General features: G+C 46.4%; 62 protein-coding genes (1 of these 62 only partly in view). 16 read left to right on the top strand and 46 right to left on the bottom strand.

The window, feature by feature from the left end; genetic code table 11:
* Nucleotides 1-107: 107 nt before the first annotated feature.
* Nucleotides 108-813, top strand: a protein-coding gene (locus tag JGK22_RS13605; RefSeq protein WP_293189586.1) for an IS1 family transposase whose coding sequence is annotated in 2 segments (ribosomal slippage) — nt 108-686 and nt 688-813 — 705 coding nt in all. Because the reading frame shifts where the segments join, the coding sequence is not laid out codon by codon here.
* Here JGK22_RS13605 and JGK22_RS13600 read toward each other — a convergent pair.
* The 4 genes from JGK22_RS13600 to JGK22_RS13585 all read right to left on the bottom strand — a co-directional run bounded on the left by JGK22_RS13600 (nt 765) and on the right by JGK22_RS13585 (nt 2,055).
* Entirely contained in the window at nt 765-1,001 is a 237-nt protein-coding gene (locus JGK22_RS13600; protein ID WP_293189584.1) for a type II toxin-antitoxin system RelE/ParE family toxin, read from the bottom strand. The two genes, JGK22_RS13605 and JGK22_RS13600, sit on opposite strands and share 49 nt — an antisense overlap.
* Nucleotides 998-1,249: a hypothetical protein gene (locus tag JGK22_RS13595; protein ID WP_293175959.1), complete on the bottom strand. Its 252-nt coding sequence runs from the start codon at nt 1,247-1,249 to the stop codon at nt 998-1,000. The genes JGK22_RS13600 and JGK22_RS13595 overlap by 4 nt, the downstream gene beginning before the upstream one ends.
* A 41-nt stretch (nt 1,250-1,290) precedes the next feature.
* Nucleotides 1,291-1,581: a helix-turn-helix transcriptional regulator gene (locus JGK22_RS13590; RefSeq protein WP_293175961.1), complete on the bottom strand. Its 291-nt coding sequence runs from the start codon at nt 1,579-1,581 to the stop codon at nt 1,291-1,293.
* A 108-nt stretch (nt 1,582-1,689) separates the two neighbouring features.
* Complete coding sequence (locus JGK22_RS13585; RefSeq protein ID WP_293175963.1) at nt 1,690-2,055, bottom strand: transcriptional regulator; 366 nt, start codon at nt 2,053-2,055, stop codon at nt 1,690-1,692.
* A 138-nt stretch (nt 2,056-2,193) separates the two neighbouring features.
* On the opposite strand from JGK22_RS13585, the gene JGK22_RS13580 reads away from it, so the two are divergent.
* A complete protein-coding gene (locus tag JGK22_RS13580) occupies nt 2,194-2,631 on the top strand; it encodes a hypothetical protein (RefSeq protein ID WP_293205744.1) in 438 nt (145 codons plus the stop codon).
* 16 nt (nt 2,632-2,647) lie between these two features.
* Here JGK22_RS13580 and prfA read toward each other — a convergent pair whose 3' ends face one another.
* The 31 genes from prfA to rplC form a co-directional block, all read right to left on the bottom strand.
* Nucleotides 2,648-3,745 carry a peptide chain release factor 1 gene (gene prfA / locus JGK22_RS13575; protein ID WP_293205746.1) on the bottom strand — a complete coding sequence of 366 codons (1,098 nt, stop codon included), beginning with the start codon at nt 3,743-3,745 and terminating at the stop codon, nt 2,648-2,650.
* A gap of 314 nt (nt 3,746-4,059) precedes the next feature.
* Complete coding sequence (gene rpmE / locus JGK22_RS13570; protein WP_293175969.1) at nt 4,060-4,368, bottom strand: 50S ribosomal protein L31; 309 nt, start codon at nt 4,366-4,368, stop codon at nt 4,060-4,062.
* Nucleotides 4,369-4,700: 332 nt separating this feature from the next.
* Entirely contained in the window at nt 4,701-5,111 is a 411-nt protein-coding gene (gene rpsI, locus JGK22_RS13565; protein ID WP_236504525.1) for a 30S ribosomal protein S9, read from the bottom strand.
* Nucleotides 5,111-5,566, bottom strand: coding sequence for a 50S ribosomal protein L13 (gene rplM / locus JGK22_RS13560; protein ID WP_293175972.1), 456 nt, complete (start codon nt 5,564-5,566; stop codon nt 5,111-5,113). Before rplM ends, rpsI begins: the two co-directional genes overlap by 1 nt.
* Nucleotides 5,567-5,683: 117 nt before the next feature.
* On the bottom strand, nt 5,684-6,526 hold the full coding sequence (gene truA / locus JGK22_RS13555; RefSeq protein ID WP_293175974.1) for a tRNA pseudouridine(38-40) synthase TruA: 843 nt from the start codon (nt 6,524-6,526) through the stop codon (nt 5,684-5,686).
* A 29-nt stretch (nt 6,527-6,555) separates the two neighbouring features.
* Nucleotides 6,556-6,906: a 50S ribosomal protein L17 gene (rplQ, locus tag JGK22_RS13550; protein ID WP_293133831.1), complete on the bottom strand. Its 351-nt coding sequence runs from the start codon at nt 6,904-6,906 to the stop codon at nt 6,556-6,558.
* A 131-nt stretch (nt 6,907-7,037) separates the two neighbouring features.
* Complete coding sequence (locus JGK22_RS13545; protein ID WP_293133983.1) at nt 7,038-7,982, bottom strand: DNA-directed RNA polymerase subunit alpha; 945 nt, start codon at nt 7,980-7,982, stop codon at nt 7,038-7,040.
* A gap of 174 nt (nt 7,983-8,156) precedes the next feature.
* On the bottom strand, nt 8,157-8,558 hold the full coding sequence (rpsK, locus tag JGK22_RS13540) for a 30S ribosomal protein S11 (protein ID WP_265233150.1): 402 nt from the start codon (nt 8,556-8,558) through the stop codon (nt 8,157-8,159).
* An 87-nt stretch (nt 8,559-8,645) separates the two neighbouring features.
* On the bottom strand, nt 8,646-9,029 hold the full coding sequence (gene rpsM / locus JGK22_RS13535; protein ID WP_293175976.1) for a 30S ribosomal protein S13: 384 nt from the start codon (nt 9,027-9,029) through the stop codon (nt 8,646-8,648).
* An 88-nt stretch (nt 9,030-9,117) separates the two neighbouring features.
* Nucleotides 9,118-9,231 carry a 50S ribosomal protein L36 gene (gene rpmJ, locus JGK22_RS13530; RefSeq protein WP_015178722.1) on the bottom strand — a complete coding sequence of 38 codons (114 nt, stop codon included), beginning with the start codon at nt 9,229-9,231 and terminating at the stop codon, nt 9,118-9,120.
* Nucleotides 9,232-9,593: 362 nt separating this feature from the next.
* Nucleotides 9,594-9,818, bottom strand: coding sequence for a translation initiation factor IF-1 (infA, locus tag JGK22_RS13525; RefSeq protein WP_006276978.1), 225 nt, complete (start codon nt 9,816-9,818; stop codon nt 9,594-9,596).
* A gap of 413 nt (nt 9,819-10,231) precedes the next feature.
* Nucleotides 10,232-10,813: an adenylate kinase gene (locus JGK22_RS13520; RefSeq protein WP_293175978.1), complete on the bottom strand. Its 582-nt coding sequence runs from the start codon at nt 10,811-10,813 to the stop codon at nt 10,232-10,234.
* Between the two features lie 5 nt (nt 10,814-10,818).
* Nucleotides 10,819-12,123, bottom strand: a complete 1,305-nt coding sequence (gene secY, locus JGK22_RS13515) for a preprotein translocase subunit SecY (RefSeq protein ID WP_293175980.1) — start codon at nt 12,121-12,123, stop codon at nt 10,819-10,821.
* 103 nt (nt 12,124-12,226) lie between these two features.
* The gene (gene rplO / locus JGK22_RS13510; RefSeq protein ID WP_293133857.1) at nt 12,227-12,673 is read right to left on the bottom strand and encodes a 50S ribosomal protein L15; all 447 of its coding nucleotides are present in this window, start codon (nt 12,671-12,673) and stop codon (nt 12,227-12,229) included.
* 136 nt (nt 12,674-12,809) lie between these two features.
* Nucleotides 12,810-13,355, bottom strand: coding sequence for a 30S ribosomal protein S5 (gene rpsE, locus JGK22_RS13505; protein ID WP_293175982.1), 546 nt, complete (start codon nt 13,353-13,355; stop codon nt 12,810-12,812).
* Nucleotides 13,356-13,499: 144 nt separating this feature from the next.
* Nucleotides 13,500-13,862 (bottom strand): 50S ribosomal protein L18, encoded by a 363-nt coding sequence (gene rplR, locus JGK22_RS13500; protein WP_293175984.1) that lies wholly within the window; start codon nt 13,860-13,862, stop codon nt 13,500-13,502.
* A 2-nt stretch (nt 13,863-13,864) separates the two neighbouring features.
* A complete protein-coding gene (gene rplF, locus JGK22_RS13495; RefSeq protein ID WP_293133866.1) occupies nt 13,865-14,413 on the bottom strand; it encodes a 50S ribosomal protein L6 in 549 nt (182 codons plus the stop codon).
* Between the two features lie 249 nt (nt 14,414-14,662).
* Nucleotides 14,663-15,067 (bottom strand): 30S ribosomal protein S8, encoded by a 405-nt coding sequence (gene rpsH, locus JGK22_RS13490; RefSeq protein ID WP_194010353.1) that lies wholly within the window; start codon nt 15,065-15,067, stop codon nt 14,663-14,665.
* Nucleotides 15,068-15,090: 23 nt separating this feature from the next.
* The gene (gene rplE / locus JGK22_RS13485) at nt 15,091-15,636 is read right to left on the bottom strand and encodes a 50S ribosomal protein L5 (RefSeq protein WP_293150725.1); all 546 of its coding nucleotides are present in this window, start codon (nt 15,634-15,636) and stop codon (nt 15,091-15,093) included.
* A gap of 154 nt (nt 15,637-15,790) precedes the next feature.
* Complete coding sequence (gene rplX, locus JGK22_RS13480) at nt 15,791-16,153, bottom strand: 50S ribosomal protein L24 (RefSeq protein WP_293175986.1); 363 nt, start codon at nt 16,151-16,153, stop codon at nt 15,791-15,793.
* 1 nt (nt 16,154) lies between these two features.
* Nucleotides 16,155-16,523 (bottom strand): 50S ribosomal protein L14, encoded by a 369-nt coding sequence (gene rplN / locus JGK22_RS13475; RefSeq protein WP_193973611.1) that lies wholly within the window; start codon nt 16,521-16,523, stop codon nt 16,155-16,157.
* A 130-nt stretch (nt 16,524-16,653) separates the two neighbouring features.
* A complete protein-coding gene (gene rpsQ / locus JGK22_RS13470) occupies nt 16,654-16,902 on the bottom strand; it encodes a 30S ribosomal protein S17 (protein ID WP_293175988.1) in 249 nt (82 codons plus the stop codon).
* Nucleotides 16,903-16,973: 71 nt separating this feature from the next.
* Nucleotides 16,974-17,216, bottom strand: coding sequence for a 50S ribosomal protein L29 (gene rpmC / locus JGK22_RS13465; protein WP_293133890.1), 243 nt, complete (start codon nt 17,214-17,216; stop codon nt 16,974-16,976).
* Nucleotides 17,217-17,352: 136 nt separating this feature from the next.
* The gene (gene rplP, locus JGK22_RS13460; RefSeq protein WP_293175990.1) at nt 17,353-17,772 is read right to left on the bottom strand and encodes a 50S ribosomal protein L16; all 420 of its coding nucleotides are present in this window, start codon (nt 17,770-17,772) and stop codon (nt 17,353-17,355) included.
* 105 nt (nt 17,773-17,877) lie between these two features.
* On the bottom strand, nt 17,878-18,606 hold the full coding sequence (gene rpsC, locus JGK22_RS13455) for a 30S ribosomal protein S3 (RefSeq protein ID WP_293133893.1): 729 nt from the start codon (nt 18,604-18,606) through the stop codon (nt 17,878-17,880).
* A 115-nt stretch (nt 18,607-18,721) separates the two neighbouring features.
* Nucleotides 18,722-19,081, bottom strand: coding sequence for a 50S ribosomal protein L22 (gene rplV, locus JGK22_RS13450; protein WP_193973606.1), 360 nt, complete (start codon nt 19,079-19,081; stop codon nt 18,722-18,724).
* Between the two features lie 97 nt (nt 19,082-19,178).
* Nucleotides 19,179-19,460, bottom strand: a complete 282-nt coding sequence (rpsS, locus tag JGK22_RS13445; protein WP_041623488.1) for a 30S ribosomal protein S19 — start codon at nt 19,458-19,460, stop codon at nt 19,179-19,181.
* A gap of 131 nt (nt 19,461-19,591) precedes the next feature.
* Nucleotides 19,592-20,455 (bottom strand): 50S ribosomal protein L2, encoded by an 864-nt coding sequence (rplB, locus tag JGK22_RS13440; RefSeq protein ID WP_293175992.1) that lies wholly within the window; start codon nt 20,453-20,455, stop codon nt 19,592-19,594.
* A gap of 155 nt (nt 20,456-20,610) precedes the next feature.
* Complete coding sequence (locus JGK22_RS13435) at nt 20,611-20,919, bottom strand: 50S ribosomal protein L23 (RefSeq protein WP_293133910.1); 309 nt, start codon at nt 20,917-20,919, stop codon at nt 20,611-20,613.
* On the bottom strand, nt 20,912-21,544 hold the full coding sequence (gene rplD, locus JGK22_RS13430) for a 50S ribosomal protein L4 (protein ID WP_293175994.1): 633 nt from the start codon (nt 21,542-21,544) through the stop codon (nt 20,912-20,914). The genes JGK22_RS13435 and rplD overlap by 8 nt, the downstream gene beginning before the upstream one ends.
* A 137-nt stretch (nt 21,545-21,681) precedes the next feature.
* Nucleotides 21,682-22,317, bottom strand: a complete 636-nt coding sequence (gene rplC / locus JGK22_RS13425) for a 50S ribosomal protein L3 (protein WP_293133914.1) — start codon at nt 22,315-22,317, stop codon at nt 21,682-21,684.
* A 432-nt stretch (nt 22,318-22,749) separates the two neighbouring features.
* On the opposite strand from rplC, the gene JGK22_RS13420 reads away from it, so the two are divergent.
* From JGK22_RS13420 to JGK22_RS13410, 3 genes are all read left to right on the top strand, one after another.
* Nucleotides 22,750-23,226, top strand: coding sequence for an NAD(P)H-quinone oxidoreductase subunit N (locus tag JGK22_RS13420; protein ID WP_293133916.1), 477 nt, complete (start codon nt 22,750-22,752; stop codon nt 23,224-23,226).
* 123 nt (nt 23,227-23,349) lie between these two features.
* Entirely contained in the window at nt 23,350-23,955 is a 606-nt protein-coding gene (locus JGK22_RS13415; protein ID WP_293133918.1) for a VWA domain-containing protein, read from the top strand.
* A 76-nt stretch (nt 23,956-24,031) separates the two neighbouring features.
* Nucleotides 24,032-24,535 (top strand): hypothetical protein, encoded by a 504-nt coding sequence (locus JGK22_RS13410; protein ID WP_293175996.1) that lies wholly within the window; start codon nt 24,032-24,034, stop codon nt 24,533-24,535.
* Between the two features lie 122 nt (nt 24,536-24,657).
* Here the strand turns inward: JGK22_RS13410 and JGK22_RS13405 are convergent, their stop codons facing one another.
* The 4 genes from JGK22_RS13405 to JGK22_RS13390 all read right to left on the bottom strand — a co-directional run bounded on the left by JGK22_RS13405 (nt 24,658) and on the right by JGK22_RS13390 (nt 28,923).
* Entirely contained in the window at nt 24,658-25,209 is a 552-nt protein-coding gene (locus tag JGK22_RS13405) for a dCMP deaminase family protein (RefSeq protein WP_293176028.1), read from the bottom strand.
* A 457-nt stretch (nt 25,210-25,666) separates the two neighbouring features.
* Nucleotides 25,667-26,536 (bottom strand): hypothetical protein, encoded by an 870-nt coding sequence (locus tag JGK22_RS13400; RefSeq protein ID WP_293175998.1) that lies wholly within the window; start codon nt 26,534-26,536, stop codon nt 25,667-25,669.
* A gap of 38 nt (nt 26,537-26,574) precedes the next feature.
* Nucleotides 26,575-28,095, bottom strand: coding sequence for a thymidylate synthase (locus tag JGK22_RS13395; protein ID WP_293229132.1), 1,521 nt, complete (start codon nt 28,093-28,095; stop codon nt 26,575-26,577).
* A 204-nt stretch (nt 28,096-28,299) separates the two neighbouring features.
* Nucleotides 28,300-28,923: a Uma2 family endonuclease gene (locus JGK22_RS13390; protein ID WP_293313015.1), complete on the bottom strand. Its 624-nt coding sequence runs from the start codon at nt 28,921-28,923 to the stop codon at nt 28,300-28,302.
* Between the two features lie 77 nt (nt 28,924-29,000).
* Between JGK22_RS13390 and JGK22_RS13385 the strand changes: the two genes are divergently transcribed.
* The 3 genes from JGK22_RS13385 to JGK22_RS13375 all read left to right on the top strand — a co-directional run bounded on the left by JGK22_RS13385 (nt 29,001) and on the right by JGK22_RS13375 (nt 31,704).
* The gene (locus JGK22_RS13385; RefSeq protein ID WP_293269978.1) at nt 29,001-29,576 is read left to right on the top strand and encodes an HD domain-containing protein; all 576 of its coding nucleotides are present in this window, start codon (nt 29,001-29,003) and stop codon (nt 29,574-29,576) included.
* A gap of 141 nt (nt 29,577-29,717) precedes the next feature.
* Complete coding sequence (locus JGK22_RS13380) at nt 29,718-30,851, top strand: ABC transporter ATP-binding protein (RefSeq protein WP_293176006.1); 1,134 nt, start codon at nt 29,718-29,720, stop codon at nt 30,849-30,851.
* A gap of 442 nt (nt 30,852-31,293) precedes the next feature.
* Nucleotides 31,294-31,704: a hypothetical protein gene (locus JGK22_RS13375; protein ID WP_293176008.1), complete on the top strand. Its 411-nt coding sequence runs from the start codon at nt 31,294-31,296 to the stop codon at nt 31,702-31,704.
* 86 nt (nt 31,705-31,790) lie between these two features.
* Here JGK22_RS13375 and JGK22_RS13370 read toward each other — a convergent pair whose 3' ends face one another.
* From JGK22_RS13370 to rbfA, 3 genes are all read right to left on the bottom strand, one after another.
* Nucleotides 31,791-32,021 carry a DUF4327 family protein gene (locus JGK22_RS13370; protein ID WP_293150704.1) on the bottom strand — a complete coding sequence of 77 codons (231 nt, stop codon included), beginning with the start codon at nt 32,019-32,021 and terminating at the stop codon, nt 31,791-31,793.
* Between the two features lie 356 nt (nt 32,022-32,377).
* Nucleotides 32,378-34,024 carry a glycoside hydrolase family 3 N-terminal domain-containing protein gene (locus tag JGK22_RS13365; RefSeq protein WP_293205751.1) on the bottom strand — a complete coding sequence of 549 codons (1,647 nt, stop codon included), beginning with the start codon at nt 34,022-34,024 and terminating at the stop codon, nt 32,378-32,380.
* Nucleotides 34,025-34,136: 112 nt separating this feature from the next.
* Nucleotides 34,137-34,589, bottom strand: coding sequence for a 30S ribosome-binding factor RbfA (rbfA, locus tag JGK22_RS13360; RefSeq protein ID WP_293189574.1), 453 nt, complete (start codon nt 34,587-34,589; stop codon nt 34,137-34,139).
* Nucleotides 34,590-34,737: 148 nt separating this feature from the next.
* On the opposite strand from rbfA, the gene sipA reads away from it, so the two are divergent.
* Nucleotides 34,738-34,959 (top strand): regulatory protein SipA, encoded by a 222-nt coding sequence (gene sipA, locus JGK22_RS13355; RefSeq protein ID WP_293176014.1) that lies wholly within the window; start codon nt 34,738-34,740, stop codon nt 34,957-34,959.
* A 268-nt stretch (nt 34,960-35,227) separates the two neighbouring features.
* Here the strand turns inward: sipA and JGK22_RS13350 are convergent, their stop codons facing one another.
* The gene (locus JGK22_RS13350; protein ID WP_293313013.1) at nt 35,228-38,551 is read right to left on the bottom strand and encodes an EAL domain-containing protein; all 3,324 of its coding nucleotides are present in this window, start codon (nt 38,549-38,551) and stop codon (nt 35,228-35,230) included.
* Nucleotides 38,552-39,122: 571 nt separating this feature from the next.
* Here JGK22_RS13350 and JGK22_RS13345 point away from each other — a divergent pair.
* Nucleotides 39,123-39,563 carry a pentapeptide repeat-containing protein gene (locus tag JGK22_RS13345; RefSeq protein ID WP_293229144.1) on the top strand — a complete coding sequence of 147 codons (441 nt, stop codon included), beginning with the start codon at nt 39,123-39,125 and terminating at the stop codon, nt 39,561-39,563.
* A 203-nt stretch (nt 39,564-39,766) separates the two neighbouring features.
* On the opposite strand, the gene crtH is transcribed toward JGK22_RS13345, so the two are convergent.
* Nucleotides 39,767-41,311, bottom strand: a complete 1,545-nt coding sequence (gene crtH / locus JGK22_RS13340; protein ID WP_293195911.1) for a carotenoid isomerase — start codon at nt 41,309-41,311, stop codon at nt 39,767-39,769.
* A 501-nt stretch (nt 41,312-41,812) separates the two neighbouring features.
* Between crtH and upp the strand changes: the two genes are divergently transcribed.
* The 3 genes from upp to JGK22_RS13325 all read left to right on the top strand — a co-directional run bounded on the left by upp (nt 41,813) and on the right by JGK22_RS13325 (nt 43,643).
* Nucleotides 41,813-42,463, top strand: coding sequence for a uracil phosphoribosyltransferase (gene upp, locus JGK22_RS13335; protein WP_293176030.1), 651 nt, complete (start codon nt 41,813-41,815; stop codon nt 42,461-42,463).
* A 217-nt stretch (nt 42,464-42,680) separates the two neighbouring features.
* The gene (locus tag JGK22_RS13330; protein ID WP_293176022.1) at nt 42,681-43,151 is read left to right on the top strand and encodes a TMEM165/GDT1 family protein; all 471 of its coding nucleotides are present in this window, start codon (nt 42,681-42,683) and stop codon (nt 43,149-43,151) included.
* A 189-nt stretch (nt 43,152-43,340) separates the two neighbouring features.
* Nucleotides 43,341-43,643 (top strand): TMEM165/GDT1 family protein, encoded by a 303-nt coding sequence (locus JGK22_RS13325; RefSeq protein WP_293176024.1) that lies wholly within the window; start codon nt 43,341-43,343, stop codon nt 43,641-43,643.
* Between the two features lie 79 nt (nt 43,644-43,722).
* On the opposite strand, the gene JGK22_RS13320 is transcribed toward JGK22_RS13325, so the two are convergent.
* The gene (locus tag JGK22_RS13320; protein ID WP_293176026.1) at nt 43,723-44,229 is read right to left on the bottom strand and encodes a DUF4149 domain-containing protein; all 507 of its coding nucleotides are present in this window, start codon (nt 44,227-44,229) and stop codon (nt 43,723-43,725) included.
* A 265-nt stretch (nt 44,230-44,494) separates the two neighbouring features.
* On the opposite strand from JGK22_RS13320, the gene JGK22_RS13315 reads away from it, so the two are divergent.
* Together JGK22_RS13315 and JGK22_RS13310 are read left to right on the top strand one after the other, a co-directional pair.
* Nucleotides 44,495-44,815, top strand: a complete 321-nt coding sequence (locus JGK22_RS13315; RefSeq protein WP_293185527.1) for a nucleotidyltransferase domain-containing protein — start codon at nt 44,495-44,497, stop codon at nt 44,813-44,815.
* 281 nt (nt 44,816-45,096) lie between these two features.
* Nucleotides 45,097-46,356 carry an MFS transporter gene (locus tag JGK22_RS13310; protein WP_293195907.1) on the top strand — a complete coding sequence of 420 codons (1,260 nt, stop codon included), beginning with the start codon at nt 45,097-45,099 and terminating at the stop codon, nt 46,354-46,356.
* Between the two features lie 163 nt (nt 46,357-46,519).
* Here JGK22_RS13310 and hisIE read toward each other — a convergent pair whose 3' ends face one another.
* A complete protein-coding gene (gene hisIE / locus JGK22_RS13305) occupies nt 46,520-47,170 on the bottom strand; it encodes a bifunctional phosphoribosyl-AMP cyclohydrolase/phosphoribosyl-ATP diphosphatase HisIE (RefSeq protein ID WP_293189573.1) in 651 nt (216 codons plus the stop codon).
* A gap of 326 nt (nt 47,171-47,496) precedes the next feature.
* Between hisIE and hemL the strand changes: the two genes are divergently transcribed.
* On the top strand, nt 47,497-47,864 hold the 5' end (the start) of the coding sequence (hemL, locus tag JGK22_RS13300) for a glutamate-1-semialdehyde 2,1-aminomutase (RefSeq protein ID WP_293189571.1). 931 nt of this gene lie beyond the right edge of the window; only the first 368 of its 1,299 coding nucleotides appear in the window; its start codon is at nt 47,497-47,499; its stop codon lies beyond the right edge, outside the window.

Here is a 47,864-nt window from a genome sequence, read left to right as displayed (position 1 = left end):
ACAAGGGTATGGCTTTTCTAATTTTGATAATTTTAGAAATCGCGTATTAGCTTGTTTCTTGCATTAGATAAAATTATCACCATAAGTTCTGGAGAGCCGAATAATTTATGCAATGTCCAGAATGTAAATCAACCCATATCCGTAAAAACGGCAAGAAAAAAGGAAAACAAAACCACATTTGTGTGCAATGCGGTCGTCAATTCATCAATGAGTATGAGCCCCAACGAGGTTATAGCGAAGACATCAAACGTGATTGCCTAAAAATGTATGTCAATGGTATGGGTTTACGGGCGATAGAACGAGTTAAGGGAGTTCATCATACCACGGTAATGAATTGGGTAAAACAAGTCGGGAAACTGTTACCAGATGTTTATGACCCTGAAGTCATTCCAGAAGTTGGTGAGCTTGATGAATTACAAACTTATGTAAAAAAAAAGACAGACAAGATCTGGCTGTGGACAGCGGTTGACCACTTTAAACCAGGGATTTTAGGATGGGTATTAGGGGATCATAGCGCTAAGACATTTGAACCATTATGGGACAAAGTAAGTGAATGGAAATGCTACTTTTATGTAACTGATGGATGGTCTGTATATCCCAGGTTTATTCCTGATGGAGATCAGATTGTTAGTAAGACTTATATGACACGAGTCGAAGGGGAAAATACAAGGCTAAGACATTCCGCCAGCTAGGCTACATCGCAAAACTCTTTGTTATTCTAAATGTGAGGAAATGCTCAAGCATTCTATTAAGTTATTAATACATTACTTAAAATTTGATGATATTCCCATTCCTGGGGCATTCATATCTTGATTCAGCAACGCCGAGACCAATCCCACGACTTTTCCCATTCCCGGTATTGTCGCTAATTGGGTAAAAGTGGCTTCGGCTAACTCCAGAAATCGCTCGGCAGTACGAGCATTTCCATTGACCAGAATATAGTTTGCCTGTTGTCTGAGATCCTGCGTGGCACGATTTTTGACAATTAATCGATCGCTCATACTGGTTGTGAATCGCCACCCAAAAGAGATGCCCGCAAATTCTGCCAGTACGCAGCCGTAACGGGTTCTCCATCCGAGTCTAAACCCTCTTGCAGTAAACCTTCTAGTTTGGCTTGTGCGTGTTTTCGCTGGCGATCTTGCTGCACCAAATCTAGAAAATACTCTACCGCACTGGCATAAGCCCCTGTCTGAATTTGAGCGTCAATATAGATTTGCAGCTCTTCTGGTATGGCAAGAATAACGTTCATCTAAACACAACTCCTAGTTTACAGATAAATTTGCCTCATATTCATTCTCCAGCAGCCTCAGCCGACGCAGCGAATCTATCCGCTACAGCTTTGCCAATTAGCGCCACCTGACTTAGAGGCAAAAACTGAATTTTTTTGACAATATCGTTAATTTCTGGTGGTTGCGAGACTGGATTGCCATCCAAAAAGCTGAGAAACTCTTCCAGAGTATAGCCTGCTCTGGCAGCGAGCTTACCCAAGTTTTCAGTATCGGGAACCGTATCGCCCCTTTCCCAAAGCTGAACAGCGGTAGCAGAAACGCCCAAAAGCTTGCCAAACGCTCGTTGACTCATTGTTCCACGAGCAGTTTTGATGATTTCACTAAGTTTTTGTCTATTTTGGATGTTCACAACTGAAAAGCTATGCGATCGTACCTACCAGTCTACTTACAAACTGATACATCAACTATATTTCCCAGAAGACTCAGCAGCAGCAGCGAGCCTATCCATCACGGCTCTACCAATCACCGCCAACTCACTAATCGGCATACACTGAATTTTCTTCAGCAGCTCATTGGTATTGACCGGTTCCTGCACCGGCTTACCTTCGAGATGAGCCATAAGCTCTTCCATCGTAAAGCCTGCTCTTGTAGCAATCTGAGTCAAATTTTTCGTATCTGGAAGTACCTGCCCCTTTTCCCAATACAAGACAGAAGCAGCAGAAACTCCCAACAGCTTGCCAAAAGAAGTCAGGCTCATCGAGCCCCGCGCTAACTTAACAACCTCACTCAGTTTTTTCTTAGCTTCTGCGTCCACGGTATCAGCCACGAGATAACCACAATTCCTAGTTTACTTGTGTACCAACAAATTTGTCTGTCTTGCTTGACAGGAGAAGATTTAACAGATAGTATTTTAAGTAGATTGAAAGCTTTAATTTTAATTAAAACAGATTTGGGAGAAATACAAATGACCAAGAGACGCAATCTAAAAACTCACAAGCCCAGCCGCACCCGTCAAAGCCTTACAGCCTCCGGTTGGCTAAAACCTCAGTGCTGGCAAATCTCCAAAATAGAAGCAGCCGAAGCTCTGAGAATGCCCGTCAACCGCATAGTCAAAGTCTACCCCAAACAACATCAAGTAATAGTCGTTTACCTGAACAAGAAAGGACAAAAATGCAGTTCCTTTTTCAGCTACCGACTATTTGCCAGATGGCAGCAAGAGACGATCGCCACAATTGCCAGTTGTCGAAACCAGCAAACCCTAGCACCCCTAGAAATTATCGTACAGTACGACCTCGAACATTTCAAGTATCCCGTGGCGATCGGCGATGCAATTTGGGAAGCCCTACTCAACCACATCCGTCAAGTCATCAGGGAACAAAGGCTCAGCAAACAATGCGCCTAAGTTCCCCATCAACCAATTAATTAGAAGTAGAAGCAGCCAACTCGACCAAACGTTCCTGCTGATCCTGAGAAATGCAAGTCTGAATAATCTCCTCAATATCCCCTTCCAAAACACTATTGAGCGAAAAATTCTCCCCCAAACGGTGGTCGGTAGCCCGGTTATCCTTATAGTTGTACGTGCGAATTTTTTCCGATCGCGAACCAGTACCAACCTGAGCCAAACGCCGCGACTTCACCTCATCCTGCTGCTCCCGCAACTTAATGTCATAGAGCTTCGCGCGCAAAATCTGCATCGCCCGCTCCTTATTCTGCAACTGACTGCGCTCCTCAGTACAGAAAATCCGAATCCCAGTCGGCTTGTGAAACAAATCCGCAGCAGTTTCAACCTTGTTCACGTTTTGGCCGCCAGCGCCGCCCGATCGAGCCGTACTCATCTCAATATCCTTCGGATCGATATGAATCTCGACCTCATCCACCTCCGGCATCACCGCCACCGTCGCCGTCGAAGTATGAATCCGCCCGCCCGCCTCAGTCACCGGTACGCGCTGCACCCGATGCACCCCAGCCTCAAACTTCAGCTTGCTATAAACGCTATCCCCCGTGATTTCCAGAATCACCTCTTTAAAACCACCCATGTCCGCCAGTGACTCGCTCACCAACTTCACCTGCCAGCCTTCAGTTTGAGCGTAGCGCGAATACAGCCGCAGCAAATCACCCGCCCAAATACTAGCCTCATCTCCGCCAGTACCCGCCCGAATTTCCAGCATAATATTCTTGTCATCGTTCGGATCGCGCGGTAGCAGCAACACCTTCAAACGACTTTCCAAATTCTCCAGCTTCGACTCAAGTTCCTCAACTTCCATCCCGGCCATAAGCTGCATTTCTCGATCGCTCGCAGCTTCCTTAAGAACTTGCCGCGCGCCCACCAAATCTTCCTGAGTAGTTTTCCACAGGTCAAAAGTATCGACCACTTCCTCCAAGGACGATCGAGCTTTTGCCACCCGCTGAAACTCATAATTATCCCTAGCCACATCCGGGTCAGCCATGCGGCGAGTCAACTCATGAAAAGTTTGCTCCACCGACTTCAATTTATCCAGCAAATAAGATTCAGCCATGTCAAATGTCCTCCGTCAATCGATTTTAGATTTTAGATTTTAGATTTTAGATATTGAAGAGAAGTTGGGATAGAATCGCGATCTTTCCTCAGCGGAAGGGCCGTAGCAACTCTTCAGTCTAAGCTCTCCAATCCGAGGGCGGATAGATTTTAGATTTTAGATTTTAGAATTGAAGAGAAGTTGGGATAGAATCGCGATCTTTCCTCAGCGGAAGGGCCGTAGCAATCTCAAATCTCAAATCCAAAATCCGAGAGCAGTCAGTTACCAGTAGAAAAAAACTACTTCCAACCGACTGCGGACAAATGACAATCCGGCTACTTCTTCTTTTTGCCTTTAGCAGCAGCCTTAGCAGCATCTGCTTTCGGGTCTTCCATTTTCAGCGGCCCCGACATAGCATCTGCCTTCGGCATTTCTACTTCCGTCATGCCGTATTTCCGCATAAAGCGTTCCACACGACCTTCAGTATCAATAATCTTCTGAGTGCCAGTATAAAAAGGATGATTTCCCGACCAGACATCAACTTGAAGCTTTGGTCTAGTCGAACCAACAGTCATCACAAGTTCGCCGTTGCAATAAACCTGAGCTTCGGGATACCACTCAGGGTGAATGCCTTCTTTCGCCATTTTTTTTACTCTCTAATTTTTGACTTTACAACCATTTTAGCCGTCATCGGACTTGTACGCCAACAACAGCCGTAATTTTGCCCTATCTGCTTTGAAAACCAGAATCAGGAATCTGAAAAAAACCTTGAAAAAAGGAGGATGGAATCTAGAAAATTTTTCTTTCTTCCCTCTTCCCTCTTCCTTGCTCTTAGCAAATATTCAGGGTTTAAAACCTCCACTCCAGGAAGCCGAATTGTTTTGAGAACTACGCTAGGGCTTAGCGGAGAGTTAAATCCCAGTATTAAAAAGCTCAACTGTCAACTGTCAACTGTCAACTGTCAACTGTCAACTGTTTAACGTTTCGAGTATTGAGGAGCCTTGCGAGCTTTCCGCAAACCGTACTTTTTACGTTCTTTAGCCCGCGGGTCGCGAGTCAAATAGCCCTCAATCTTCAGAGGTTTCCGGTTGTCCGGGTCTAACTGACAAAGTGCTCTAGCGACACCCAAACGAATCGAGTCAGCTTGACCTGTCAGGCCGCCGCCTTCGACTTTCACCAAAATGTCGTACTCATTTTCTAGACCCAAAGTTTCCAAAGGAGCCTTAGCGAGTGCCAAATAAGTGGGGTTGAATTGCAGGTACAAATCTCCCTCTTTACCATTGACAGTCAGTACGCCTGTGCCGGGAACCAAACGTACCCGCGCTACGGAACACTTGCGGCGGCCTGTACCCCAGTACACAGCGCGGCCGGTATCTGTTGCTTGCATTACTCATTTCCTCCCGGAATCGTGTGAACAATTAATTCTTCTGGTTGTTGAGCTGCGTGCGGGTGGTTAGGGCCAGCGTACACTTTCAACTTAGTAAACAGTTGTCTGCCCAGAGATGTGTGAGGCAGCATTCCCCGAATCGCTTCTTCGACAATTCTTTCGGGCAAACGTGCTTGCAATTTGGCAAAAGTTTCTGTTTTCATGCCGCCCGGTCTGCCAGAGTGGCGGCGGTAGATTTTTTGGGTGCGTTTTTTGCCAGTAACAGCGATTTTGTCAGCATTGATGACAATTACGAAATCGCCGGTATCCATTGAAGGAGTGTAAGTGGGTTTGTGTTTACCCCGGAGGTACATGGCAACTTCAGTTGCGAGACGGCCCAGCCGCTGGTCGGCGGCATCGACCACGTACCACTTGTGCTCTAGGGAGTCTTTAGTAGGGACGTAAGTTTTGTTCATTGTTAGTTGTCAGTTGTTATTTGTTAATTGTTATTTGTTAGTTGTCAGTTGTTATTTGTTAGTTGTTATTTGTTAGTTGTTGCCAATAACTAATAACCAATAACTAATAACTAATAACTAATAACCAATAACTAATTTGGGCTGAGTGTCGTACCAAACATCGGTGGGAAAGGGAAAGTCCTGATAGCCAACCCGCAACAGGCATAAACCTTGAGCGGGAGCGGCGTATTTTACCATTTCTCGGCGTTCGTTGACCCAGATATCAGTGAAATTGTCGATCGCCCTTTCCCCCCGACCCACCTGCACCAGCAACCCCACCAGCAGCCGCATCATCCCGTACAGAAACCCGCTCGCCTGAACCTCAATATAGATAAGAGGCCCAGAACGGTGACACTCTGCCGCTTGTACGTCCACCCAAGAATGGGGGCGAGCAGACCCTGCCCGGTGGAAAGCAGCCAAGTGATGGCGCCCGATTAGCGGTGTCAAAGCTGCCTGAATCAAAGATTCGTCCACAGGTGCGTGATAGCAGTGCCAAGCATAAGGACGCACAAACAGATTAGGAATCGGGTCTGTATAAAGGGTGTAGCGATAGCGCCGCCAACTGGCTGAGAACCGAGCGTGCCAGGTAGGTTCCACCTTTGCCGAAGCTCGAATTAAAATATCTTTTGCCAGTCGAGAGTTGAGAACGCTTGCCCAGCGGTGAGCCGGAATTGGGCCATCAGCATCAAAATGGGCTACTTGAGCAGCGGCGTGAACTCCCGCATCAGTTCTCCCGGCCGCGTACAGCGTTACCGGGCGTTCCAGCACATTCGATATTGTTGTTTCAATTTCTTCTTGTACTGTACGCTGGTTCGGCTGTCGCTGCCAACCGTGAAAGTCAGTGCCGAGGTATTGGATTACCAAAGCAATGCGTTGTGTCGATCGGGCATTTTCGATTGGGGATTTTGGATTGTCAGTCATAAATCAAAAATCTCCCACCCAAAATTGCATTAAACCAGTTCAACGATCGCCATTTCGGAATTGTCTCCTTGGCGGGGGACAGTTCGCACTACGCGGGTGTAGCCCCCGTTGCGCGAGCCGTACCGTTCTTGGGCAGCCTCAAACAAGGCGTGTACTAACTGTTTGTCATAGATATAGCCCATAGCTTGCCGGCGAGCGGCCAAGGAGCCATCTTTGGCCAAGGTAATCATTCTGTCCGCTTCTGGACGCAGCGCTTTGGCGCGGGCGAGAGTGGTAGTGATTTTACCGTGGCGGATTAATTCGGTGGTCAGCGAGCGCAACATGGCGCGGCGCTGGTCAGCCGGTTTGTTTAGTTGGGGGACGCGACAGCGGTGACGCATAGCAGTTGGTAATTGGTAATTGGTAATTGGGCGCGGGGATAGACAGTCTGCGAACTCGGGGGTGAATTCTTCTTGGTTCTGAAGAACTCACGCACTGAAAATGCAGAACTTTTTTACCCGTTACCCGTTGATTAACTTTTAGCTGATTTTTCCTGTGGCAAAGTAATGCCCAAGCGTTTTTGTAAAGCTTCAATCACTTCTTCTGCGGACTTCTGCCCGAAGTTCTTAATCTCGAGCAAGTCTTCTTGGGTATAATCCAATAAGTCTGCAACTGAGTTGATCTGAGCCCGCTTGAGACAGTTGTAAGCCCGGACTGACAACTGCAATTCTTCGATCGGAATTTGGCTCGTAGGATCGGCCTCACCTGGATACTCGGGTTTGAGAGAATCTTGGGTGATGTCTTTGAGAGGTGCAAATAAATCTACCAGGATGTGTGCAGATTGACTCAGAGCTTCTTGAGGAGTCACGCTGCCATCAGTCCAGATTTCCATAACCAGCCGGTCTTTCTCAGAACTGCCACCGAGCCGAGCATCTTCCACGCTGTAGTTGACTCTGCGAATCGGCATAAAGATGGCGTCAATTTGGAGAAAATCCAAAGCCGACCCATCATCGCGACTGCGGTCTACTGCTCGATATCCGATGCCTTTTTCAATTCTGAATTCCATTTCCAGAACAGATCCCGGTGAGAGAGTCGCAATGTACTGCGATTTATCGATCAATTCCACCTCAGAGGGCAAATCGAATCGATCGGCAGTAACTGTAACTGGCCCCTCAATCCGCAACCTACCGATTTGTGGCTGCTGGGAATGAGTTTTTAGAACAACCTCTTTCATGTTCAGGAGAATTTCCAGAACGTCCTCACGTACCCCTTCGATCGTGGCAAACTCGTGATTGACGCCCGCGATGCGGACTGAAGTTACTGCTGTTCCTTCCAAATTTGACAGCAGAACTCGCCGGAGCGCATTCCCAACAGTTGTTCCCTGACCGCGATCGAGCGGTTCTAGAACAAATTTTCCGTACTGACTGCGGTCTTTGTCAGTGTTAGACTCTATACATTCAATTTGAAACTGCGCCACGGAGTGACCTCCCTTTTCCACTTTGGATTTTTGATTTTGGATTTTAGATTGCAGAGCATACCCCTGAACGGATTTCGGATTTTGGATGGACGGGGCAACAGTTAGAACCATTAGTTTTTGACTTTAAGCAGTTAGCCAATATCCAAAATCTAAAATCTAAAATCTCAAATCGTTTTAGACTCTACGCCGCTTGGGAGGGCGACAGCCGTTGTGAGGAATTGGGGTAACATCTCTAATCAGGGTAATTTCCAGTCCCGCCCCTTGCAAGGCCCGAATTGCAGTTTCTCGACCTGCTCCCGGCCCGCTTACCATTACTTCTATTTGGCGCATTCCCTGGTCATTGGCTCTGCGGGCTGCACTTTCTGCTGCTGTTTGAGCTGCAAAGGGAGTACCCTTTTTAGCTCCTTTGAAACCGCTGGAACCTGCTGATGCCCAGGATATTACTTCGCCATTTAGGTCGGTAATAGTCACAATCGTATTGTTAAAGGTAGACTGGATGTAGCCTACCCCATTCGGTACGTTACGCTTCTGCTTTTTTGCACCAGATTTCTTGCCTGTTTGTTGTCGTGGCGGCATATTAGTCTCTTTATCGTTTTCATTGAATTACTCTCCCCAAAGGCGGGGAAACAGTCAGCAGGAACATAAATTTCCTGCAAACTGCTGTTATTTCTTGGACGGTGCTTTTTTCTTGCCCGCCACTGTACGGCGGACGCCGCGACGGGTTCTGGCGTTGGTACGGGTTCGTTGACCCCGCACCGGCAGACCCAAACGGTGACGCCGACCGCGGTAAGTCCCGATATCCATCAGGCGCTTGATGTTCATTGACTCCCAGCGCCGGAGGTCTCCTTCGATTTGGTAGGTGCTTTCTACATGAGCCCGTAGAGTAGTCACGTCGGCCTCTGTTAAATCCTTGACGCGAGTGTCAGGATTTACGCCTGTTGCAGCGATAATTTTTTGGGCCCGCGACAGACCTATTCCGTAAATGTATGTCAGACCTATTTCGACGCGCTTATCGCGTGGAAGGTCTACACCGGCAATCCGTGCCACACTTTTTGTCTCCCTAGTTTTCCTATTTGGCTACAATATTGAATTAGGCAGCACCTGCGTGCATTGCCCAGCCCAATTTTCCCGTTTTCTAACCTTGGCGCTGTTTGTGTTTCGGGTTAGTACATATCACCATCACTCGACCGCGACGGCGGATGACGCGACATTTTTCACAAATTTTTTTGACAGATGCTCGAACTTTCATCTTTCTTCCTGCCTGGAGAACCCCGCTCTACCGGAGAGCACGCACGCTGGCCCGTAGAGCGGTGGGAGGAGAGGCTGGGCAAGGTGTAGGCCTCTCCTCGATTAAATTGTATAAAGTGCGGGTTGTTTTTTGAAGGAGATCGCTTGCACCCACTCCCATTGCTGGGTAAAGTTCGCTTGCGCCAGAATGTTGGCGATCGATACTTAAACGGCGTAGCAATGACTTAACCCGGTACGCCGCTGGGTTGTTGACGCCCTTCTCGGCAACACTACAAACGTAGCATTATAGCATAAATTTGAAGCTTTTTACCAAATTCTCTCTAATTAAACTTAGAATTAGTTTTTAGAAAGTTTTATCTAAGCCTATTTTTTCCGAAGGCGATAAGTAATCCTGCCTTTGGTCAAGTCGTAGGGAGTTAATTCAACTTTGACGCGATCGCCAGGCAGAATTTTGATGTAGTTGCGGCGGATCTTGCCGGAAATGTGAGCTAGCACGTTAAACCCATTATCTAGGTCAACGCGAAACATCGCATTCGGCAGTGATTCCGTCACTGTCCCTTCCATTTCAATTAAATCTTGCTTAGACAATTTGGTATTTACCTCAACTCTACATTTGATTAACTAGGAGTGTCCCAGCGTTTGCTTCAAAACCTATTTACCAAGTAAGGAGCGGCCGATTTTAGATTTTAGATTTTAGATTTACTCCACAGATGCATCAAAGGAGCAGGAACTTCGGTCTAAAATTTGGGATCTCGACGATTGTCGGTGGCTTGTATCCGTTTTGGGCGGGTTGAAGGCGAACGGGGCAATAATTCGGGTAACTCGATCGACTGCTTGACTCAATTAACCCCTTGCTTCAGCTTTACTTGAGTAAAGTTGTAGCAAGTAAAATCGAGTTCAATCCTGTTTCTAGCAACCCTCACAAAACCTGATAGCACAAAAAGCTCCTAGTTAACATATCTTAGCAAAAGCTGGTGAGTAACAAGCTGTATTGCGAGGGTTCAAGAGTCGCCAGAGAGCGCTTGTTGCAGTTCTGCGGTGACTACTTCCATATCGCGATCGCCATCAACCGCAACTAACTGTTCGCGAGCGCTATAAAACTCAATCAAAGGCTCAGTTTGCTCGCGATAAACTTGCAACCGGCGCCGGATCGTCTCCTCATTGTCATCCTGGCGGCCCCGCGACAGTAGGCGAGTCACCAAAACATTGTCAGGTACGTCCAAATTGACAGCTCGCAGATCGCAATCCTTTCCAGACTTACTTCCCTCAGTACCAACATCACACAGCAGTTTGTCAAAAAACGCTGCCTGCGCCACAGTACGGGGAAATCCGTCCAGAATCCAGCCCGCACCAGCATCTGGTTCATTCATGCGTTCTTGGACGATATCCATCAATAACTCGTCGGGAACCAACTCACCAGCATCCATGTAGGATTTAGCTTTTACACCCAAGGGAGTTTTCGCCACCACGCAGGCGCGAAGGATGTCACCCGTAGAAATGTGGGGTATTTTCCAGAGAGCGGCTAAAACCTGAGCCTGAGTTCCCTTTCCCGCCCCTGGAGGCCCCATAAAAATCAATTGCATTGCGATTACTTCACCATTCCTTCATATCGCTGGGAGATGACGTAAGTTTGAATTTGCTTGGCAGTTTCGATCGCCACACCCACTAGAATCAGTAGGGAAGTTGCACCAAACCCTCTAAAAGTTTGGACGCCGATCGCGCTTTCGACAGCCGTTGGTACAATAGCTACCAGACCGAGAAAAATCGCTCCCAAGAAAGTCAAACGGTTCAAAACCTTCTCCACATAATCGCTGGTTTTCTGACCGGGACGAATCCCAGGAATACTGGCACCCATTTTCTTCAAGTTCTGAGACATATCTACGGGGTTGACAATCAACGAAGCGTAGAAATAGCTGAAGAACAGAATCAAAGTCAGATAAAACAGCGCGTAAGCCCAAGGCGCAGGGCCGTTCGGACTCAACACATTAGCAACTTGAACCAAAAACGGCTGATTGAGAGACTGAGCAAGGAAAGAAGGCACAATCAACACCGAAGATGCAAAAATAATCGGCATCACTCCGCCTTGATTCAAGCGCAGGGGTAGATAACTGCGACTCTCCCGATAAACTTTGCGACCGACTTGGCGGCGGGCAGAAATAATCGGAATGCGGCGAGTACCTTCCTGAACAAAAACAATCCCGACAATCGTCACCAAAAAGACCAGCAGCAGAACAACTACGCGGCCGACAACTTGCGTGTCGCCACTTTGAGCCAATTCAAAAGTTTGTCCCAAAGAGCGCGGTAAAACCGACACAATGTTGATAAAAATCAACAGTGATGCTCCGTTTCCAATACCTCGCTCCGTCACCACTTCCGATATCCACATCACAAACATCGACCCTGCTGTCAGAGCCAAAGCAGTCTGGGGGATGAAAAAAGCCGATGGAGTCTGAGCAAAAGGGCTGACCCAAATCGCAATGCCAATGCTTTGCAGAATAGCCCAGCCCAAAGAAACGTAGCGAGTAATTTGAGAAATCTTGCGCCGCCCTGCTTCGCCGTCATTTTTCTGCATATCTTCTAAACTTGGCAGAGCCGCAGTTAGGAGTTGCACAATAATTGAAGCATTGATGTAGGGCAAAATCCCCAGCGCGAAAATCCCCAAAGCTGACAGCCCGCCTCCTGAAAACAAGTCCAAAAAGCCAATTAAAGGGCTATTTTGGACGTTTTGGGCAAAGGCGGCGCGATCGATGCCGGGGACTGGCAAGTGAACACCCAGGCGCACTAAAATCAATAAGCCAATGGTGACGAGGATGCGGCCCCGCAAACCAGCAGCTTGAGCCATCTGCATGAACGTCTCTTGTGCAGTTGGCGCTTTCTCTTTACTAACGTCCATAGTTACGATTTTGGATTTTAGATTTGGGATTTTCGACTAAATCATTTTCTGATAGCAAGAAGAGAGGATTTGAGATTTGGACAAACTCTCAAACCTCAAATCTTCACGCAACTACTTCGCAACTTCCGCCGGCGGCTTCAATTTTGGTGCGAGCACCTGCGGTAAAGGCCGCCGCGCGCACTTGCAGAGCCACATTCAGTTCGCCATCTCCTAAGATTTTCAGCGGCCCGTCGTCAGTAGTGACAATTTTTGCTTCGATCAAAGAGGTGAGAGTAACTTCTGTGTTTGCTGGCAGTGATGCTAATTTACTTACATTAATGGTAGTGTACTCTTTCCGGTTCACTAAAGGGAAGCTCTTCAGCTTGGGCAGGCGGCGGTAAAGAGGATTTTGACCACCTTCAAAACCGGGTCTAGTGCCGCTACCGGCTCTAGCTTTTTGACCGCGCATCCCTTTACCGGAACTCGCGCCTTGACCGGCAGAAATACCTCTACCCAAGCGACGCGGGCGTTTTGTGGAACCCGCTTTTGGTCGGGCGTCTTGCAATCTCATAGTTTTGATAGTTGGTAATTGGTAATTGGTAATTGGTAATTGGTAGTTTTGAGTTTTGAGTTTTGAGGAATGAAAGATTTTTATTCAAAACTCAATACTTAATACTCAAAACTGACAATTTCCAGTTCCCTAGTCCTTAACCGTAGAGGTTTTCTACTGGAATTCCGCGCTCTTGAGCAACTTCGGATAAGGTGCGAAGAGTGGAAAGGGCGTTGACTGCGGCTCTAGCGTTGTTTAAAGGATTTCCTGAACCTAGCTGTTTGGCTAAGATGTTGCGGACTCCTGCTAGTTCGAGAACAGTTCGCACTGCTCCCCCTGCAATTACCCCGGTTCCGGGTGCTGCTGGACGCATCATAACTTTGGCTCCGCCACCTGCACCGTTGATCGGGTGAGGGATGGAGTTTGATTTGGTGAGGGGAACTTCAATTAGGTGCTTTTTGCCGTCAGCGACGCCTTTTTTAACGGCACCGATTACGTCGCTAGCTTTGCCGACTCCCACTCCAACTTGACCGCGTTCGTTGCCGATAATGACTATGGCGCGGAAGCTGAGTTTTTTACCGCCTTTAACTACTTTGGTAACGCGACGAATCTGAACAACCCGTTCTTGCCATTCGGATTCTTTTTCGCGCCCTTTGTTGTTATTGCTTTTTTTCTTGTTGCGCTGTTCTTTTTGTTCTGCCATGTTTTGTCCTTGGGGAATTGAGGATTAGTAATTGGTAGTTGGTATAGAGAAATTAACAATTAGGAATTAAGAATTTTGTTATAGATTCTCTTTTCCTTCTTCCTTCTTCCTTCTTCCTTCTTCCTTCTTCCTTCTTGCTTCTTCCTAAAAGTCTAACCCGGCTTCGCGAGCTGCGTCGGCGAGGGCTTTAACGCGACCGTGATAGAGGTTGCCTCCGCGATCGAATACGACTTTGACTATGCCAGCGCTGGAACACCGTTTGGCAATCAACTGACCGACTTGGGTGCTGGCGTTGCAGTTGGCTCCCGAACTGAGTTCGGCTTTCAATTCTGGATCGAGGGTTGACGCAGCAGCCAAAGTGTGCTGTGCCGTGTCGTCGATTACCTGGACGTAGATGTGATTGGACGATCGAAATACCGCTAATCTGGGACGTTCGGCGGTGCCGAATACCTTGCGCCGCACGCGGCGGTGTCTGCGGTGGACTGATTCTTTGCGAGTAAGCTTCATTGTTACTTCTTACCTGTTTTGCCTGTTTTACCAGCTTTGCGCCGGACGACTTCGCCGCTGTAGCGAATGCCTTTGCCCTTGTAAACTTCGGGCGGACGCACCGCGCGGATGCGGGCTGCTGTGTTGCCTACGAGTTCTTTGTCAATACCGGAGACAATGACGTTGGTGTTGCCTTCAACTGCCATGGTGATGCCTTCTGGAGGAGGCATTTCAACGGGCTTGCTGTAACCGACGTTTAAAATCAGGTTCCGTCCTTGAACCTGTGCCCGATAACCTGTGCCGATAATTTCCAGACGACGCTGAAAGCCTTGGGATACACCTTCGACCATGTTGGCGACAAGGGTGCGACAGAGGCCGTGCAATTGTCTGGCGACGCGAGATTCGTCCCGGCGGGTAACGAGTAAAGTCTCGCCTTCCATTCCTAGGAGGATTTCGGCGGGGATTACTCGGGAAAGTTCACCTTTAGGGCCTTTGACGGCTACTTTTTGACCGTCTAGGGTGATGGTGACTTTTGTGGGGATGCTAATCGGACGCTTGCCAATTCGCGACATAGTTTTTGTCCTTTGTTTTTAGTTTTTAGTGTTTGATTATTAGTATCTAGTTATTAGTCTTTAGCGATCGACTTTTGAGTGTTTTTCCATGGTATGCGTGATTAATGACTCGTAATAAACAAGTACAATTCGCCGACACTCATGAGTGGATAATCCCCAAATCTTAGACTTTTGTTTAAGCTTGCAGATTGAATGCTGCAAGTTAATCTAAAATCTAAAATCGACTGACTAATGACTAATGACTAATGACTACCAAACATAACAAAGCACTTCACCGCCTAAACCTTGGCGTCGAGCTTCTCGATCGGTCATAATGCCGCTGGAGGTGGAGATAATGGCAATGCCAATTCCGCCTAATACTCTGGGCAGTTCTTTGCGGTTCGAGTAAACGCGCAGTCCTGGTTTGCTGACTCGCTTAAGTGCCGTGATAATGGGCTTGCGAGTTTTACCTTTGTACTTTAGAGAAAGCACTATAGTTCGCTTTACGCCTTCTGGTTCTGCTTCTTCAAATTCGCTGATAAAGCCTTCGTTTTTGAGAACTTGGGCGATGCTACGGGTCATTTTTGTAGCTGGAATTTGTGTTGTTTGGTGGCGCGCCATGCAAGAATTGCGAATGCGCGTCAACATATCTGCTATGGTATCGTTAGCTGCCATGTGAAAGATCCTTACTCTACTGCTTAGTTGTCCCGGAAGGGCATTCCCATTTCTTTGAGCAAGGCGCGTCCTTCTTCGTCGGTGTTTGCTGTGGTGATAATTGAAATGTCCATGCCTCGAATTTGATCGATGCGGTCATATTCTATTTCTGGAAAGATTAGCTGTTCTCTCAGACCCAAGCTGTAGTTGCCGCGCCCGTCAAAGCTTTTGGGACTGATGCCGCGGAAGTCGCGGATGCGTGGGAGTGCGAGGTTGATGAGCCGATCGAGAAAATCGTACATCCGATCGCCCCGCAGCGTCACCATCACGCCGACTGGTACTCCTTTGCGGATTTTGAAGCCTGCGATCGCTTTTTTCGCCCGCGTCACCACTGGTTTTTGCCCGGTGATGATGGCAATTTCATTCAGCGACGAATCCAGTGCCTTAGCATTTTGAGAAGCTTCTCCCAAACCGCGGTTAACGGTAACTTTGATGAGTTTGGGAACCTGATGGATATTAGTATATTTAAACTGATCCATCAGTGTTGGAACGATTTTACCTTGATAAAGAACTTTGAGTTTGTCCGGCATAGTTTTTGTGTTTCGTTAACTGTCCCTGGGCTTGGTCAGGGAATTGTTCTTTGTCAGTTGTTAGTTGTCAGTTGTTAGTTGTTATTTGTTATTTGTTATTTGTGACCAATAACCAATAACCAATAACCAATAACCAATAACCAATAACTACTGACTAATTATCCAGGATTTCTCCGGTTTTTTTGAGCTGTCGCAGTTTGCGGCCGTCTTCACTAAATGTATAGCAGACGCGGCTGGCGACTTTCTCTTTTTCGGAATAGTGCATCACATTTGAGCTGTGAATGGGAGCCTCAAAGGTGACGATTTTTCCCGATTCCCCTTCTTGTTGGGGTTTGACGTGCTTGGTTCGGATATTTACGCCTTTAACAATTACTTTGCTGACTTTAGGATATGTCTTTAAGATTTGTCCGACTTTTCCTTTCTCTTTGCCAGTAATTATTTGCACGGTGTCGCCTGCTTTGACGTGCATTCTGTAGCGCTGCGGTTCGCTAGTTGGTTTACCCTTTTTTCCGTACATTTTAAAGTACCTCTGGGGCTAAGGAAACGATTTTAGTAAAGTTTTTGTCGCGCAGTTCGCGGGCTACTGGGCCGAAAACGCGAGTGCCTTTGGGGTTGCCTTCGGGATTGATGATCACGGCTGCATTGTCGTCAAAACGAATGCTCATGCCGCTGTCGCGACGCAAGGCTTTGCGGGTTCTGACAATGACGGCTCTGACGACATCGGATTTTTTGACTGCCATATTGGGGATGGCGTCTTTGACGACGGCAATGATGACATCGCCGACTCCGCCGTAGCGACGGTTGCCGCCTCCCAATACGCGGATGCACATGAGCTTGCGGGCTCCGCTATTGTCGGCGACATTGAGGTATGTCTGGGGTTGAATCATGGTGATTGGGGAAAAGGTAATTTGATGCTTGCTAACTGCTAAGTGCTAATTGCTGCTAATTGATGGTTAATCACAGGGTCGATCGATCGAGAAAGCCGATCGCACTACGCGAGCAATTAGAAATTAACTGTTAACCCTTTGTTGCACCGAAAATCTCAGCAACCGTCCAGCGTTTGGTTTTGCTCAGAGGGCGAGTTTCAGTGATGCGGACACGATCGCCCGATTTGCACTTATTTTCTTCGTCGTGAGCTTTGTAGCGCTTGGTGCGGACTACGATTTTGCCGTATTTGGTGTGGGAGGAGCGGTTTTCGATCGCTACCACGACGGTTTTGTTCATTTTGTCGCTGACTACTACGCCAACTCGTTCTTTAACTGCCATACCTACCTATTGTTGTTGTGCAATTGAGTTTTTTTGAACTACTGTGCGAACCTCGGCTCGGCTGCTGCTAACTACTCGCTGACTGCGGTGGGAGCAGACTTGAGAGCTGCCTCAGCAGCGATTTGGCGTTCGCGTTCAACTGTCATTAATTGAGCCAGCCGGTGTTTGGCGTGCTTGAACAGGTGAGGCTTTTCCATGCGGCCGGTAGCTTGCTGAAGCCGCAAGTCCATTAGTTGGCGCTTGACGGCTAAAATTTGCTCTGCTACTGCTGCATCGCTTAATTCTCTAGCTTCTTTAATCTTGGTCAAAGACATAGTTGTGTGCTTTATCGTTAGCGGTCTAGTGAAGACAGAATTCTTTCTGATGCTGAAGACCGAAGGGAAAAAAAGTTGTACGTGCCAGATTTTAAATTTCTGACGAATGCAGACCTAATTCTACCTTCGATCGCCACTATGACGGGCTTTCTTCGCGGGTGATGAACTTGGTTTTAATCGGTAATTTGAAAGATGCCAAACGCATTGCTTCGCGGGCAATTTCTTCAGTGACGCCACCAATTTCAAACATGATCCGACCGGGTTTGACGACGGCCACCCAAAATTCCGGTGCGCCTTTACCAGAACCCATCCGGGTTTCTGCTGCGCGCTGGGTGACTGGTTTGTCGGGGAAAATGCGAATCCAGATTTTGCCACCCCGGCGGATATAGCGGGTCATGGCACGCCGTCCGGCTTCTATTTGGCGGGAAGTGATCCAGGCTGGCTCGACGGCTTGGAGGGCAAAGTCGCCAAAGCTAACTGAGCTGCCGCGGGTGGAAATACCGCTCATTCGCCCGCGCTGTTGTTTGCGGAATTTTGTTCTTTTAGGGCTTAACATGACTGGGGAATTCAGTAATTGGTAATCGGTATAGCGGACAGCACGAACTTACTCGCCCGGGATCTGTCAACTGTCAACTGTCAACTGTCAATTGTCAATTGACTGTTAGCCTTCGTTCGATCGATCTTCAAAGTTCTGACGGCGGCGCTTTTGTTTGGTGCGGGGCACGGCTGCATTTGGTGCGGCTTCTTGTTCCTGTCCGGGAATAATTTCGCCTTTGAAAACCCAAACTTTAATCCCGAGAATACCGTAGATGGTTTGAGCGGTGCAGTAGGAATAGTCGATGTCGGCCCGCAGGGTGTGCAAGGGGACTCGGCCTTCGCGCGTCCATTCTGTACGGGCGATTTCTGCGCCGTTGAGGCGTCCGCTAACTTGAATTTTGATGCCTTGAATGCCGACTTTTTGAGCGCGGGTGATTGCTTGGCGGACTACTCGGCGGAAGGATACGCGCCGTTCTAGTTGCTGGGCGATATATTCTGCGATCAGTGTGGCATCGGCGTCTACGCGCTGAACTTCAACGACGTTGATGCGAATTTGGCGGTTGTTGCCGAGTTGCTGCTGCAAACCGACGCGCAAAGTTTCGATACCTGCTCCGCCACGGCCTACGACTACGCCTGGTCTGGCGGTGAAGACTTCTAGGTCGATTTGATCGGCTTTGCGCTCAATTCTGACCGAGGAAATACCAGCATTACTGAGGGTTTTGCGGACGTACTTGCGAATTTTGAAGTCTTCTTGCAAGAGTTCTGGATAGTTTTTCGGGTCAGCAAACCAGCGAGAGCGGTGCTCTTGGGTAATGCCGAGACGAAAACCAATTGGATGTATTTTTTGGCCCATAATATTTGATGAGTTAATTGGTAATTCGTAATTGGTAACTGGTAATTGGTAATTGATGATTACCGATTTTTGGTCAACTTTAAGCTGTTTATTACCTATTACGTTTTTCCGTGGTTTAGTCTTCTAAAAGCGGAGCAACTATTACCGTAATGTGGCAAGTTGGCTTGCGGATTTGGTAGGCGCGACCTTGAGCGCGGGGTCTAAAGCGTTTGAGGACTGGGCCTTGGTCTGCGTAAGCTTGAGAGACTACGAGCTTGGTTTTGTCCAATCCTGCGTTGTGTTCGGCGTTGGCTACTGCCGATCGCAAAACTTTGACGATTGGTTCGCAGGCGCGGTAGGGCATGAATTCGAGTAAAATCAGCGCTTCTTGGTAGCTTTTGCCGCGAATTTGGTCGAGGACTCGGCGCACTTTGAAGGGCGATGTCCGGATATAACGGGCGATCGCCTTAATTTCGGATGTGGTATCTATAACCATTTCGATTTGGGTAAGTAGGTAATTGGCAATTGGGAAAAAGGTAATTGGTAATTGAATGAAAAAATTTCGATCACCTATTACCTGTCACCTAATTTGGCTATCTTTTCGCCTTTTTATCACCACTTTTCGCGTGACCTCTAAAGGTGCGAGTGGGGGAGAATTCTCCGAGTTTGTGACCTACCATTTGGTCTGTCAGGTAGACTGGGACGTGCTGTCTGCCGTTGTGAACTGCGATCGTGTGACCTACCATTTGAGGCAGGATTGTGGAAGATCGCGACCAAGTTTTAATTACTTGTTTTTGGCCTGCGGCGTTGAGTTTTTCAATCTTTGTCATCAGATGATCTGCGACAAATGGGCCTTTTTTTAACGATCGAGACATGGTTTTGGTAATTAGTAATTAGTAGTTGGAATTGAATAGGGAAGAAAGTTGCAGGAATAAAAGAGTACGGACAACTTTTTCGTTGTTCCTTCTTCCTTCTTCCTTCTTCCTTCTTCCTTCTTCCTTCTTCCTTAACTTTGTCTGCCGCCCTTCCCACGCTTGGAAGATTTGCGACGGCGCCGGACGATTAAAGCGTCGCTGCGCTTGTTTTTGCTTCGAGTTTTGGCACCCAATGCTGGTTTTCCCCAAGGAGTCATAGGCCCCGGACGCCCGATGGGCGCTCTGCCTTCGCCACCGCCGTGTGGGTGGTCTACCGGGTTCATTACACTACCGCGAACGGTTGGTCTGCGACCTTTCCAGCGGGTACGACCTGCTTTACCAAGGCTGATGTTTCTGGCGTCTGTGTTGCCAACTTGACCGATCGTAGCGTAGCAGTCGGCGCGGACTTTCCGTTGTTCGCCGGATGGCAGTTTGAGGGTGACGTAGCTACCTTCTTTTGCCATTAGCTGAGCGCTGGAGCCTGCGGAACGGACGATTTGTCCGCCTTTTCCTGGTACTAGCTCGACGTTGTGGACGCTGGTACCGAGGGGAATGTTCTTCAGGGGTAGGGCGTTGCCAATTTCGATCGGCGCGTCTGGGCCTGAGACAATTACTGTACCGACGTTTAAGTTGAGCGGGTGCAGGATGTACCGTTTTTCGCCGTCTTTGTAGAACAAAAGGGCGATGCGGGCGTTGCGGTTGGGGTCATATTCGATCGCCTTGACGGTAGCAGGAATGCTGTGTTTGTCGCGGCGGAAGTCGATCGTTCTATAAAGCCGTTTGTGACCGCCTCCCCGGTGGCGACAGGTAATGACGCCTCGGTTGTTGCGGCCTTGTTTGGTGTGCTTGTTGCTAGTTAGAGACTTTTCAGGCTCTGACTTGGTAATCTCAGCGAAGTCCGAGACGGTATGTTCCCGGGTGCTGGAGGTATAAGGTCGGTAAGAACGAATGCCCATAATCGCTTTTAGATTTTAGATTTTAGACTTGGGATTTTGGACTTGACAGTTTTGGATTTTAGATTTGGGATTAAGTTAACTTGCGAGTTTCCTGGATGGGAAGTTTGCATCAGTTAACTGGAATCTAAAATCTAAAATCTAAAATCCAAAATTGGCTAAACTTCTGGGAATAGGAGTTTGCGGATCGAGTCTCCGTCTAGCAGAGTTACTGTTGCTCGCTTGTAGCAAGGTTTAAAGCCGACGAATTTACCTACTCGGCGCTTTTTTCGCGGCGGGTTTTGGGTGTTGACGCCAATGACTTTGACCTTAAATAGTTCTTCGATTGCAGCTTTGATTTGAGGCTTGGTCGCTTTTGGCGCTACGTCAAATGTGAATTGATTTAATTCCATCATTCGGGTAGCTTTCTCGGTGAGAATCGGACGCTGGATCAAATCTGCGTAGTCGCGGGGGTCGATTTTACTCACCGTAAATCTCCTGAATTTTTGCTATGGCTGTAGAGGTGACGATTATTTTGTCAGCCGCGAGAACGTCGTAAACATTCAGAGAAGTTGCCAAGATGACGTTGACTAATTCGATGTTGCGTCCTGACAGGTAAACGTTGAGTTGCGGTTCTGGCAAGATTAACAGAACTTTTTTATGGGCTTCGATACCCCAACGGGCGATCGCACTTAGCAATTCTTTGCTTTTCGGTCTCGGAAATTGCTCTGCAAATTCTTCAACCACAATGATGTCTTCGGTACGGCTAAAGAATGCTGTCCGCAAAGCGAGACGGCGTTCTTTTTTGTTCATTTTGACTTCAAAGTCTCTGGGTTTCGGTCCGAAGATGACACCGCCGCCCCGCCACAACGGAGAACGGATCGAACCTGCTCTGGCTCGACCTGTGCCTTTTTGACGCCAGGGTTTGCGGCCGCCGCCTCTAACTTCCGATCGAGTTTTGGTGCAAGCATTCCCTTGACGGGCGTTGACCATTTGCCGTCTCAAGGCTCTGTGAACGATGTGAGACGCATTTTCTTCTTTGGCTACGCGAAGCTCTAAAGTTGTTTCTCCAACTTCTTCGCCTTGCCAATTTCGCACTACACAGTTAACCATATCTTTTGTCCTTTTTCCTTTGTCAGTTGTTGGTTGTTAGTTGTTAGTTGTCAGTTGTTGGTTGTTATTTGTTGATTGTTAGTTGTTAGTTGTTGCTAATAACCAATAACCAATAACAAATAACCAATAACCAATAACTACCACCCAACTTTTTTCTCAGGAACAACATTGACTAAGGCGCCAGCTTTTCCGGGAACTGCTCCCTTGATCAGCAACAAATTCTGCTCTGCATCCACCCGGACAATTGTCAGTTTGCGGACGGTAACTTGAACGTTGCCCATGCGTCCTGCCATTCTTTTACCGGGATAGACGCGTCCGGGAGTGGTTCCAGGTCCGATCGATCCAGGTTCGCGGTGATTCTTAGAACCGTGAGACATGGGGCCGCGTTTGAAGTTGTGGCGCTTTTGAAAGCCTGCAAAACCTTTACCGATGCTGGTACCGATGACATCTACGATTTGTCCCGGTGTAAAAGCGTCTGCTTTTACTTGTTGGCCTAATTCAAAGGAACTGGTATCTTCCAAGCGGTATTCGTGCAAGTGGCGCAATGGATTCGCCCCCGACTTGGCAAGGTGTCCCAATTCTGGCTTGTTGAGAGCCTTTGGTTTTACTTCTTCGTATCCAATCTGAATGGCAGTGTAGCCATCAGTTTGTTTAGTTTTGATTTGAGTTACTGTACAAGGCCCTGCTTGTATGACGGTGACGGGGATTGCTCTCCCTTCAGCGTCAAACACTTGAGTCATGCCTAGTTTAGTGCCAAGAATGCCTACAGACACGGATTTTTTTCCTTTTATTTACGCAAGAGGTTTCGGATTGCGAAGTTTACGTCAATCCGCTTGCTCTTGTGCAGAAACATCTATTTCAGTGTTCCTGCAATTAACTGTTATCAACCAACAGCTTTCCTCGGTGTTTAAAATTTGAGTTTTAAATTTGGGAGCGAGCTTGTGGAAGTCTTGCAAGGGTTGAGATTCTAGGTTTTTTACCTATTCGATCTCCGAGTTTAATGTCGGTCTTGCTTATTTGGGCTAGGACTTGAATAGCAAGCTACTCAGTATCCTTTCACAGCGCCAGTTAACAATATTACATGAAGTGTTTGTTATTTGTCAAGGCCTTTTTTGATAACTTTTCGCCTCAGCTTTAGCATTTATAATACTTTAAGCTCGCAATGGGCGATCGACCAAATTTTAAACAGCAGGCTAGACAAATTTATGGGACTGATTACAACTGGTGCGGATATGATTCGGGATTTGGAAAAGTCGGGGTCGCTAGCCCTGTACGTTCCTTTAGAGGGAGGATTTGAGGGCCGTTACCTGCGACGGCTGCGGGCTGCCGGCTACGGTGCGTACACGATTACGGCGCGGGGTTTGGGCGATTTGGCGATGTATTTGACCGGAGTTCACGGGGTGCGACCGCCGCATTTGGGCAAGAAAACTACTGGCAATGAAGGGGCTGTGGGTTACACCTACTACGTACCTCCGATGTTGCAAACTCAATTAGATAATTTGCCGCCGAAATCTAAAGGACTGGTGCTTTGGATTATTGAAGGGCAGGTTTTGTCGAGTCAGGAAGTTGAGTATTTGACTGTTTTGCCGACGCTAGAGCCGCGAGTTAAAATAGCAGTAGAGATGGGGGGCGATCGAGCTTTTAGCTGGAAGCCGCTTAAAAACGCTTTAGTTGCAGCTTAAATTCGGGTATTTGCGATCGCAAATCAACTAAAAAAACGCAGCGAGCAAAATCAAGCTCAACCGCTTATGCTCGCTGGTTTTGCTCTTTTTGGGAAAAACTTCTTAATTAACAGGAAAAATCTTATGCTTCAGAACCGCGATTATACAATCATCATTGACAAAAGCGGCAGTATGTACACCAAAGACCAGATGGGAGGAAAAAGTCGCTGGGCGCTGATGCAAGAATCGACTGTCGCACTGGCGAATAAATGCGAAGAACTTGACCCAGACGGCATCACAGTTTACGTTTTTTCTGGTCGCTTCAAACGCTACGAAAATGTAACATCAGCTAAAGTAGTGCAAATCTTCCAAGAAAACGAACCTTCCGGGACTACAAATTTGGCTGCGGTGCTGCTAGATTCTCTCAACAATTATTTTCAGCGCAAAGCATCCGGTAAGACCAAGCCAAATGGCGAAACCATATTAGTGGTGACGGACGGCGAACCGGACGATCGCAAGGAAGTAATGAAAACAATTATAGAGGCATCGCGGAAGCTCGATCGAGATGAAGAGCTGGCGATTTCCTTCATTCAAGTAGGGAATGCCCCGGAAGCGACTAAGTTTCTCAAGATATTGGATGACGAACTGCAAAGCGCCGGAGCTAAATTCGATATCGTTGATACAGTGACGATGGATGATATCGAAGGAATGACCCTGACGGAAGTATTGCTGAATGCAATAACTGATTGAGGAGGCTGCGGGTTGTTTGCGGGACTATATTTGTGCCTGGTTGCTGGGCAGGATTTTTTAAAGGGGGTTTTAAGTCATGGAATCGATCGATCGCCTGTTAGCTGAACTTAGGGCAGAATATCAAGCATCTCAAAAAAATCGCGACGCGCCAAGTCAGCCGCCAGTGGAAGCACAACCGCTTTCCCAACCAGCAGCAGTGCCGTCAAATCAAACTTTTAAAACAGCAGATATCAAGTATTCTGGTACTTTTGACAAGGATTTAGCTGAAATCAAGGCTGAATACGAAGCACAAAATAAAGCTCAGGAAGTGGCTGCACAACAACCGCTTCAGCCTCTGCACGAAGCAGAAAATAAACCTCAGGAAGTGACGGCACTAGCACCGAAGCCAGCAGAAAAGATTGTGCAGTCAGAGTTAGACGTACAAACGCACAGGCAGAAAGTTAGGCAAGCTCAGGTTTGGCTGAAGAATTTGGATAAAAATTCCGATGAGAGATATTGGTTCGATCAGTTTGCTTTTAAGTATAGTTCGAGGATAGATGCGGCGATCGACTATTTGCAAGCTGTGAATGAGTTTGATTGAAAAGGTTTGTAGTGAGGACTTTAGTCCTTCTTTAATGCGGACTGAAGTCCTCACTACCAACCCAAGAGAGAAGGTTTGTAGTGAGGACTTTAGTCCTTCTTGAATGCGGACTAAAGTCCTGACTACGAACCGAATGGTCGATCGTCTTTTGGAACAGATGTAGGATTCAGCAGAAATGAAGCCGATCTTTTTGCTGTACTTTCAGATAGCTTAATTTGTTTGAATTCAACAATACCATCGGCTATAAAAGAATCTCTCAAGGCCGCCTTTTCTCCGCTGTTAAAAACAGTTTCGTAAAATACTTCGCGAATGCCGGCGGAAATAATTAATTTCAAACAATAAATGCAGGGTTCTAAAGTCACATAAATGCTAGCTCCAGCCGTAGATATGCCGTGTTTGGCAGCAGTGGCGATCGCATTTGCTTCAGCGTGAACCGCCCGCGACGGCAAAGTTTTGCTAGCATCGCAACTGCTCAAACCCGGATAGCAGAAGCCTTGAGCCGTGCAGTGTACCGAACCTGAGGGGGAACCGTTGTAACCCGTAGCTAAAACTTGCCTGTTTTTAGCGATTACCGCGCCGACGGGAAATGCCAGACAAGTCGATCGCGTTGCGGCCAATTTTGCCAACATCAAAAAGTATTCATCCCAATTTGGTCTTTGATAGGTTTTATTCATAAGCTGCTGTATTTTTTTCTGTTCCAAAACGTTTTTAAGTTGGTTCAAAGCATCTTCATAAGTCTGAAACTGAACTTCAGCAATTACTGTAGGGATACCCAGTGGAAATCTTGATATAACTTTATCTTTTTCATAAATAATCACAATAGGAATATTATTCATTTCAGCATAAGCTAGCTCCATTCCCACACCAAAAGAGAAGGAGCCAAGGTAAGCAATGACTAAATCTGATGTACTAACTTGATGTTTGTCTCTCTCAAATACTTGGCTAGGACTAATGTCAGGGTTATTGATGGGATCGGTATACATATGTGGAACATACGCTTGAAAACCTATTTCTTGGCAAAGCAGACCAATGGCTTCATAGAAACTCTTGACTTCTGCTGGTTTCTCAATTCCTGTTAAAGCACCAGATATATATACTTTGTTCATTGATTTTTACGCTTTCTCAACAGTATTATTTTGGAACAGAGGTTGCTTTAGGGGTGGGTGCTATTTGTGTCTTTGGTGTGATGATTGGTTTTGGATCAAAAGAAGGTGGTGAAGAAGGTTTCAAAACTGCTACCCATGTCCCAATTGCTCCCCCAATTGCTGCTAATGCCGCGACAATCGTAGCCCAAACCATCGGTTCCCACTGTGGCAAATACTTAAAAACTAAACGGTAGCGAATAGATTTCTGTTTAAGCTCATCCTTGGCTTTTTTATATTCAGACGATTGCTCTAACGCTTTTAAAATATCATTTTTATCTCCTTTTCTCCACAGATTTTGTGAATCGTTTAACCAGCTTCTAAGTTCCGGCGGTGTTGGATAGTCTTCAGGAATAGCATCATGAAGCTTACCAGGATCGTCTCTATATGCCGAAGAAAAAGAAGATTTTGAACTCAACCTATGAATTCTTAAATATGCAATAGTATCACCTACTTTAATCTGTATATCGTTGTCTGATAAATTATGAAGAGCTATAGCCATCACACCTCCATAATTAGGATTAACTCTTGTTCCAAGATGTCCTATTCCCTGTGACACTAATTTTACTTGTGAATGAATTACTCCACATAAATAATTGTTAACAAATACTGACTCATTAGTCCATATTATAGCTGTTTTTCGGCTGGGAATTTTAATAAGTTTATTATCCTGCCGATCTTTTAAAAGCAAGGTTTGTTTCTGTTGAGTTTGTTGATCTATGTTAAATGTATAAGCATATTCACTTGCCGTTAGGCGTAAACAGCAACCTCTGATGCTATGTTCTTTCCCTTTAAAAGGATAAATAAATATCCCTCTACCTAGCTCATTGATAATATCCCACTCGCTTAGAACCGACATAAACTATTTCCTATGCTTTAACTTTACGACGCTTAGATTTATTGATCCTGAATATATTTTTTGCCAGTTGCAATGCAGCCAAAAGCCTTCTGGATTTCTAGCCCTAAGTAACCTGAATGTTCAGGCTGTATTGCCGGAGAATTAGCACAAATTTCTCGTAATAGCTTGAGAGGATCTCTGCCACTATAATGCTTGGTAATTTCACCACTACCAGGAGTTGTTTGGGAAACAACTATTTTTTTATCCTCCAATTTGATGATGAAGTTTCCCACTGAATCGCAATCAGAATAACTTGGATCGAAATAACGTCTACGTTCTGCATCAACTATTTTTTGATAGTGCTGGTTGATAATCCGGTCAACTGAATCGAAAGTATCATCGTAGATATGAGCACTCTGACTAATCGTAATCAGTGGACCCATCTTTAGATCGTACTCCGATCGATCGGCGATCGCGTCTCGAATGTGTTCTTGCAATTTTCGCAATCCTATAGCGTTAGCAGGCCAGGCGCTAAACATATCGTTACTGCGGAAAGTAGCAGTCATTGACAGTTCGTTATCCACAACTCTTAGCCAGATATGGTTAAGGCATGGACTGCCACCTGAATCGTGATCGGCTACATCCCACAGCGACATAACTGCACTAGCAGCGTCAATCTCACCTATTAATTTATTAATAACTTGTTCAATCTGGTCGCGTCCATTAAACCAAGAACGAAGACGCTGCCCATAAGTGTATTTAACACCTTCTCGTTTCACTGAATCATCTAATATTTGTGAAGTGTATTCTTGAACAAAAGGACGGTCAATGGGCAGATAATTTGGTTCGGGGAAATAAAAGCCTGGTGGCTCATTTTTCACCACAGCTATTAAATCAATTAATTCTTGCCATTTGCCATCGTAGCCAGTCGGTCGAATTGTACCTGTTGTTTTGATGCGATGAATAATTTTAACCCAAGTTTCTGCAATAGTTGTTCCTTCTATCCGATGACCGTAACGCGGTCCAGGTTGAATAGTAGGAACGATTTCAGAGATAGGAAATTCTAAGTAATTACCCCAGGGTTCAAGTATGTTCTGTTGTGAGTAAGACTTGACAGAGGCTACAGCTTCAGAAATGGATTTTGCTTCTACAGGTTCCTCTATCGATTGTCGTAATTGTTCCAAAGCACTAGCTGGAATTTCAATATCAATATACCCAGTAATGGGAGATTTAATCACCCAACATTTTCGTCCGGTATCACTGGTTCCTTCTGTAAACCCATTACGGAAGAAGTCCAGCAGGCATTTACATCCACCAGCATTGAGGTCTTCTTTTGTAGCGTTCATGATTACTAAAAAGCGGACATGGGGATTGAATAAAAGATTCCGAATCAGAAAGCTAATTCCACGAGTTGAACTGTACAACTGTCCAATCACAGCAAACTCATGGGCGTGAAGGTGTTTGGCGATCGCTTGCTTTACAGTCCATCCAGTCACTACAGCGGTTTGACCAGTTCCGCAAATCAGTTGGTTTGGCTTGTGTAGTGGTTTGTACTGGAATAGGGTTGCCTGCTGACTCATTACTGTGATGGTGACTACAAGTCAAAAAAAACTGCTAGAACAGCTTAACAAACTTTGAGGACATTTTTGCTAAAATTTTACCAAGATTTTTATGAATGAACCGCATGGTAGAGGGGGCAGAGGGTGCAGTGGAGGAGAAGAGAGAGATTAAGCAATCATTAATTTCAATAAAATCTGAATATTTAGCAAAACAATTTAAGTTTTTTAAATGAGTAGTTCGTTGACAGCTACCCTAAAACCTGTAAGTACCCTTTGAGTGTTAACAACTTCATCTGCATTAAACAACAGCCAGCGTTCCCCGGCATTCACAAATATTAATCTAGCTTCAGGAAAAAGCAGCCAGACTTCTTGACAGCCCGACTCCAAATATTCGTGAGCTTTTGCAAATAATTCTTCGCCGCTATCTTCGGGAGAAGCAACTTCTGCTATCAAGGGAAAACTTTGGGAAAATGCTGTAAAATTGCCTGATTGTGGCAGCAGTTCGGGAGTAATGTAAGCGATATCTGGTCGGCGGCCCTGCTTGTTAGTGCGACAAAGTATTTCGGTCAGAACTTCTCCTCCCTGTCCGCTGGAATTTTGGTAATTTCTCCAGGATGTAGATAGTTTAGATTGAGCCAAACTGTGTTTGAATGTCATTCCTGTTTTCTCTACTAAGTTGCCGTCAACCCATTCCATTCTATCAGGCGGTTTGACTAAAAAATCTTCGAGAGATATGATTGTTTGTGGATCAGATTTGGGTTGAATTTGTGGTGTATTTTCTAATTCGGGCGGTGATTCTGGCTGTGATTTTTTGTCGGCATTTTTTGGTATGATTATAGTAGCTGTCACGATCGCAACCTCTCTTTGAATATTTTAAGTTTACAGGAGATTAGCCTTTGATGACTGGATTAAATAAGGTAACTTCTATGATACTATCAAACCGATTTTCTGAAGCCCTCACCTATGCCGCCGAATTGCACGCAACTCAAGTCCGCAAAGGTTCTGGTGTTCCGTATATCGCTCATTTATTGGGTACTGCTAGTATAGCTTTGGAATACGGGGCTTCGGAAGATGAGGCGATCGCAGCTTTGCTTCATGATGCGATCGAAGATCGAGGCGGCCCCACCACCCGCGAAGCCATCCGCAACCACTTTGGGGATACCGTCACAGCGATTGTAGACGGCTGTACCGACAGCGATGCGACACCGAAACCCCCTTGGCGCGATCGCAAACAAGCTTATATCGATCGCATTTCTCAAGCTTCCCACTCCGTCAGATTGGTCTCGGCGGCTGATAAACTTTATAATGCGCGATCGATCCTGAAAGATTACCGTGAATTAGGCGATCGCGTTTGGGAACGCTTCAAAGGCAAAAAAGATGGTACTCTCTGGTATTACAATTCTTTAGTAGAAGCATTACGCCAAGCTGAATCTACACCAATCGTTGAAGAATTAGCCCGCACAGTTTTAGAATTGAACAAGCTTTCCGAAGATAAAAGGTAAAAGCCATAGGACTAATGCCAACTGGCACATATCGTAGGTGCGTCAAATCTGGAACCCTAGATAATCGTTGTATAACTTCGTCTGACGCACCCTAGAGGTCTAGCAGATAACTAATAACCAGTAACCAATAACTACTAACAAATGGCAAACGTTCGCTTAGAAAATATTACTAGACGCTACCAAAATGTCACCGCGATTGAAAACATCAGTTTCAAAATCCCGGATGGAGAATTTTGGGTATTAGTCGGGCCCTCCGGCTGCGGAAAGTCTACAATTATGCGGACAATTGCAGGTTTGGAAACTGCAACTTCTGGCAATCTTTATATTGGAGATAATTTAGTTAATAACATTCCGGCGAGACAGCGCGATGTCGCAATGGTATTTCAAAATTACGCGCTTTACCCGCACATGACTGTCGCCGAAAATTTGGCTTTTGGATTGCGGATGCGGAATGTTGATGCTGCAAAAATTAAAGAAAGAGTCGAAATTGTAGCCCGATCGCTGTCGATCGATCACCTCCTCAACCGCAAGCCGAAACAGCTATCAGGCGGACAGCAGCAGCGGGTAGCACTCGGAAGGGCGATCGCCCGCGAACCCAAAGTATTTCTTTTAGACGAACCGCTTTCCAACCTCGACGCCCAACTGCGAGACGACACTAGGGCCGAACTCAAACAACTCCATCAAAGGCTGGGAATTACCACAGTTTATGTCACCCACGACCAAGTGGAAGCGATGACTTTAGCTGATAAAATTGTAGTTTTAAATGGAGGCAAAATTCAGCAAATCGGAGACCCGCAAAGCATTTACGCTAAACCAGCTAATCGGATGGTTGCCACATTTTTAGGCAATCCTGCTATGAACATTTTACCTGCAATTTATGCAAACGAATCTTTTCAGGTAGGAAGTCAATCTTTAGCCTGTCCGCCCTCGATTCATAAAAGATTGCAGGCGAAAGAAGGACAAGCATTTGATTTGGGAATTCGTCCAGAAAATATAGAAATCTTTACGCCACAAACAGCAGAAGAGGATGATTTCAATAGGGATATTTGGGCTTTAGAAAAAGTCCCTCTCGATGTAGAGGTAAAAGTAGTTGAACCTCTGGGGCGAGAAATTTTAATCCGGGCGAGTTTACCTGCGTTGGGTGCTGAAACTACTGTACAGTTACAAGTACCGGCGGGTGTTCGCTTGCGTCCGGGCGATCGGCTGACGGTACAGCTTGACTTCGATCGACTATTTATTTTTGACCCATCCACCGGCGAGGCGCTGTATCCCTAACCGCATTAAATCTCAAAGGTCAAATAGATTTGATTTATGCACTTGCAACCTCAGAAACCCGGTTTCTACGAATATTTCTCGTTTCTCGTTGCAAATTTTTCTCAGAAACTGGGTTTCTAGCCCCGGCTTTCTGCGATCGCAGTCGGTAACTCCTGTTCCATCTCAAATCTCAAATCTCAAATCTCAAATCGCTCGACTGTTCCATCCACAGGCTAGGTCTCAGTCTTCTTCACAAAACTTTACACTTGACGTTTCGGAATTTACGCAGTAATGATAGAATGATTGTATTGCGAAAAAAAATCATCCCTCTAAAGGCGTACTTTTGTGAACGGGCATCGCGACCAAAAACTTCGCATCTGCGCTCGAAAAGCGGCAATCCCGCCGCATAGGGATTAACTGGCGAACCAAAAACTCCGAAAAACTTTCTAGCGGCATTTCTTAGATGAATCCCGATAACCTGCCTCAAATGCTGCAAACTGGATTTCACCTAACTTTAGGTGCAACTTCCTTTTTACTTGAGACACTGCAAGATCCCCAGAAGCGAGAAGAAAATCTGGACAAACTTCGTCAGTCGGATTTAAGTCCACTAGCTTCGGAGTTGGTTGAAAAAGGAGAAATGACCGATCGAGAAGCCCGTAATTTTGTCGATACTATTTTCTCTCAACCAGGCGATCGGGAGAATGCACGCAGCGAGGAATCCGGATCGCATCAGCAATCGGATACAGCAACTGACACTCCTCCCGAGTTGGTTGTACAGCCTGATGTAAAACTAGAGATTCAAGAATTAACTGCACAGATGGCAGCGCTCAGAATAGAGTTGGAAAATTTGCGCGCTGAAAATTACCCTGATTAAAGGATCAAGCATCTTTAACACAGCCCGAATTTAGTTGGAAACCCACTTGCAAACCCACTTGCAAACTTATTAAACAGAACCACAATTTAGTCGTTGTCCCAGTTTTCAGTACCGATTAAGTCGGCGATGCGATCGCGCAACAAGAAATCGCATTTTTCCAATTCTCCTTCTACGCAAGCCCATTCTCGGGGCGGAATGAACTGACACAGTGTGTAAATAGGCTGTTGCCTGCTGAGTACGCCTTCATGGACGAGGTGGCGTGCTTCGTCTTGGATAACATCTAAAGAGTATTGGATTCTGATAGTTGACTGAATCATAATGCGCCCTCAAGGTTTTACTACTAAAAAATTATGGCCCTGTTAATAATATAATCCAAACTTAGGATTATGGAAGTTAATTTTTTTTCTGTATACTGAGATACTGTTTGCAGATTAATTTGAAAAACTTATAGAGATGATGAGCGAGCAATGGGATCTGCTTGGGGATTTTGAGACGTGGCAGATATTCCAGGCTAACACGCGAATATACGGCAAAGCTTCATTCAGGACTTAGAAAGTTGCGACAGATTCCCGGTTTCTGGATGCTGCGCCGCAAAAGCAAAATTTTTGACAGAAACCGGGTGGATCGATTTAAGTGCTGATGAAGCCAAGGAAAGACTCAGCAGTCTGGCAGATCAAGCATTCCCCGTTTTGTTAATGCCGAACAGCAACTCTAGAGTGAGAGATTGCGCTGCGGGCATTTGTCCGAAACAAAATATATAAGGAATAGTCGGAGGCAAGTGCGGCAAAAATTGTTCTAAAACGTAGGGACTTCCGTAAACTACCACAGCTTGCAGTTCTCCCGTCTTTAATAAATTCTTAAACCAATCTTGAGCCGCTTGGGTCAATCCGGCACTACCTCGGAAGCAATTGCCGCGAATGAAAATTTGCAGCAGTGTCGGAGAAAAATGCTCTGCGCTTGAATTATGACTCAAATCGCCTGTCCGATCGTCAATTAGTTGCAATTCGTAACCAAACTGTTCGGGAATAGCGATCGCCGGAGTGTGTTTTCCCAAAAACTCGCAACCCAAAACATCATCTACCACAATCAAATTCCGCAAAATTTGCTTTTCCGAGGGTTTTTTAGCCACTAAAGGCAAAGCGCCACCAAATTTTAAAGAATCTCGCAAAATATCGGCAGCCGTCGCCCTTGCCTCTGCTGTTGCCAGCAAAATTAAGTCGCTGGAACTCCCACCCTTGCTCAGAGGCGGTTGAGGGGGGTCGAATTTGGGATTTGTCGCTGTTTGGTCGATCGACAAACCCACTTTAATTTTCGCCTTCCAGATTCGATTGACAGATTCCTTGATTTGTGCTATGTCGAGTCGCCCTAGAGTGACAGCTTCGCAGACAGCCAGAATCGCCCCTTCTGGGTCAAGCGGCATCAGCAAAACATCAGCACCAGCCTCAGCGGCCAAAACAGCAGCTTCATTAGCGCCGTACTTATTGGCGATCGCACCCATCACCAAAGCATCAGTCACAATCAAACCATCAAATCCCAACTCTTCCCGCAGCTTCCCGATCAAAATTTTGCGAGAAAGAGTAGCCGGAAACTGGTCATCCCAAGCCGGAATCAGCAAGTGAGCACTCATCACAGCATCGACCCCGGCGGCGATCGCCCCTACAAAAGGAGGCAACTCGATCTCAGCCAATCGATCGGGCGAATGCGACAAAACCGGCAATTCCAAGTGAGAATCAACCGCCGTATCTCCGTGGCCGGGAAAATGCTTAGCCGTAGTTAAAATCGGGTGTTCACCTGCACCGCGAATAAAAGCACTTGCCAATTTTCCGACAATTTCCGATGTCTCGCCAAAAGCGCGGACGTTAATCACAGGATTGTCGGGATTGTTGTTAACATCGACCACCGGTGCGAGAATCCAATTGAGACCGATCGCCCTAGCTTCGATCGCAGTCACAGCCCCCATTTGTTCCGCATAGCGATCGGCTTTACCTGCATCGTGCCGCGCAATTTCAGCAATAGCCATCGGCGGCCCAAACCAAGTCGCTCCGGCGAACCGCTGGCCGACACCTTCCTCAATATCAGCAGCCAGCAGCAGCGGAAATTTTGCCCAAGACTGCAATTGGTGCGATCGAACAGCCAATTCCGCAGCACTTCCCCCCACCAAAATTACCCCACCCACGCCCAAATTTTCCAGATAATAGCGGAGTTTGTCGGCCGTTGGTTCCCAGGCTCGATAGCGAATTTGGTGGTCAAACAAGTAGCCTGAAGCGCGCACCACGAACATCTGGGCTACAAGTTCGGGTAAGGAAAGATTGTCAATCATTCGATTTTAGATTTGGGAATTGGGAATTGGGAATTGGGAATTGGGAATTGGGCATTGGAATCATAGATTTGGACACTCGCATTACATAATTCCAATGCCACCGGACTTGAGATTAATCCTCGTCTTCTTCTAAATCATCATCATCATCATCATCATTTGCCAATTTTTCGCCATCATCCGTCAATTCTTCGTTGTCAAACATACCTGGTTTGCGATCGGCAGAAAGCTGATTCAGCAGTATCACCATTTTATCACCCCGTTCCAGGGAACGGTCTTCGAGAAATATCACTTCCGGCGTCCGACGCAGTTGTACCCGCTGGCCTAACTGGTTGCGGACATAGCTAGTTGCCGATTTCAAACCTTCCATAGTCTCGGCCTTGGCCTCATCAGTACCGTAAATGCTGACAAAGATTTTTGTATGCTGAAGGTCTCCCGAAACAATGACATCGGTAACGCTAACCATACCTGCACCGACTCGATCGTCCTTAATGCCGTTGATCAACATCAGGCTGACTTCCCGCTTAATCATTGAAGCTACGCGCTCTATGCGACGACTTGTAGCCATACCAATTATCCCCTACTTTTATATCAGCCATTTTCTATCAATTCTTAGTTTGACACAAAGCCGTAGGCGGGAGTTCTGCCAAAAGTACGCCACAATGAATTTTGGCTAACCTAGCCGTGTCCCGATCGCCAATAAAAACATAAAAACTATGGATAAAGAATTTACCATTGGTCAAAAAGTCCGAGTTGTGGCGATGCCACCTTTCGTGAAAACTGCCGAACCGATGCCGATGCTGCGGCCTGCGAATGTAATTGCGATCGGGGCCCAGGGTGTTGTGATCGATCGGCGTCCCGGCAATTATTGGGGCATTCGATTTGAAAAAGGTGCTTTTCTCTTAGACAGTCAGTACATTGAAGCTGCTATCAGTTGACTGTTGGCAGTTGGCAGTTGACAGGAAAGCAGTTGGCGGTTGGCTTGTTGAATAGTTGTCATTGGTAATTGGGAATTGGTAATTGGGAAATTCTCCCTCTTCCTTCTCTCAACGGGAGCATCTCAGTTTTGCAAGAAGCATTTTTTCTTACAGTGCGAGCGTCCCCGCTCGCGTGTGTACAAGCACGCGAGCGGGGACGCTCGCACTATAGCAAAACTGAGATGCTCCCCTCTCAACTGTCAACTGTCAACTGTCAACTGTCAACTATTCAACAAGCCAACTTGGTCTCAAAACCCAAAGAATCAACCGAAAATTCTCCCAAAACTTCCTCTACAATAGGAGAGCCAAAAGTAAAAGTTTGAGGCTTTCCCAAATAATAACCTTGACCGTAATCTACCCCAAGTTCCTTGAGTTTATCCATAACTGCTTGACTTTCCACATACTCGGCAATAGTTTTAATTCCCATGGCGTGGGCAATTTTGGTAATAGCTTCAACCATGACAATATCAATAGGATTCTCGGCAAGATTCTTAATAAAATTGCCATCTATTTTGATATAGTCAACAGGCAAATTTTTCAGGTAAGCAAAAGAAGACATCCCGCTACCGAAGTCGTCCAAGGCAAACTGGCAGCCGAGTTCCTTGAGTTTCCAAATTAAGCAGGCTGCTTTGCTGAGATTCGCGATCGCCACGGTTTCGGTAATTTCAAAACAAATTATTTCCGGCGGTATTTGATAGAGAGAAAACTGCTCTTGAATAAAGTCGATGAATTTTTCTTCGTTAATGCTGTCCCCAGAAAGGTTGATCGCATAAAGGCTAGAATATTTGTCAAATGAAGCTTGTGAATTAGACAAGGGGCAGCAAGCAGGTAAGGTAACTATATTATCGTCTGCCCCGTGGTTTTGGACTAAGAGATTTGCCGTGAAAATTTGAGATAAATTGCTAAATAAAGTGCGAATTACCCAGCGATCGATCGCGTGCATCAAGTTATAGCGTTCGGCTGCCGGAATAAATGCCATTGGTGAGACTAACTGACCAGTCTGAAGTTGAAGGCGGAGGAGGATTTCGCAGTGGGTGCCGGTGGTGGGGAGCTCTCGCAAATGTACGATCGGCTGAGAGTACAAGCGAAACCGATTATCTTCTAAAGCTTGATTGATTTCGACCACCCACTGGGTTTCGCCGTGCTGTTTGATTAATTCGCGATCGCCCGGTTGATAAACCTGCACCCGATTGCGGCCTTTATTTTTAGCAGCATAGCAGGCTAGATCGGCCGCGCTCAACACCGCAGAAGTCGATACTGTTTTGCGATTAATTGCCACCAAACCGATACTGACGCCGATCGCAAAAGTTTTGTCCTGCCACGCAAACCGAAATTCCTGAATGTTTTGCAGTAGCAATTTTGCAACATCTAAGCCCTGTTCTGGCGGACAATTGTACAGGAGTACAGCAAACTCATCGCCGCCCAGGCGCGCCAAAATATCGGTTTTGCGGATATTGCTTTTAAGTAGCTGGCTGACTTGGCGCAGCAGTTCGTCGCCTGCAACGTGACCAGAAGTATCGTTAACTATTTTGAAGCGATCGAGATCCAGGTAAAGCATCACGTGTTCTTGACCGTAACCTTGAGAACTGTGCAGGGCGTGTTCTAGCTGGTACTCAAATTCGTGACGGTTAACCAATTGCGTCAGGGGGTCGTGAGTTGCCTGCCAGGTGAGTTGTCGCGCTTGAGTTCGCACTTGGGTGACATCTCGAAATACAACGACGGCCCCGACAATTGTGCCGTTGCTGGCGTGGATGGGGGCGACGCAATGGTCGATCGCAAATTCGCGGTTGTGGCGGGCAATCAGCAAGCTGTTGTGTCCTTGGTCAACAATCCGACCTTCGTACAAAGCAATTTGGGCGATATTTTCGATCGGCATCCGAGTAGTTTCGTCAACTATTCTCAACACGCCCGCGAGGGGCAAACCTTTAGCTTCTGAGGTTGACCAACCCGTGAGTTTTTCGGCAACTGGATTGAGGGTAGAAATGTAGCCGTGGCTGTCAGTAGCAATTACTGCATCGCCGATCGATTGCAGAGTAACTTGAGCTAGTTCTTTTTCCTTAAAAAAAGCTTGTTCCATGCGCTTGCGATCGCTAATATCCCGCTGCACGGATACCCAGTGAGTCAGGTTTCCCGACTCGTCAGCAACGGGTACGCTGTTGAGTTCCACCCAATAAGTTGAACCGTCTTTGCGGTAGTTGATCAATTCCAAGCGCAGGGGTTCTCGGCGAGAGAAAGCGCGGCGAATTTTGGCAACTTGAGCGCCATCGCTGTCGGGCCCGCGCAGACAACTCGGTGTTTGGCCGATAATTTCTGCGGGCCGATAACCGGTCATTTGGGTAAAAGCTTCGTTGACATAGATGATGGTGGGATCGGAGATATCGCTGTATCCCGCATCCATAATTACGATCGCATCGTTAGCGTTAACTACGGCAGATTCTAACAGTTGCAGCCGCACCTCTGCCTGCTTGCGGGTAACGATTTCCTGTTCCAGTCGGCTGTTAGTCAAGCTCAAAGATGCGATCGCTTTTTGCAATTCGCTAGTCTGTTCTTGGACGCTGGCGTGCAAAATATCGATCGCCCCGGACATTTCCATCGGGTCAAGTACGCTCAGTAAAGTGCTTTGAGTAACTATTCCCAGCAGTTCTCCGCCTTCGGCAGTGACTACTAACCTGCGGACTAAACGCTGCTGCATTTCCTGATGAGCCACCCAAAGCGAGTCTTCTGGCTTGAGACTAAATAAAGGGCTACTCATTACAGTTTCGGCGATCGTCTGCGACAAATCTATATCTAAAGCTTGAAATTCGACAATATCCCGTTCCGTGACTATACCTAGAGGAATTGGGAACGACAAATTCATCGATAATTCTGTTGGCGCTGTAATTACCACGCAGCTAACGCGGTGCTGCGCCATCAACTCGGCTAAACTGATAACTGACGAGGTAACAGGCGCTTGAATAACTTGTGCAGTCATTACTTCTTTCACCAGGCGCATTTTTAAGATATTTGCCGGTTGCACCATGCCTTGGCGAATGCTTTCTGGGGTAATTACTCCTAAAAGTTGACCGTCACTGTCTAATATTGGCAAATGGTGAATTCGTTGTTGCCCCAACAGAATTAAGGCGCTAAAAATGTCTCGATCTTCACCTTTCGTCAGAGTTGCTGCCGGCTGCTGCATAACTTCTGCGATCGTAACATTTTTTAAGTTTTTGCCCGATGCAATCAAATCGACGAGATCCCTCTCGGTGAAGATTCCTTGCAATTGGGAATTTTGAGCAGATTGGGAGTCGGATTTTTCGAGGGATTGTTCGACGACAAAGACGCAGATACCTCTGGCGTCTCTGAGGGCGCTTGAGGTGAGGGGATTTGGGATTTCTGTGAGTTGCGGGTAGATATCGGTGGGTGGAATGTCTGCGTTTAGAGAGCAACTTCCGCGCCGTTGGCCCATCAGGGTAATGACTTCTGCTAATGGGGTATCGGGCGCAACTGTCAAGGGGTAGCGGTCAATTACTTGATCTAAAGTCGGCAGATGCTTGGAGGAATCATTTTTTATCATAGGATTTAATTCATTTTGGCGATCGTCGCACAGACTCTACCACAGTCATAAAAAGCCCTGCTTTCCATGCAGTGCGTGGATTTTTACAGCGCTGCTGAGACATAATTAAATTTTTTTGTTAAAAATCCACCCGATCTGTGGTTGGCGAACTGGCCGGTGACAGCTCTGCCTCTACCTCTAAAGTTATAACCGTATATGGATTTTAAGTGTGCAAATTCTGTCCAATGACAGTTTTATTAACAAATATGTATTGGGGGAACTTTTTTCGATAGAATCAACCTATAACATCATTCATCACTAATCATATCCATCTTTAGAAGCAAACGTCTGTTTGCTGTCCGGGCTAACCTAGAAAAGGTAACTACAAAAACAGACCGTATTAAGTTCGGCAGTGTTAAGTTTTACGATATTAAGTTTTGCGAGCTTTTCTAGACCACCTGCCAGTTGCGGAGGACAATGAATATCACAGCAGGTCTGTGAATTCGATCGCAAATTTGCGAAAACGACCGTGGTAAGCTTGTAGATATAAACAGAAGAACTTAAACACCAAGTCTGGCGAGGAAAAGGGATTATGAAACGCCATCTATTAGCCGCAACTTTTTTAATTACTCCCCTACTGTTGGCCGGGCCCGCTAGCGCTGCAAATCCCGCTCACGTCAAGCAGCTACTCTCCACTGGGCAATGCTTTGGGTGTGACTTGTCAGGAGCAAATTTGGCGGAGGCTCATTTGATTGGTGCAGATTTGAGAGAAGCGAATTTGCAAGGCGCAAACCTCTCCAATGCTAACCTCGAAGGCGCTGACTTGACCGGCGCTAACTTGACGGGTGCCAACTTAACCGCAGTTTTCCTGACTAACGCCAGTTTAAATGGCGCAGACCTCGATCGGGCAAATCTGACAGCCGCCATCATCAACACCGCTGACGTATCAGGCGCATCAATGGAAAACATGACTATTACTGATGCCAAAATCTACAATACCCAAATCGGCGTAGGTGGCAGCTACGAGCAGTAAACTCTTTTAAATAATGCGAAGTACCAATTTTAAATTAAAAAACCCGGTTTCTCTCCAGAAACCGGGTTTTTAGTCTTTTTGTAGGTGCTCAGTATTGTAGGGTGCGCACTGCGCACCTTACGGCTGATGAGTATTGTAGGGTGCGCACTGCGCACCTTACGGCTGATGAGTCAAACCACTTTTTGCATTTAAATATTCAACACCTAAAAACCCAAATCCACAGCAATTCGGTGCGCGCAAGCAAACCCAGAAAATGCCACCGCATTTAAACCCTGTCCGGGAAACGTACTATCGCCGACACAATACAAACCTGGCATAGAAGTTCGATTAAACGGCATTCCCAACAAACCCATTAACTTCTGGCGGGGAATCGGCCCGTAAGTTCCATCTTCCCGGCCCAAAAAGCGGCGGTGAGAACGCGCCGTCCCAACTTCCATATAATCCAAACCAGCATCTAAACCCGGAAAAATCTTTTCTAATCTGTCAATAATTCTGCCGCCAGCCTCTTCTTTTTTATCCTCGTATTCCTGTGGCGAAAGTCCTTCCCACTCTTCCATCCAACTCGAAGTAAAAGCATGAACAATGTGATATCCTGCCGGAGCTAAATCTGGGTCGAGTACCGTCGGAATTGATACTAAAATAGTTCCTTCTGGCGCTTCCATTTTGTCCCAATCTTCTAACAAAATGTGGTGGCAGGCAGTGCCAGCAGGGATGACGCTGGCTTCTACTCCTAAATGCAAGCTCAAGAAACTGGGGGCTTTTTGATAGCGCTGCTGCCATTTCTTCTCGCTAGCTGGCATCTCTTCAGCAGGTAGCAGTTTCTCGAAAGTATCCCAGCGGGTGGCGTTAGAAACTATCCGCTTTGCCCGGTAAACTTCGCCGGTTACTAGCTCGACTCCGACAGCGCGGCCGTTTTCTGTGATAATTTTTTTGGCTTTAGCTTTGTACTGAATTGTCCCGCCGCATTTTTCTAATCCTTCTACTAATTTTTGGGCAATTTGACCGACTCCGCCTTTGGGATAATTGATACCGCCGTAATGTCTGTCAGAAAATACCATTCCGGCGTTAATCATCGGCGTTAAGTCTGCGGGTACTACAGACCAGTAGTAGCATTCCATGTCGATAAATTTCAGCAAAGTCGGGTCTTTTATGTAGCGCCGCGCTATGTCGCCAGTATTTTGAGGGAGATATTTTACTAATCCCAAACAGGCTAAAGGATTCTGAAAAAAGACTCGAACTAGATATCCAGGTTCTTCTAGGGATAGCAATTCCATGCCGTTGAGGCAGTTGAATACGTTCCAGCATTCGCCGTAAAATTTCTGGATGCCTTCGCGCTCGTGAGGAAACCTGTCAATTAATTCTTGCAAGTATTTGTCATAAGGCTGGGGAACTTCCAGATCGAGACCTGAGGGTAGGTGATAGTGAAGCTGTACCGGGTCGGGGATTGTTTCTAGGGTGACGTTGACGGCTTTGAGGGCGCGGGTGAGGAGGTTGGTGGTGCCGCGCTGTCCGAACCCAAATATCATGGAGGCTCCGACATCAAATCTGTAGCCTTCTCGATCGAAATATCCAGCACTACCCCCCGGAATTGTGTAGCTTTCGAGCACCAAAACTTTGGCTTTCTTGGCTGCTAGCTGGGTTGCAGTCACGAGTCCGCCAATGCCGGAACCGATGACTATCACATCAAACTCTTGCTCTGTCGGGCGGGAGTTGGCGGAGAATAACTGGGATTGGGTAGGGGCTGACATTAGGTTAAAAATCTTAATATTTTTACAATTTTACAGTCGATCGCTCCAGAAGGAAGAAGTCCTTAGTCCTTAGTCATTAGTCAGCAGTCATTAGTTATTTGTTAGTGGCTACCAATTCCCGATGCTATAAGGCCCAATGCCCTGTTTGGCCAATGCCCAATTACCAATTCCCCGTGCCCCTGCTTCAAAAAAAATGCGGGAACAGTCTACCATTGCCGACTGCCCCCGTCTGCCTATCCTTTGAGAGGAGAACACTAAAAATTACTATAGCCTTGTTGCTAATTTATGTCAATACTATTGAAAATATATTTCAATAAAGTGACGAAGGTCTACAAACAAAGAGACTTATAGGATTTTAGATTTTAGATTCAAAGAATGGAAGATTGTGATAAGTTGCACAGAGCGATCGTTAGCGAAGTCCGCCCCTACGGGGGGCTACGCCAACGAAAACGATCGCACCGCATCAAATCCTTCAAATCTAGCAATTTCCCCAATTTCCTCATGCCCCTGCAACTGCGCGTTTACGTTCCGCCCCACCCGTTAATTAAACATTGGCTGGCTGTCGCCCGCGACGCCGCCACCCCATCGGTACTTTTTCGTTCTGCGATGACAGAATTGGGACGCTGGCTGGCCTACGAGGCAATTCGAGATTGGCTACCGACAGTGGAAGCAACGGTGCAGACGCCTTTGAGCCCATGTGCGGCGACGTTTATTAACCCGGAAGCTCCGTTGGTTGTGGTACCGATTTTGCGGGCTGGTTTGTCACTGCTGGAAGGAATTCAGACGGTTGTGCCGCTGGCTTCGATTTACCATCTAGGTATGGCGAGGAATGAGGAGACGCTGGAGCCGACTTGTTATTTGAATAAATTGCCGGCGCAGTTTAACCCCCAAACGCGGGTGATAATTAGCGAGCCGATGCTGGCGACTGGCGGGACGATTGTGGCGACGATGCAGGAATTGATTTCACGGGGAATTGATCCGAGTTTGATTCGGATTATTTCTGTGGTGGCTGCTCCTCCGGCTTTGAAGCGGCTGAGTACGGAGTACCCGAGTTTGGTTCTTTATACGGCAACGATCGACGAAATAGTCAACGAACAGGGGTTTATTGTACCTGGTTTGGGTGATGCGGGCGATCGAACTTACGGCACATAAACCAGGGAATTTTGGATTTTGGATTTTGGATTTTGGATTGACTCGACAGATAACTGTGGGGCTTATATCCGTGTTTGGGTGAGGCGAGCAGTTTCTGGAATTGGTTGCGGAATCTCCGGCAAAAAAAGATGGGCCTGGCGCAGGTAAAAGCAGGCACAGATAAAGTTAAAATCCAAAGTAGAAGTCAAAAATAAATAGCGTTTAGCACTCATTGCCCGTGAAACTTGATTCTGTACCGCCAAACTCGTCTGCTTCTGACTCAGAAACCCCCAATTCTGATTTGCAACCACAAGTACAACTACAAAAACTTAAAGAGACTTCTGAGATTTGTGCTGCTTTAACCCCGGAGCAGGCAGAAGTTTCAGTGAGTGCAAACCCCGATATCTGTCAGGAAGAAAAGCAACTGAAGCCGAAGCACTGGGCAATTTTTGCTTCGACTTTTGTAACTATCTTTTTAGCTGAAGTTGGAGATAAAACTCAAGTTGCGATTTTGTTGATGACGGCTGAATCTCGGAATCCTTGGATTGTGTTTGCGGGTGCGGGTTCGGCTTTGATTGCAACGAGTTTGTTGGGAGTTTTGCTGGGAAGGTGGCTGGCGACTCGAATCGATCCGAAAACTTTGGAGAAGGCTGCGGGAGTGATTTTGCTGGCGATTTCGGCGGTTTTACTTTGGGAAGTGCTGAGTTAAACGATTTTAGATTTTGGATTTTGGATTTTAGATTTGGGAATTACTGATTATGTTTGGGTAAGTCCAAAGAAACCGGGTTTCTGGCTAAATTTAGCGATTAAACCGAGGATTTTGGACAGAAACCCGTTTTCTGGGAGCCTGTGGGTAAGTTGTAGATTTCTAAAAAGCTAACTGATAACTAAAAAAAATATGGATTGGCAACTTTTAGGCATAACTTTTATTACGGTGTTTTTGTCAGAATTGGGTGACAAAAGTCAATTAGCTGCGATCGCCCTTGGTAGCAGTTGCAACTCGCCGCGGGCTGTATTTTTTGGTACGGCGTCGGCGCTGCTGCTGGCGAGTTTCCTTGGTGTTTTGGTTGGACAAGGTACGGCGGAGGTGTTACCGGAGAGGTTGGTAAAGACGATCGCTGCGATCGGATTTGCGGTGATGGGCTTGCGTTTGTTGTGGCCGAAATCTGAATTATCTGATGTGTCAGAAGAATCCGAATAAGAGGACACGGCAGTGCCGTTTCCCTACCCCAATTCATTGTAGGGAAACGGCACTGCCGTGTCCTAATTTTTATGGTTGATTAAACTTCGTTTTGGTAGCACCAGCCAAGCAGCGTACCGCCGACAGCCAACTTTAGCGCTTCCAAAACAAAATATCCTTGGTGCAGTGTATTCATGCCGGCGGGCACTTCTGCTGCGGAGTCGAACAGATTTAGCTGCATTCCCAAGGCGCTCATTTGAGGTGTGAGCCCGTAGGTGTCAATCAGGGCGATCGCCAGAAGTACCAATGATAATACGATTGCTGTGCGAGTACGCTTGCCGGAGTCACCCATTAAATTGCTCAAAACCATCAAACCCGTTGCTACGAATCCCGAACAGATTAACTCAACGCGGTTAAATCCCCAGAACATTAAATTTCCGGCTGTTGCAAAATCAGAAGATACCATCATGCCAGATACGTAGAGACTCGGCATAATAACTAGATCGATAATCAGGCTACCGCTGAGCCAGAAAATTAAGGCTACCATGACAATTGCTTGCCAGCGGGGTCTGATTGATTCTACTCTCGACGATGTAATAGCTGTCATAAAAATTAGACCCTCTAAAATTTTCTTCTGCCTTTTCTAGAGCTTAACGAACTTTTTCCTAAAATCGTGTTAAGTATTTTTAAATTAATGGTAACTTTTGTGTAACTGAATTAGAAGAATTGTTAAGCTTGTCGGCGAAAAGTAACAGTTGAAAAATTGTGGCGATCGCCAAAAACGATTGATAATTACTCATTCCAGCAATATACCGATCAAATTTATGTGTTATTATTACAGTTAAATTGCCAAATATCAAAGATATTAGCCAATGATTGAAATAAACAAAATTCTGGAATTAAGTGCGGCAATAGCCAATCAATTTAAACCAGAAAAAATAATTTTGTTCGGCTCTTACGCCTATGGGAATCCCACGAGCGATTCGGATGTTGATATGTTGGTAATTTTATCTTCAGAAGGTAATAATTTTCGCAAAACTTGGGAAATACTAAGTAAAATTCAACCGAAATTTGCTCTAGATTTATTAGTGCGAACTCCTGCTGAAATTGAACAACGGCTAGCTTGGAATGATTTATTTCTCAGGGAAATTATCGAAAAAGGAAAGGTGATTTATGAATCCGCTGACACTTGAATTCATCGAAAAGCTTGCAAACAAATACGGTTGAGGTTTGGTTTGACTCGACAATACCTAAATTATGCTTTAATTTTATTTTAATTCTTCAGTCTGCGGAGGCAGACATCGTTTATACATACCTGGTTTCAACCGCAGACTCTTATAAATATAGCCTTTCTCAAAAAAGTGATGTATGCCCGCTAGTCCTATGCCCTATGCCCTATGCCCTATGCCCTATGCCCTATCCCCTATCCCCTATCCCCATGAGTACCTCATCTTTCTGAGAAAGGCTATAATATATGCCTAAATTTCAATTCTCATCTTGGCTTCCCCGTCTCCCCACTCAAGTCTGGATTCTCGCCGCCGGCAGATTCCTCTCGCAAAGCGGTAGCGGCTTTACTTTATTTTACGCGCCGATCTTTTTTGTCGATCGCGTCGGCTTGTCTGCAACTGCTGTTGGGATTGGTTTGGGTAGCGGTTCAATCTCGGGAATATTCGGCCGCATTTTGGGCGGTTCTTTTTGCGATTCCCAATTTTGGGGAAGGCGGCGAACTTTATTGCTGGCGGCAATGATTTCGGCTGTCGCTTCTTTTCTGTTGGCGGCGACTCATGATTTTCCAGGTTTAGTTGCTGCTAATTTATTGATGGGTTTTGGTGTGGGTTTGTATTGGCCTCCAACGGAAAGTATGGTTGCGGATTTAACTGAGGGCGCACAGCGACAGGAGGCTTTTGCTGTGACGCGGCTTGCTGATAATTTGGGTTTGCAAGTTGGGATTATTTTGGGCGGTGTTTTGATTGCGGTAACGGGGAATTATCGATCGCTCTTTATGATCGATGGTATCTCGTTTTTAGTGCTGTTTGCGGTGGTTGCAAGTGCGATCGCAGAAACCTACAAACCAGCTAATTCAACGGATACAGGCAAAAAAAGTCTCAAAAATGGCTGGATGGTGGCGTTGGGCGATCGCACTTTGCTAGTCTATGCTTTAGTCAATACTCTGTTTACTCTCTACATTTCCCAAATTCAAACCACGATGCCGTTGTATTTTAGCAAGTTTGTGCAGGCGGGGACATCGGGAACAGGCTTTTCTACGGGTACAATTACGGTTTTGTTTGCTTTTAGCACATTTTTAACTGTGGCTTTGCAGATGCCGATTGTTAAGGCTTTGAGGCGGTTTTCTCATCCCCAAGCTTTGATGATTTCGGCGCTGCTGTGGGGAATGGGGTTTATTGCGATCGGCTTGACGGGAATGGCTGCAACTGGCAATCTATTTTTAGCAGTTGTTGGCTTGACTTTTTTGTCGGTGGCAACGGTTGCTTATACGCCTTTTGCTTCGGCTTTGGTGGTGGATTTAGCACCGGAGTCTTTACGCGGCGTGTATTTAGCGGTTAATTCTCAGTGTTGGGCGATCGGCTATTTAATCGGCCCACCGCTGGGCGGTTTCGCTTTGGATCGAGGTAAATGGGCGGCGGATAATTTCTGGTTGGGCTTGGCTATTAGTGTGATACTGGCGATCGCAATTTTGCAAAAGGTCGATCGAATGTTAAAAAGTAGAATCTAATCATATCAAATAGAATAAATGGCGATTGATGTCAAATCCGTTGGCAATGGAGTAAGATTAAACGAACCGCGAAGGCGCTAAGGACGCGAAGGAAGAGAAAGAAGATGATCCGGTTCTTCCTTCGCGCTCTTTGTGTCTTCGCGGTTTAATCATTCCGATTAACTTATTTTCGCCGATCGCCCAATTTGCGATAAACCGCCCTCAAATCAACCTGATGGTGAGCCAAAGCAACCAAAGCGTGATAAAATAAGTCCGCAACTTCCCCGGCGATTCCGTCTTTATCATCATCTTTGCAAGCCATCACAACTTCCGCCGACTCTTCGCCAATCTTCTTGAGAATCTTGTTATCCCCGCCCTCGAACAACTTGCAAGTATAAGAAGTTTCGTTAGGATTGTCACGCCGATCGCAAATTACGTCAAACAATTGAGATAACATATCCCCCGGCGGCGCCACAATTTCCCCGTCAACTTGGTGAAAACAACTTCTTTCACCCGTGTGACAAGCAATATCTCCCACTTGTTCGACAGTCACCAGCAAAGCATCGCTATCGCAGTCGTAACGCAGCCCTTTGACATTTTGAACGTGTCCCGAAGTCGCCCCTTTGTTCCAAAATTCGGCGCGAGAACGGCTCCAGAACCAAGTTTGACCGGTTTCCATGGTTTTTTCGAGCGACTCCCGATTCATCCACGCCATCATCAACACTGTGCCGTCTAAGTAATCTTGGACGATCGCAGGCACTAAACCGCGATCGTCATAACGGATCTTTTCAATTGGGATCGATCGGCTCAAACTAGATAAATCAGTACCAGACATAATTTTATTGCAGCTTTTCATATAAATTAACGCTTTCGTGTCGGATATTTTTTTTATTAACCGCAGAGAGCGCAGAGGACACAGAGAGAAGAGAGGAGATTAGGCAAGTGATTGGCCAATTGTCAAGAACTATTTTACAAATTATTACAATTGAGACCTAGGAGTGCTAGTGCGACAAATCCTAAAAAACCCGAGCTAGTATTGCTACTGATTGGTTTGTATCCTAAAATCTACTACTATAGTTTCCTTGAATCGGCTTAGCCTTTAACCAGAAGTCGCTATATTAAGTATCCTACCAACAACAGACCTTCACTAAGGAGAAAACATTGGTTTCTACAACCTTGAAAACCACCAAATCAGAAGAAATATTCGCCGCCGCCCAGAAATTGATGCCCGGTGGCGTTAGTTCCCCCGTCCGCGCCTTCAAATCCGTAGGCGGACAGCCCATCGTCTTTGACAGGGTAAACGGAGCCTACATTTGGGATGTTGACAGCAACCAATACATTGACTACGTAGGTACTTGGGGCCCCGCCATCTGCGGCCACGCCCACCCCGAAGTCATCAAAGCCCTCCACGAATCCTTAGAAAAAGGTACGAGTTTCGGCGCACCCTCCCTCTTGGAAAACGTCCTCGCCGAAATGGTCATCGATGCCGTTCCCAGCATTGAAATGGTACGATTTGTCAATTCCGGTAC

The organism is Microcoleus sp. PH2017_08_TRC_O_A, from assembly GCF_020738665.1.
Taxonomy (GTDB): Bacteria; Cyanobacteriota; Cyanobacteriia; order Cyanobacteriales; family Microcoleaceae; genus Microcoleus.
Note: the sequence above shows the minus strand (reverse complement) of the source record. Positions and strands in the feature narration are given on the sequence as shown.

Excerpts from the sequence above, each read along its gene's own strand:
- JGK22_RS13600 (WP_293189584.1), bottom strand. The coding sequence starts at position 1,001 with ATGAGCGATCGATTAATTGTCAAAAATCGTGCCACGCAGGATCTCAGA.
- JGK22_RS13595 (WP_293175959.1), bottom strand. The coding sequence starts at position 1,249 with ATGAACGTTATTCTTGCCATACCAGAAGAGCTGCAAATCTATATTGAC.
- JGK22_RS13590 (WP_293175961.1), bottom strand. The coding sequence starts at position 1,581 with ATGAGTCAACGAGCGTTTGGCAAGCTTTTGGGCGTTTCTGCTACCGCT.
- JGK22_RS13580 (WP_293205744.1), top strand. The coding sequence starts at position 2,194 with ATGACCAAGAGACGCAATCTAAAAACTCACAAGCCCAGCCGCACCCGT.
- prfA (WP_293205746.1), bottom strand. The coding sequence starts at position 3,745 with ATGGCTGAATCTTATTTGCTGGATAAATTGAAGTCGGTGGAGCAAACT.
- rpmE (WP_293175969.1), bottom strand. The coding sequence starts at position 4,368 with ATGGCGAAAGAAGGCATTCACCCTGAGTGGTATCCCGAAGCTCAGGTT.
- rpsI (WP_236504525.1), bottom strand. The coding sequence starts at position 5,111 with ATGCAAGCAACAGATACCGGCCGCGCTGTGTACTGGGGTACAGGCCGC.
- rplM (WP_293175972.1), bottom strand. The coding sequence starts at position 5,566 with ATGAACAAAACTTACGTCCCTACTAAAGACTCCCTAGAGCACAAGTGG.
- truA (WP_293175974.1), bottom strand. The coding sequence starts at position 6,526 with ATGACTGACAATCCAAAATCCCCAATCGAAAATGCCCGATCGACACAA.
- rplQ (WP_293133831.1), bottom strand. The coding sequence starts at position 6,906 with ATGCGTCACCGCTGTCGCGTCCCCCAACTAAACAAACCGGCTGACCAG.
- rpsK (WP_265233150.1), bottom strand. The coding sequence starts at position 8,558 with ATGCCGCCACGACAACAAACAGGCAAGAAATCTGGTGCAAAAAAGCAG.
- rpmJ (WP_015178722.1), bottom strand. The coding sequence starts at position 9,231 with ATGAAAGTTCGAGCATCTGTCAAAAAAATTTGTGAAAAATGTCGCGTC.
- JGK22_RS13520 (WP_293175978.1), bottom strand. The coding sequence starts at position 10,813 with ATGCAATTGATTTTTATGGGGCCTCCAGGGGCGGGAAAGGGAACTCAG.
- secY (WP_293175980.1), bottom strand. The coding sequence starts at position 12,123 with ATGGACGTTAGTAAAGAGAAAGCGCCAACTGCACAAGAGACGTTCATG.
- rplO (WP_293133857.1), bottom strand. The coding sequence starts at position 12,673 with ATGAGATTGCAAGACGCCCGACCAAAAGCGGGTTCCACAAAACGCCCG.
- rpsE (WP_293175982.1), bottom strand. The coding sequence starts at position 13,355 with ATGGCAGAACAAAAAGAACAGCGCAACAAGAAAAAAAGCAATAACAAC.
- rplR (WP_293175984.1), bottom strand. The coding sequence starts at position 13,862 with ATGAAGCTTACTCGCAAAGAATCAGTCCACCGCAGACACCGCCGCGTG.
- rplF (WP_293133866.1), bottom strand. The coding sequence starts at position 14,413 with ATGTCGCGAATTGGCAAGCGTCCGATTAGCATCCCCACAAAAGTCACC.
- rpsH (WP_194010353.1), bottom strand. The coding sequence starts at position 15,067 with ATGGCAGCTAACGATACCATAGCAGATATGTTGACGCGCATTCGCAAT.
- rplE (WP_293150725.1), bottom strand. The coding sequence starts at position 15,636 with ATGCCGGACAAACTCAAAGTTCTTTATCAAGGTAAAATCGTTCCAACA.
- rplX (WP_293175986.1), bottom strand. The coding sequence starts at position 16,153 with ATGTACGGAAAAAAGGGTAAACCAACTAGCGAACCGCAGCGCTACAGA.
- rplN (WP_193973611.1), bottom strand. The coding sequence starts at position 16,523 with ATGATTCAACCCCAGACATACCTCAATGTCGCCGACAATAGCGGAGCC.
- rpsQ (WP_293175988.1), bottom strand. The coding sequence starts at position 16,902 with ATGGCAGTTAAAGAACGAGTTGGCGTAGTAGTCAGCGACAAAATGAAC.
- rpmC (WP_293133890.1), bottom strand. The coding sequence starts at position 17,216 with ATGTCTTTGACCAAGATTAAAGAAGCTAGAGAATTAAGCGATGCAGCA.
- rplP (WP_293175990.1), bottom strand. The coding sequence starts at position 17,772 with ATGTTAAGCCCTAAAAGAACAAAATTCCGCAAACAACAGCGCGGGCGA.
- rpsC (WP_293133893.1), bottom strand. The coding sequence starts at position 18,606 with ATGGGCCAAAAAATACATCCAATTGGTTTTCGTCTCGGCATTACCCAA.
- rplV (WP_193973606.1), bottom strand. The coding sequence starts at position 19,081 with ATGGTTATAGATACCACATCCGAAATTAAGGCGATCGCCCGTTATATC.
- rpsS (WP_041623488.1), bottom strand. The coding sequence starts at position 19,460 with ATGTCTCGATCGTTAAAAAAAGGCCCATTTGTCGCAGATCATCTGATG.
- rplB (WP_293175992.1), bottom strand. The coding sequence starts at position 20,455 with ATGGGCATTCGTTCTTACCGACCTTATACCTCCAGCACCCGGGAACAT.
- rplD (WP_293175994.1), bottom strand. The coding sequence starts at position 21,544 with ATGGTTAACTGTGTAGTGCGAAATTGGCAAGGCGAAGAAGTTGGAGAA.
- JGK22_RS13420 (WP_293133916.1), top strand. The coding sequence starts at position 22,750 with ATGGGACTGATTACAACTGGTGCGGATATGATTCGGGATTTGGAAAAG.
- JGK22_RS13415 (WP_293133918.1), top strand. The coding sequence starts at position 23,350 with ATGCTTCAGAACCGCGATTATACAATCATCATTGACAAAAGCGGCAGT.
- JGK22_RS13410 (WP_293175996.1), top strand. The coding sequence starts at position 24,032 with ATGGAATCGATCGATCGCCTGTTAGCTGAACTTAGGGCAGAATATCAA.
- JGK22_RS13405 (WP_293176028.1), bottom strand. The coding sequence starts at position 25,209 with ATGAATAAAACCTATCAAAGACCAAATTGGGATGAATACTTTTTGATG.
- JGK22_RS13400 (WP_293175998.1), bottom strand. The coding sequence starts at position 26,536 with ATGTCGGTTCTAAGCGAGTGGGATATTATCAATGAGCTAGGTAGAGGG.
- JGK22_RS13395 (WP_293229132.1), bottom strand. The coding sequence starts at position 28,095 with ATGAGTCAGCAGGCAACCCTATTCCAGTACAAACCACTACACAAGCCA.
- JGK22_RS13385 (WP_293269978.1), top strand. The coding sequence starts at position 29,001 with ATGATACTATCAAACCGATTTTCTGAAGCCCTCACCTATGCCGCCGAA.
- JGK22_RS13380 (WP_293176006.1), top strand. The coding sequence starts at position 29,718 with ATGGCAAACGTTCGCTTAGAAAATATTACTAGACGCTACCAAAATGTC.
- JGK22_RS13375 (WP_293176008.1), top strand. The coding sequence starts at position 31,294 with ATGAATCCCGATAACCTGCCTCAAATGCTGCAAACTGGATTTCACCTA.
- JGK22_RS13370 (WP_293150704.1), bottom strand. The coding sequence starts at position 32,021 with ATGATTCAGTCAACTATCAGAATCCAATACTCTTTAGATGTTATCCAA.
- JGK22_RS13365 (WP_293205751.1), bottom strand. The coding sequence starts at position 34,024 with ATGATTGACAATCTTTCCTTACCCGAACTTGTAGCCCAGATGTTCGTG.
- rbfA (WP_293189574.1), bottom strand. The coding sequence starts at position 34,589 with ATGGCTACAAGTCGTCGCATAGAGCGCGTAGCTTCAATGATTAAGCGG.
- sipA (WP_293176014.1), top strand. The coding sequence starts at position 34,738 with ATGGATAAAGAATTTACCATTGGTCAAAAAGTCCGAGTTGTGGCGATG.
- JGK22_RS13350 (WP_293313013.1), bottom strand. The coding sequence starts at position 38,551 with ATGATAAAAAATGATTCCTCCAAGCATCTGCCGACTTTAGATCAAGTA.
- JGK22_RS13345 (WP_293229144.1), top strand. The coding sequence starts at position 39,123 with ATGAAACGCCATCTATTAGCCGCAACTTTTTTAATTACTCCCCTACTG.
- crtH (WP_293195911.1), bottom strand. The coding sequence starts at position 41,311 with ATGTCAGCCCCTACCCAATCCCAGTTATTCTCCGCCAACTCCCGCCCG.
- upp (WP_293176030.1), top strand. The coding sequence starts at position 41,813 with ATGCCCCTGCAACTGCGCGTTTACGTTCCGCCCCACCCGTTAATTAAA.
- JGK22_RS13325 (WP_293176024.1), top strand. The coding sequence starts at position 43,341 with ATGGATTGGCAACTTTTAGGCATAACTTTTATTACGGTGTTTTTGTCA.
- JGK22_RS13320 (WP_293176026.1), bottom strand. The coding sequence starts at position 44,229 with ATGACAGCTATTACATCGTCGAGAGTAGAATCAATCAGACCCCGCTGG.
- JGK22_RS13315 (WP_293185527.1), top strand. The coding sequence starts at position 44,495 with ATGATTGAAATAAACAAAATTCTGGAATTAAGTGCGGCAATAGCCAAT.
- JGK22_RS13310 (WP_293195907.1), top strand. The coding sequence starts at position 45,097 with ATGCCTAAATTTCAATTCTCATCTTGGCTTCCCCGTCTCCCCACTCAA.
- hisIE (WP_293189573.1), bottom strand. The coding sequence starts at position 47,170 with ATGTCTGGTACTGATTTATCTAGTTTGAGCCGATCGATCCCAATTGAA.